The following is a 57,671-nucleotide window of genomic DNA, read 5'->3' as shown; positions in this document are numbered from 1 at the left end:
ACGCCCTTGAGGTCTTTGCCAGGTACCGGCAGCATGAAAGGAGTGGAACCAGTCGCCAGCAGCAGGCGGTCGTATTCAGTCTGGGTGCCATCTTCGGCAATCACGATGCGTTTGTGACGATCGATTTTGGTGATTTTTTTACCGAGGTGCAGGGTGATATTATTTTCTTCATACCAATCGACATCATTGAGCATGATGTCCTTGATAGTTTGCTCACCCGCCAGCACCGGCGATAACAGGATGCGGTTGTAATTGGCATAGGGTTCTGCACCAAAAACGGTAATGTCGTACAAATCCGGGGCAATCTTGATCAACTCTTCAAGGGTACGCACACCTGCCATACCATTCCCGACCATCACTAGCTTTAATTTCTTCATGGCTGCTCCTTTACATGTCTCCGCGGTCTATAAGCAAGAGCAATGCCAGTTCGAAATTTCCGGGAAACCAACTTTTCCCGCTTTATACAGTGCGCACCAATATAACCATATATAAAATAGCTTTGCACAGGGAAAACCAACAATTACACAATCCACACGATAAGTAATGCCACTTGCTGAAGCGCCGCATAAAAAACCGGTGTTCCACACAAAATGAACAGGCCAAACTGGTGCACTGCACCATTTAATTTACGCGACGCACGTTTTTCGCGCATTTTGCGCCAAATTTAATAATTGGACGCCGTATATCCTGCACAATTTGATGGCACGGCACTTGCAAGTGGCATCACCGTTCATCATTGGAGCGATCATGCAAAAAACATCATTCTGGAAAGCAGGCCATCCACCAACCCTGTTAGCGGCTTTCTTTTACTTTGACCTGAGTTTCATGGTCTGGGTTCTGTTAGGCCCATTGGCGATACAGATATCCAAAGACCTGGGACTGACAGCAGCACAAAAGGGCCTGATCGTTGCCACGCCTTTGCTGGCTGGTGCACTGTTACGTATCGTGATGGGTATCCTGGTTGATCATCTGAAACCTAAAAAAGCTGGCCTGATAGGTCAGGTTGTGGTGCTGGTTGGTCTGTGCTGGGCCTGGCTGGGCAATATACACAGTTATGAGCAGTTGCTGTTCCTGGGTGTGATCCTGGGCGTGGCCGGTTCTGCCTTTGCCGTTGCGCTGCCGCTGGCGTCACGCTGGTATCCGCCAGAACATCAGGGTACGGCGCTGGGTATTGCTGGCGCGGGCAATTCTGGTACGGCTTTTGCCGCGCTGTTTGCGCCGGCACTAGCCATCGCTTACGGCTGGTCGAATGTGTTTGGACTAGCCCTGATCCCCTTATTGGTGGCACTGATTGTCTACCTGGTTTTTGCCAAGGACGCGCCGGGTGACACACCCAGCAAATCACTGGGTGAATACCTGGCGGTGCTGAAAGACAAGGATGCCTGGTGGTTCATGTTCTTTTATAGCGTGACCTTTGGTGGTTTTTCTGGCCTGGCATCGTCACTGACCATTTATTTCAATACCCAATATGGTTTGTCGCCGGTACAGGCCGGCTATTTCACGGCTGCCTGCGTTTTTGCCGGTTCACTGGTGCGCCCGTTTGGTGGCCGCATTGCTGACCGCATCGGCGGTATCAAGACGCTGTCGGTGATGTATACCATTGCTGCAGCCTTCCTGTTTATTGCTGCGACTGGCTTGCAGTCATCCGTGGCGGCTGTGATTGTCTTTGTGATCGCCATGCTGGCACTGGGTACCGGCAATGGTGCAGTGTTCCAGCTGGTACCACAACGCTTCCGTAAAGAGATGGGCGTCATGACCGGCCTGGTCGGCATGGCCGGCGGCATAGGCGGTTTTTACCTGGCGGCCAGCATGGGTTACTCGCGCCAGATCACCGGCAGTTATCAACTGGGCCTGTCGATTTTTGCCGGCCTGGCCATCGTCGCCCTGCTCGGTTTATCATTGGTCAAGAAACGCTGGCGCACCACCTGGGGTTCTGCCGCCATGACCACTGCAAAAATCTGATCACCTGAAGATCATCCCACACCATGCCTCTTATCGTCACCACCGGCTATCAGTCCGTCGCAGGTATACGCAGTCGTAATGAAGATTTTGTCGGCATGGTGACGCCGGGTGAGCCGGAACTGTCAAGCAAGGGCATGATACTGGCGGTCGCCGATGGCGTATCCGGCAGTGAAGGCGGGCGTGAGGCGGCTGAATATGTGGTACGCGGTTTGCTGACCGATTATTACGCCACCCCGGACACCTGGGAAGTGACCACGGCACTGGAAAAAGTCGTGGTCGCCATGAATAGCTGGGTGCAACAGCAAGGTTCGGTCAGGCGCGAGCTGGCAGGCATGGCCACCACCCTGACCACCCTGGTTTTGCGTGGACGCATGTATTACAGCGCCCATGTCGGCGATACCCGCTGCTATCTGCTGCGTAATGACATTTTGCAGAAACTGACGCAGGACCATGTCTGGGACAGGCCGGAAATGCAGCATGTACTGACGCGTGCAATCGGCCTGGATTCACATCTGGTGATCGACCATGGCATGGGTGAATTGCGTGCCGGCGACGTATTCCTGCTGGCCAGTGACGGCGTCTGGGCAGCCATCAGTGAATATGACCTGAGCGATTTCCTGCGCCAGGTCAGCGCCCAAAGCCTGAGCCCGGAACTAGCCTGCAGCGCATTATGCGAAGCCGCGATGAAGGCCGGCTCACAAGATAATTGCAGCGCCCTGGTGGTGCGTGTGCAAGAACTGCCGGAAGGTGACTTGCGGGATGCCATTACCGAATTGCATGTCTTGCCGGTACCGCCCCGCATGAAGCCCGGCCAGATGCTGGATGGGTATGTGATTGATGAAATCATGCATACCTCGCAGACCACCCTGCTATACCGGGTGACCGATCCGGTACATCATCGCAAGCTGGTGTTGAAGACCCTGCACCCTGACCGTGCCACAGATGCCCAGGAGCGCTCAGCCTTTGCGCATGAAGCCTGGCTGGCGAAACGCGTGGTCGCCCGTTTTTTCCCGCAGGTGATCACACCTGAACAAAGAAATTACCTGTATTACCTGTCCACCTGGCATGCCGGCGATTCACTGCAAAGGCGGCTGGATGCCGGGCAGCACTTTACCGTACCCGAAGCCGTCGTATACGGCGGCAAACTGGTGCGCGCCGTCGGTGCCCTGCACCGGCGCAGCATATTGCATAGGGACATCAAACCGGCCAATGTACATCTGGGTGACGATGATGAAATCCGCATCCTCGATCTGGGTGTGGCGCAGTCCGGCTTTGACAGCAAGGATAGCTCGCAGGCCAGCAATTTCAATCTGGCCGGTACGCCTTCTTTTCTGGCACCTGAACAATTCCAGGGTGAGCCACCATCCCGGGCAACCGATATCTATGCCACCGGCGTCACCCTGTATTATCTGTTGACGCGGCATTATCCGTATGGCGAAGTCGAGCCTTTCCAGCGGCCCAAATTCGGTGATCCGGTAACGCCGGGGCGTTACCGTCCTGACTTGCCGCACTGGCTGGAAAATGTCTTGCTGAAAGCGATTGCCCGCGATCCGCAAGATCGCTTTGAAACCGCAGAAGAATTTCTGCTGGCGCTGGAACGTGGCGCCGCCCATCCCCTGCCCGCCCCGAGTATCAAGCCGCTGGCCCAACGCGACCCACTGTCGCTCTGGCGCACCCTGGCTATCATCTCCATCGTTGCCAATCTCTTGCTGGCGTATCTGCTGATCGCACGTTAAACAAAACACCATTCGCGCTTATCTGCGTATGTGCGTATGTGCATACGCTGCGGCATGATGCATACTGCAACTGTTTGTTGAAACTCAGTCCATAAATAAGGCAGAGTGTGAACAACGATATTGCCCTCATAATTAATAGTGTATTAACATTGAGCAGATATTCACTTGTAGACTGAACTTGCCATGCGTAACAGCTTTGACCACCTGATACATGTACTGGGCCTGCGCCGCATAGGGGTAAGGCTGGCGCTCAGCTACGCCTTGTTGCTGGGGCTGTTCACCATCGTCCTGTTGTTGCCAATCTCGCAAATTCGCAAGATGACAGTGCAGAGTGAAAAATTTGCAAGCAAGGAAATACAAAGCCTGCTGTATGTACAGGAATTAAGTTTATCCACAGAAAATGTCGGACGCGCCCTGTTGCAATTGCTGACCGTACCGTATGAACAACGCATACACGAATATGCCGCCGTCGATGAAAAAAATCGCCAGATCGACAAACTCATCACTGCCCTCGAAGCCTCGCTGAGCGACGACGAGCAATTGCAGAACCTGAAAACCCTGAAAGAAAAACGCAATATCTACCAGCAAAACTATATTGCCACCGTCAACCAGTTGGAAGATGAAGGACAGGAAGCCGCCAAATCCACCTTTCTTAAACAGGTACAGCCAGCACTGGGCGATTTGTTGCAGGAATCAAAAACCTTCCTGAACCGTGAACAGAAATTGATACAACAACACCAGGCCGAAGCCCAGCAAGACTTTGAACGCACCGGCATGATGGTGGCCCTGCTGTCAGGCGTTGCGGTGCTGGTGGCAGCCGTCCTGGCCTGGCTGACGACCCGCAGCGTGGTCCGGCCACTGGCACGGCTACAGGCCAGCGCCCTGCAAATCGCCAACGGTGACTACCAGACGCGCGTTACTCCCAGCAAGACAGAAGAAGTGGCACGGGTAGGCGAAGCCCTGAATGCCATGGCCACCGCCATCGGCATACGCGAACAAACGGTCGAGCACCTGGCTTACTATGATCCCCTGACCGACTTGCCCAACCGCACCTTCATGCTGAAAACCCATGACGGCCAAGGTGAACCGCATCAGGGCTTGGTATTGATGGACCTGGCACGCCTTAAAATCATCAATGAAACCCTGGGTTTTGATACCGGTGATACCGTCATCTACGATGTGGCCAGCCGTCTCAAATCGGTAGTCAGCCAGGACCAGGGCGAGCGAAAACCATGGCTGGCAAGACTGGCTGGTGGTGCCTTTGCCATACTGTGTTTTGACACCAGCAAAACCGCCATGGAAAGCCTGCATCAGCGCATAGATGCCGTCTTGGCTGAACCGGTCAAATGTGCCCAGCATTCTGTCGATGTCAGCCTGGTGTATGGCCTGGCCATCACCACCGACACTGCACTGCCATTGATGACCCTGATACGCAATGCCGAAGTGGCCCTGTATGCGGCCAAGCGCAGCGCCAGTGCGGCAGCCTGGTATACCGATGCACAAGAGGCTTCACGTCTCAGTCATTTAAGCCTGCTGTCCGATCTGCGTTCTGCCGTCAGGGATTCAGAACTGCAAATGTGGCTGCAACCCAAGCTGCATCTGGGCGATGGCAAGGCCTATGGCTTTGAAGCCCTGGTACGCTGGCAGCACCCGACCCGTGGCTTTATTTCACCGGCAGAATTTGTCCCCTTTGCCGAACGCACCGGCTATATCAGCATGCTGACCATGTGGATGCTGGAACAAGCCATCACCACCCTGCTTGGCTGGCAACACACGTATCCGCAGCAAACCATCGCCGTCAATGTCAGCACCCATGATTTGCGTGATGCCAGTTTTCCAGACCAGATCGCTGCCCTGCTACAGCGCCATGCCGTCAACCCGGCCCTGCTGAAACTGGAAATCACCGAAAGCGGTATCATGGAAGACCCTGACAGCACCATACTCTTACTCAAGCGCTTGCGCGATATCGGGCTGGACCTGTCGATTGATGATTTTGGTACGGGTTATTCTTCGCTGTCGTATTTGCAACGCCTGCCTGTCAGCGAGTTAAAAATAGACCGCAGCTTTGTGACGCATATCGATGCCCAGCCCAGTACCCAGAGCCTGGTCAGGGCCATCATCGCGATGGGGCATGGGCTGGGGCTCAGTGTCATTGCAGAAGGCATAGAAACTGCCGCAGAACGCGAAACCCTGCGTCTGTTGGGCTGTGATTCCATGCAGGGCTATTTTGCCAGCAAACCACTGCATGGCGCAGCCCTGCAAACATGGTTGAGCAATTTACCGGTGAACTGAACAATTTTTCATGCAAGCACCCGCACTCCCAAACGATGAAACCATACGCCTGCAGACGCTGCAGGCATGTGCCATCCTTGATACCCCGGCAGAAGAGCGCTTTGACAGGCTGACAAGACTGGCAAGACATCTGTTTCAGACACCCATAGCCCTGGTGTCGCTGATCGACACTGACCGCCAGTGGTTCAAATCACGCCAGGGGCTGGATGTGACGCAGACGCCCAGGGATATCTCGTTTTGCGGCCATGCCATCCTGTCACACGATGTGTTGTATGTGCCGGATGTCAGACTGGATTTGCGTTTCGCTGACAACCCGCTGGTCACTGATGCTCCCCATATACGTTTCTACGCCGGTGCACCGCTGCGGGCCAGGAATGGCCAACGACTGGGCACACTGTGCATCTTGGACAGCGTACCCAGAACCCTGAGTCAGGATGACCTCACTGCCTTGCGCGACCTGGCCGATTGCGTGGAACACGAATTTTCCAGGGAAGAACAGCAACGCCAGCACCATGCCTTGCTGGCATTGACCGAGATTACCTCGCTGTCGTATCAAGACCCGGAAAACCTGTTGCGACAGGCCCTGGAAATGGCCTGTGATTATCTGGGCATCAGCACCGGACACGTCGTCAAGATAGAAGACGGAATGTGTGAAATCATCCTGCGACAATCCGGTGACGATCGTTTCCATGAAGGCGAAAAAATCCCGCTGACCCAGTCGTTTGCCGCACTCACTCTGGCCAGCAATACCGTCTTTCACATTGCAGATGTATTTGACAGCCCCTATCTGCGTCACCCGGGTTATACACAACTGGGTGTGGTCTGCTATATCTCTGTCACGCTGTACATGAATGAACGCCAATATGGCACCCTGAATTTTTCTGATGTGCATGCGCGCCTGTTTCCGTTTTCGGATGTGGAAATTGAATTCGTGCGTTTACTGGGTGACTGGGTTAGCGGCGTCCTGAAACGCCAGGAGCTGGACCGGCAATTGCAACAGCAGCGCATGCTGAGTGATGCCATCGCCAAAACCCAGGTGCTGTTCATCAGTGAAAGCGATCAGGAAAAAGGCTTCGAATCCCTGCTGACTGCCACCCTCAACCTGAGCGCCAGTGAATGCGGTTTCATCAGCGAAGTTTTTCACAACAAGCAGGGCGAACTCGTCCTGAAATCAACCGTGCTGGCCTGGAACACCAATGATGAACTGACTGTAGGTACGCCGCTGGAGCAGGAAGCGCAAGACCAGTTGTCACAGCATCTGACAACACTGTTTACTGCCCAGGAAAATGCCGCTCAGACGCCGTTGTTGCTGACGCCGCAACTGGCAGAACTGGATAGCATTTTCCCAGAACACCTGAGACCACTTAACAACTTCCTTGGCATCCCCGTCCATTACGATGGCGAACTGATTGCCATCGTCGGCATTGCCAATCGCCAGCATGATGCCAAGGTCGATGCCGATGCTGAAGGGACTGATACGTATGCAGATGATGCATTGATCACCTTTCTCAACCCGCTATTCAGCACACTGGGACAATTGATCAGTGCTGCCCGCGTACAAAAGCACAGGTATGAAACCGAACGTCAGTTGGCGAATGTCATCAAGGGTACCAATATCGGGACCTGGGAATGCAATATCCTCACCGGTGAAACTATCTACAACGAGCGCTGGGCAGAAATGCTGGGCTATACCCTGGCTGAACTCAGCCCCACCACGGTAAATACCTGGCTGAACCTGTGTCACCCGGAAGACCTGAAAGTGACCAGTACCCTGATCGAACAGCACTTCCGTGGCGAGATCGAATATTTTGATCTGAAAAGCCGCATGCGGCACAAGGATGGGCGCTGGATCTGGATACATGATCGCGGTTGCGTGGTCAGTTGGAGCCCTGACGGACAACCACTGATCATGTCGGGCAGCCATGCCGACATCACCACGCAGAAAGAAGCCGAAGCAGAACTGGAACACGCCTATGAGCTGCTGGAAAAATCAAATGCCGCTGCCCGCATAGGCACCTGGGAACTGGATGCGCAAACCCGGGAATTACACTGGAGTAAAGTCACCCGGCAAATCCATGAAGTGAATGACGATTTCAGTTGCACCGTAGAACATGCCATCAGTTTCTACAAGAATGAAAGCTACCAGCAAAAAATAACCCAGCTGGTGGGCGATGCCCTGCGCGAAGGCAAAGCCTTTGATACAGAACTGTGCATCGTCACCGCACGCGGCAATGAGCGCTGCGTGCATGTCATCGGCTTTCCGCAGTTTGAAGACAATGTCTGCCTGCGGCTGTATGGCACCTTCCAGGACATCAGTGAAAGAAAAGCGGCCGAAGAATCCCTGCGGGATCACGCGGCCCATACCAGCACCATCGTTGACAATGTGCTGGATGGCATCATCACCCTGAATGCAGATGAATATATACTCAGCGTCAATAATGCTGCGGCCAATATTTTTGGTTATGACATTGATGACCTGCCCGGCCAGCACATACGCCAGTTGATGCCGCAGGTATACGCCGCCCCGGCAGTTGAAGATGCCGCAGTCACTGACCGCAAACAAGATCAGGAAGAACAGCAGGCCAAAGCAAGCAGCGTCAAGGATATGATCGGTATAGGACGAGAAATCACGGGCCGCAAAAAAGATGGCAGCCTGTTCCCGCTTGATGTATCCATGTCGGCCGTCAAACGCCAGGGCAAGCCCCTGTACATAGGCCTGATGCGCGACATCACAGAACGCAAGCGTATCGAACAGATCAAGAATGAATTTATATCTACCGTCAGCCATGAGCTGCGCACGCCACTGACATCCATCTCTGGCGCACTGGGTTTGATATCGGGTGGTGTCCTTGGCAAATTTCCGGATCGCATCCAGCAGATGCTGGACATTGCCATTAAAAATTGCCTGCGCCTGACCTTCCTCATCAATGATTTGCTGGATATGGAAAAACTGTCGGCAGGAAAAATGGTATTCCAGTTCCAGACCGTAGCACTGTCCGAGATCTTGATGCAGGCCATAGAATCGAATCAGACTTTCGGCGCGCAACGCCACATATCACTGTATCTGGCACGTCCGGTTCCGGCTGTCAGTGTGTCGGTAGATACGCAAAGATTCATGCAGGTGTTGTCCAACCTGCTGTCGAACGCCATCAAATATTCGCCAGCAAATGGTACGGTGGAGATCACCACCTCAGCCAATGACCGCCGCGTGCGCATCAATGTGATCGACCATGGCGCGGGTGTACCGAATGAATTCAGGGACAGGATATTTCAAAAGTTTGCCCAGGCAGATTCATCGGATACCCGACAAAACGGCGGTACCGGGCTGGGCCTGGCAATTACCCGGGAACTGGTCGAAAGAATGGATGGCAATATCGGCTTTGAATCGCGCCCGGGGCGCGGGGCCAAGTTCTATATCGACCTGCCTATCGCCCCCAAAGAGCCAGCTAACTCGTGAACTGTACCTGCTCACGCGTCAATGCTGCACTAAAAGGATGCGATCTGTAGTTCCCTCTACGCTGAATACCCTGTATCGCTAGCCAATAAGCGTCGCTATGGCATCAATGCAAAGAGTTTTCATTTGCGCGATACCAGATAAACCACTACCATAGAATTCACATTTTAAGCATCTGAGCCTGCAAGCAAAAGCGAATGTTCCATGGTGGCGTGACTTTATTCTGGACGGGTCTGTCGATGAGCATCAAAAAAAACGTTCGATTTTATATCTATATCGCGTATTTTTTTACCGGCCTGATATTATTATTCGCCATTGCCATGGGTACCGTGCAGTTCACCCGCATGAGTAAAATCATCCTGGCGCAGGCTGCCAGCAGCTATACCCTGATAGGCAATGAAGTCGCCAGCAATGTCAAAGACATTTATGAGCCAGTAAAAAGCCAGACCGAAATATTGGCGCAATCCCTCCCCATCTCTGGCCGAAACCTGAATCAACGCCTGACCCACGTCAATTACCTGGCAAAGGCCATCATCAGCGTCAAATCTGCAACCTCAGCCTATGTAGGCTTTGCAGATGGTGAATTTTTTCTGTTGCGTCAATACGCCAAATCGAATGGCAATAAAGGTATCTTCAAGGCACCGGAAAAAACGGCATGGATAGTGCAAAGCACCAGCCTGGATGCGGACAAGATGGTCGAACATGTGGTGTACCTGGATGACAGGCTGAATGAAATCAGTCGCCAGAAAATCCCCCTGCGCAATTATGATCCGCGCTTGCGTGGCTGGTATGAAAACGCCATGAAAAACCCCAGCAAGGCGAATGTATCCGAACCGTATTACTTCTTTACTACCGGGCAGATCGGCGTCACTTATGCGCAAAAAATCGTCGATGCCGATGCCGTTGTCGGCATCGACATAGAACTGCCCACCATCCATGAAACCATCAAGAACAGTAGCGTCACGCCATCAACCAGCATCGCCCTGATAGACCGTAAAGGCCAATTGCTGGCCTGGCAAAACGCTCAGCAAGCTGCCTACAGACCGCAAATCATCACCAAACTGGATGGCACGCAAAGCATGCCCACGCTGGCAGAGCAAGATGCACCGGTACTGAACAAGCTGCTGGAACTGGATGTCACTGACGGCAATGTCAGCCAGGCGCTGGATGTCATGGGGCAAACCTGGGCCAGCTACCGGGCCAATATACAAATCCCCGGTGGCCAGGACTTGCGCATACTGATCGCCAGCCCGCATGATGAATTGCTGGCCGACATTATCAAGATGCGTCAGCAAACCATCATGCTATTTATCGTGATGCTGGTGATAGGCATAGGCGTGACTATTTATTTTTCGCGCCTGGCATCCAAACCACTTAAACAATTGAATGACGAAGCCAGCAAGATCGCCCGTTTCGATTTCCAAAGCCCCGTCAACATCCAGTCACGCATCAAGGAAATTGCCGACCTGGCGCATTCCATGGGCGGCATGAAAGCGACCATACGTTCCTTCCTTGATATCGCCAGCAGCCTGGCATCAGAAACCAGTTACGACAAATTACTGGCACGGGTATTGAAGGAAATGTCGGAAATCACCGACGCCAAATCCGGCATCCTTTACCTGTATCAGCCGCAAGACCAATCCATGCAAGTGGTGCAAGTCTACGTCGACCACCAGGTACTGGAAAGCGATGCGCAACGCATTGCCATGAACGATGAAGAGCACCCCGTGATCCAGGCATGCAAATCAGGCAGCAGTATCTGCCAGTTACAGGCAGCGGATCTGCCGCGCTTTTTCAGCGCCCTGCCCGCCACCAATCATGTCACCACCTTGATTGCGATCCCGTTAAAGGACCGCAATAATACCCTGGTCGGCGCGATTGCCCTGGTGATTGATGATGCCGACATTGACCCCGGCAGGCAAGCCATGGCCGAAGCCGTATCCGGTGCCGCCGCTGTCGCCATAGAAAACCAGCGCCTGATACAGGAACAGAAAGCCTTGCTGGAAGCCTTCATCCAACTGATCGCCAGCGCCATCGACGCCAAGAGCCCCTACACTGGCGGCCACTGCCAGCGCGTGCCGGTACTGACCAGGTTATTGGCCCAGGCAGCCTGCAAGGAAACCGAAGGCCCGTTTGCCGGCTTCCAGCTGAGCGATGCAGAATGGGAAGAACTGCATATCGCCGCCTGGCTGCATGACTGTGGCAAGGTCACCACGCCCGAATACATCGTCGATAAGGCGACCAAACTGGAAACCCTGTATGACCGCATCCATGAAATACGCATGCGCTTTGAAGTCTTGAAACGCGATGCACAGATCGAATACTGGCAAGCCATCGCCAACGGTGCGATGGGTGAACATGCCGCAGAGCTGAAAGAAAAACGTGATAAAGATATCGCCGGACTGGACAGCGATTTTGCCTTCATTGCCGAATGCAATGAAGGCGGCGAATTCATGGCACCCGACAAAATCGCCCGCATACAGCGCATCGCCGAACGCAGCTGGACCAGGACACTGCCGGACCGCATCGGCATTTCACACGAGGAAAAAGAACGCAAAAACCGCACGCCAGAAGCGCTACTGCCGACCACAGAACACCTGCTGAACGACAAGGCCGAACACATCTTTCCCCGTTCCGCCCGCGACACCATCACACCCGACAACCCCTGGGGCTTCAAGGTCAATGTACCCGAACACCTGTATAACCGCGGCGAAGTGTATAACCTGAGCGTAGCCCGCGGCACCCTGTCAGAAGAAGAACGCTACAAGATCAATGAGCACATGATACAAACCATCATGATGCTGGAAAAACTACCCTTTCCGCGTCACCTGGCCAGAGTGCCAGAAATCGCTGGCGGCCATCATGAAAAAATGGACGGCACCGGCTACCCCAAACGCCTGACCGCCGTCGACATGAGCATCCCCGCCCGCATGATGGCGATAGCCGACATCTTCGAAGCCCTGACCGCCACCGACCGCCCCTACAAAAAAGGCAAAACCCTGTCAGAAACCATCAAGATCATGAGTTTCATGAAAAAGGACCAGCATATCGATGCCGAATTATTTGGGCTATTCCTGAAATCAGGCGTGTATCTGGAATACGCGAAGATGTTTATGCAAGCAGAGCAAATTGATGTGGTGGATGTCGCGCACTATGTTTGAACCAGGTAGCCGATACCTAGACCATGCGCATTTTGAGCAGCGCATAAGCCCCACGTGGACTCCAATTGCGCACGCGCAATAAGATCTCAAACAGGTTCTAGTCAAGAAAGGCATCCAGTGCCTCTGTCGGTCTCCCTGTATTATCAAAAGCACCGAAGCTATAGCCTTTCCAGTTTTTGTAGGATTGCGCTTCCCAATAAATCACTCCCAGGCCAAGCTGACGGTTGACCGAACGGACCTTAGTAATCACATCGCTCAAAATAGTTTTCGCTTGTGGATGGTCCCAGGGTACGCCGACTTCTGTCACCATGACTGGTACTTGATAACGGTCTGTCATATCATTCAAATTCGCAAGACAGGCATTGTTGGCCGATTGCCATGTGTGACCAGTGGCTTCAAGCGGATACGATGAGGCACCGATGACATCAAACTTGCCGCCATTGCTTTTCAAGCCATCAAAAATCCAGCGAAAGCCTTCGTTATTATGGCAATTGGCAAGATGCACGATAACCAGGGTCGCGGGGAAAACCTGCTTGACTGCGTCGTAGGCAGCAGTCGTCAATTCTGCATAATTTTTCATGTTGCTGGCCGCCCTGGAAGGCCGTGCACTATCCCACAGCATACCGTCATTGGTTTCATTACCAACTTGTACCCATTCAGGTGCAATGCCTGCATCGCGCAGCGCCAGCAAGGTCGCAGAGGTATGTTGCGCGATGTCCGTGCGTAATTCAGCAATACTGTGTTGGCTCCATGCGGCTGGCTTGGTCTGGTGTCCGGGGTCAGCCCAGGTGTCACTGTAGTGGAAATCAATCATGATGCGCATGCCCGCCTGTTTTGCCCGTTGCGCCTTGGCCAATACATCTTGCAAACCATTCCAGCCATCTGCCGGATTCACCCACACCCGCAAACGCACAGCGTTCATGCCCTGTTCTTTCAACGTCAAGAAAATATCTTGCCTGATACCTGCCTTATTGAAAAATGGGTAGCCGGATGCTTCCATCTCTGACAGCCAGCTAATGTCCGATCCTTTGGCAAAGGCTTTTTCCGTTTTTACTTGTGCCGGATCACCGGATGAGGTTTCCATCAGTGTCGCATCTGCCACATTTTGTGTGCTGGCGTTGGCACAGCTCATCAGTACCAAACATATTGCAGAAAAAAAGGGAAGAGATTTCATGACTTGATAAAATGGTTGATGAGGTAAATCTGTCAAAAAAACAGGGGCGATTTGCATCGCCCCTGTTCTTAAGAAATTACATTTTATAAGTCAACCCCAAATTAAAGCGACGGCCAAACTCAGTCACTTCTTGTTGATATGGATTATTTGCACTCGTATAAACCACTTTTTGGTTAGTCATGTTGTCGATACCAAATCGCACTTGCAACTGCGGTGTAATTTGTTTGGACAGATTCAAGGTCAGGTAAGTCTCTGCGCCATTCAGTATCAACTGCCCTGCGGCCCAGGTAGGATTACGTACGAAGGCACTATGGTAGTTAGCAGAAAGCCGTGCTTCATAACCAGCTTTTTCGTACCAGACTGTGAGACCGCCATTGTGTTTCATCAAACCCTCGATAGGGAAAGGATTGACAGAAGGCATATTTTCTTTGATGTCACTTTCTGTATACGCATAATTACTGTACACACCCAAGCCATCGAATGGTGCGGGCAAACCAGTAAATGCTTGCTGATACACCAGTTCCAGACCTTTGACATTGCCACCGCCACCATTCACCGAACGTGTGATCAGTGCAGTGCGGCCATTGATGCTGGTCTTGTCCTCCGTGATTCCTATGTAGCGTGAGACTTGCTTATAGAACACGCCAGCCGATGCCAAGCCACCTTTGGCGAAATACCATTGATAAGCCAGATCCATTTGATTCGACATCATTGGTTTCAATTCCGGGTTACCGGCACTACCTGTCAATGGCTGTACAGGATTAGGATCAACATACAAATTACGTGAAGCACGCATTTCATCCAGTGGGGCACGTGACATGGCGCGCGCCAAACTGAAACGCACCTGCTTTTCTTGCTTGTCGTCCATCGCAAATATCAAATTCAGGCTAGGCAAGACCTCTGTATACGAAGTTCCACCCTGCACTGGTGTTGGCGTCGCACCACTCAATGATTGCATGCCTTCGCCAGTTTGGCTGGTATGGACCACGCGCACACCTGCGTTGCCGCGATATCCCGTTCCCAGGAACGTACCATCCAGATCAGCTTGCGCATACAGTGATGAACTACGTTCTTTTACTTTCCAGCCGGACAGTAAATCATTCTGCGTTTGTGGGCGACCGTTAGAACTGAATACATTGGCGCCAAAGGCAGCGAAAGAAGATGCATCAAAATTTTTCAGTGCAATAAATGGAGCAAAGCCGTCAACGCGTATGGTTTCATAGGCCGAATCAGGTATCGTTCCTGTTGGGGACACATTCCATGTCGTTTGGCTGTACGATTTTTCGCGGTCGGTGAAGCGGGCACCAAACTTGACACGACTTACGGCGCCCCAATCAACGCCACGGGATGCATTCACATGGAAGCCATTCAATTCATCTTTTAAGTGGCCATCAGTATCAACATACATCGTTGGTGCGCCAAACGCTGCCGGGTTTCCCGAATCCTGACCCAAGGTGTATACCTGACGGTCATCCCCGGTAAACGACCAGGTCAGTGTGCCGTTGTTTTTTGCAAACAAACGCAAGTCACGCCATTGACTGTCACGTTTCGCACGCGAAGTGGACAAGTCGGTCTCTACCTTCCAATCGCCTATCGTAAACTTTCCATTGAGACCACCAGCCACATTGGTATTGTCTTGCACCCACTTATAATCATTGGTGGTAAGGCCCACGTCTTTTACAGTAGCGCCCACCACATAGCCATTGCGGATATCCAGATTACTGTAGTTGGCTTTTTGCCAGCCATCCCAGTTACCGACATCACCCGTCCAGTGTTGCAAACCAGGCTCATCGATGGCCGCTTTTGCATAATAAACGTCGCCAGTAATCAAGGCATTGGGGCTGGCTTTCCATTCCACTTTGCCAAGCAGGCTGGTGCGTTTATCAGTACCGCGTTTGACATCATCACCAAAGCCCCATGGCGTTTTATCAATCTTGCCGTCACCATTCAAATCAGCTGAATGATCTTCGTTAAAACCCCAGTGTCTTATATTCTTTTGCAGTGAAGGCTGGTCCTGATAACTGAAAGCCAGTGCGACACCCAAGGTATTATTATTGAATTGGTCGATGTAGATGCCGCCAAGACGTGGTGTCCTGCTTTTAGCACCCGGAATTTGATCGCCCATCGGATAATACAAGGCATCTGCCTTCAACGAAATCTGGCGTTCCTTGAATTTGAGTGGCTGTACTGTCTGCAAATCAATAGTCGTCGCAATCCCGCCTTCTGTAATTTCAGCAGATTGTGTTTTGTAGACTGTTGCCCCGCTTAAAGATTCTGAAGGGAATTGTTCAAAGCGCACTGCACGGCTGGGTTCAGTCGACGCCAATTCACGACCATTGAGGGTCGCACCAATAAAGCGTGGGCCCATACCGCGCGCCACAATCTGGCTTGCATTACCGCGATCCAATCCTGACGACAGGCCTGGCAGTCGCGCCAGGGATTCTGCGATGGTGGTATCCGGCAACTTGCCAATATCTTCCGAAGCAATCGCTTCGATCATGCTGTTGGATGCTTCTTTGCTGGCAAGGGCATTGCGTACCGAAGCACGAATACCACTCACTGTGACCTGTTGCACTTCGTCAGTAGCTGGAGCTGCTGGCTTTTCCTGGGCAAAGGCGGTCGCGCTGATTGCTGGCATCATGAACAAGGCATGAATAAGCCAACTGATTTTCTTTTGTTTCATTTTATCTCCTGTATTTTTTTAAAGCGCTGCCGTATTAACGCCAGCGAGTAACTCTTTTTAACTCCAGAGTTTAGAACTCATTTTATTAATCGGGATGAGTTCTGATCATCCTATTGATTAAAGAAGATGTATTCAAATGTCTTATTTCGCAAATACTATGCGAATTTCATATAGCTAATTGGGTGGCTATATGTCCGTCGGAAAACTGTTGTCCGACCACTATTGAGAAAAATGATTATCAACAAATCTAGTTTTTATTTTTCAACATCAAAAAAAATAGGACTTACGCAAAATCGTCCCAAAGCCTTGCAGCTCCCGCATTTACTAAGACCATGTACTAAAGTACTGTCTTCGTCGCTGAGACCTTGCTGGAACAATTTTGCGTAAGTCCTAAAAAAAACTGCTATTTTAAACTGTTATTTTATTATTCCCTGACCAATTTATCAGCGACATACATGCGGTATTGCTTGATACGCCCGGTAACCGTGTCAGGCCCCTGGCGCGGCGTGTAGCGCACTCCCGCCACCTCCACCTGCTGACCCAGATCGATGATCAACTGGTGCGGGTGGCCTGCTCCACCAGAAAACGCGGTGTGCCAGTGATCCGACGCTTGCCCGTTGATCGCATTGAGCGCCGAGCCGTCCTCCTTCTTCAACTCCTCGCTGCTAACGTAGGCGATGGTCCACGATTGCTGGTTGATGGTCTTGCCGTCTTTGCCAAGTAGCGAAATCTCGGCAACCGCCGCGTACTGTTTGCCGTCGAAGGCGCTCAGCGACTCCAGGCAGAACTGGCGGCCTTTGACTGGTGCGACGAACAGCACATCCTGGGTCGCACTTCCTGCGGCAAATTCACCCTCCTGCGCCAACATAATGCCTTCCAGCGCCGGCTTGACCGTGCTGGGTGGACGCACCAGGTCCAGCTCCGGATTGAGCTGGTCGAGTATCGGTTCGGTGAGCCCGGCAATACGGGCACTGCGCGGGCCGGTGAGGTCGAGCACCACGATTTCGTTGTGGCCCTTCCTGATCCATGGACCAGGCAGGTACATGGTTTGCGTCGGTCCAATGCTCCAATAGCGGCCAAGGCAACGACCATTGATCCACACGATGCCCTGTCCCCAACTGGACATATCAAGGAAGGTATCTGCCTGCCTGCTGGCCTCGAAGCCGCCACGCCAGAAGGCGGGACCTTTGGCGCGTCCGCGCTTGAACGACAGGGGCGGCAGCACGCCATCGGCATCAAAATCGATGGCGCGGATTTCCCAGTTCTCCAACGTCCGCACGGCGCTGCCCTTTGCCGTGAACGTCACCGGACCATGCAGGCCTTTGCGGTCGTGAACTTCGAGCCCGAAGTTCACCCGTGCGATGGTATACAGCAGAATTTCCACCGTTACGGTCTTGCTGCGCGCTGGCACCGCAACCGAAAAACGGCGATGGCGTGTATCCATTGTTCCCACTTGCTTGCCGTCGACATACACCCAGGCCAGGTCGCGCACTTTGGCAGCGGCCAACAGCCCCGCTGGCCCGGCCGGCAGCTGCACACGATAGGAAACCAGACCGCGACTGATGTCGTACTGTTCGATCGGTACCGGCGATACGGCCTTGATCGCTCGCTGCGGCAGATTGAGCAGTACCGGTGCCGTCTCGGTCAGCACAAACGCATCGATGTGCATGACCGGAAGGCGTGCTGGTGGCTCGGGCAGCACTTCGCCCGATGCCAGGAAAGGACGCATGCCTTCGCGGTAGGCATTGAACTTGGCACCAGTCCATCCCGCTTCGCTGATCGGTGCGTCGTAATCGTAGCTGGTGGTGTCCGGCCGGAAGGGACGGTCGCAGCCGCCCCACAGGCCGAAGGTGGTACCACCATGCGCCATGTAAAGGCTGAACGAGCCATTCGCCTTGAGCATGGCCTGAATGTCGACGACAGCAGACATATTGTCCCCCCGGCGGTGAGGATTGCCCCAGGTGTCAAACCAGCCCGAGTAGTATTCACCGCACATCAGCGGTGCTGCCTGAACTGCAGCGAGTGCCTTGAAACCGCCCGCCGGGTCGCTACCGAAATTGGCAACCGAAAGCATACCGGCCAGATGGGTCTTGGCAACCGCATTGGTGGGGTTGCACTGGAATAGCGGCACGTCGAAACCGGCATCAAGCAGCGTTTGGCGCAGCACGCGCATGTAGTCCAGGTCTTCACCGAAGAAGCCATACTCATTCTCCACCTGGACCATCAGGATAGGGCCACCATGGGTCACCTGCATCGGCCCAAGCACACGACCGACTTCACGCAGATAGCGCCGTGCCGGATCGACAAACGCAGGATCGCGCGTACGCAGGAAAGCGTCGCCAGGATGCTTCTTGAGTAGCCACCACGGCAGGCCACCCATCTCCCATTCGGCGCAGGCGTAAGGACCGGGGCGCAGGATCACCCACAAGCCTTCCTGTTGCGCCAAACGGCAAAATTCCACCGCGTCGCGCTGATCACTCCAGTCAAATTTTCCTTCTCTCCATTCGTGATAATTCCAGAACAGGTAGGCGCACACCGTATTCAAACCCATCGCCTTAATGGCTTTCAGGCGATGGGCCCAATATTCGCGTGGCACGCGTGCGAAGTGCATTTCGCCGCAACGGATCTGGAACGGTTTGCCGTCGATGAGAAAATCGCTGGCACCGACAGCAAAGCGCGGCGCGGCTTGAGCGCCAGCGTGGGTCGGTAACAAGATGCCGCCGGCAACGGCAGCGGCACCTTGCAGCAGACGACGGCGAGGCAGGTTCGCGCGCATCATTTAGAATGCTATCCGCAGGCCAAGGTTAACCCGGCGTCCGACATCTTCCAGGGTAAGGAATTGCGACTCGTTGCTGGCATATTCGTGCATCTTGGAGTTGCTCAGGTTAATGAAGTCTGCGTACAAAGCCATCTTCGGCGTCAGGTTGTAACGCAGGCTAGCGTCGGTCTGGCCATAGGCCGCACGGTTACGCGGCAAGGTGCTGCCGCCACCACAATCAACCGAGAAGCTGTTACGCCAGTTATAACTCATCCGTGCCTGTAATTTGTCATTTTCGTAGAAAACCGAGCCGTTATAGGATTGCGGCGACAAGCCAGGATAACCGCAGGTCGGCACGCTGCTATCGGTAACGGTATCGCGGGTCGCGCTGGCGTCCACATAGGTATAGTTGGCGGCCACGCCGAATCCCTTCAACCAGGAGATGCCATTGTCGAAGGCATACTGCCCAGCCAGTTCCATGCCCCTGATCTTGCCTTTTTGCCCGTTACGAACGCGTGTGTCGTGGACCACTTCAACATACTGGGGAATTTTTATGTCCACCATCCTGGTCTCAAGGAAGTTGGAGACATCCTTAAGGAACAGGGCTACGCTGACGTAGTTGGTCTTCGACAGATACCATTCATACGACAAATCGAAGTTCTTCGACTGCATAGGTTTCAGATAAGGATTACCGCCGCCGGTTTGTACATCGCCATAACGCCCACCGTAAGAATTGTTCACACCCATCTGGCTCAAGGTCGGACGTGTCTCAGTCTTGGACACCCCCAAACGCAGCAGCATGTCGGCAGTCAGGTCGAACTTCAGATTGGCAGATGGCAGGAAGCTGTTGTAGCTGTTGCTGACGGTGTTTGTGCTGGCATCCCCCCAGTTCAGTATATAGGTCGTGTCGTTGGGGCTTTTCACTGCCGACAGCAAAATGCGGCTGATGCCAGTCGAAGCCGAGTTCACATGCACCACACGCATGCCAGCATCCGCCGACCATCCCGCGCCTTCCCATTTGGAGTTCAGGAAGAAGCTCGATACTTTCTCCTTAACGCCCCACATGTCAGGTTTAGTGTAATCGATCGCCATCGGACCATTCGGATACTTGGTTTTATCCAGATACAGTGCCGGATCATTAGATTGCGCCAGCAGCGAAGGCTGGTTCAAGTAATTCATGTAGGCATACGGATCGAAGCGCAGATAGGCGCTCGGAATCTGTGCGCCATTGCCCATGAAGTTATCCATCGGCGTAACGGTGAACAAGGACGAAGGCAAGGCAACGTGATATCCACTGAAGGCATTCCAGGCATCGTTGTTCCACTGCCTCCGTTCCACATCGCGCTGCGAGTAGCCCATGCCGGAATCGATGCCCTTGAAGTAGCCGATCTCGTGATTCCAGGATAAATTGAAACGTCCTTCCTGCAGGTCATCGAGATTGCGGATATCGCCATATGATACGGCGTGGGCCCGCACTGCGGTCGGATCAGCAATGCCGTCGCCGAACACCAGACCGGGGCTGCTGCCAAAGGTCAGCACATCGCCATTCTTCGGCACCATGCCGGCCACAATCCACATATTCGGAGATTTGGAGTTAGTGCGGGAGCTGGAAATATCGCCTTCCAGTTTCAACTCTGGTGCCAGCGCCCATTTCGAGTTCAGGCCAAACGCCTGCGTGGTAGACAGGCGATCGCCACCTTTGACGATCATGTCGTTCGAATTGGCCTCGCCCAGCAGTTGACCGCTACCGGCCAGCGCCGGATTATTTGCATAGAAGATCGAGCCAGGCCGCAGGAAGCTGGTGACTTGGTTGTTGGTGTCGTACTTGACGCCGAGCTGCACGGGATTATTCCAATCGCTGAACGCGATCACGTCATTCTTTTGATCGAGACGCGAATACAGGGCGTCAGCGGTCAGCTTCCAGGTCGGGGATGGACTGTATTGCACCGTCAGATTGCCAACCAGCCGCTTGCGACTTTCATTCTCTTGCTGAAAGCCGTAGCTCTGCGGCATGTAGAGCTTTTTGGTGGTCACATCAGCCATCGTCAACCCTTTGGAGTTGAGATTGCCGTTGATCATAGAAACATCGCGGTAGTTCCAGGCGTCCGTGATAGCCTTGTTTTGCTTGGACGCACGGTCACTATAGGACAGCGAACCGGTGACGCCAAAGGTCCGGTCATCACTGGCAAACGAATACATGCCGCTGATATTGGGTGTATTCTTTTTGGAATTCGAATCGTAGGAGTCCGAGACATTGACCACCGAGGTATGGCCCAGTTTGCCCGATAACGGCCGCGCGGTCTGGATATCCACCGTTGAACCGATACCACCCTCTGGTAGGAAGGCCTGCGACGTCTTGTACACCAGCGCTTTCGAGATCAGGTCGGGGGACAGCAGGTCGAAGGAAAACTCGCGGCCGCCGGTGTCACTGGTCATGGTGCGGCCATTGACCAGTACATTGTTGAACTCAGGTCCCAAGCCGCGCACAGAGATGTAGCGGCCTTCGCCATTGTTGCGCTGAATTTGCACACCGGTGACGCGCTGCAGGGATTCAGCGATATTCGTATCAGGGAATTTGCCTGCATCCTCAGCAGATACCGCGTCAACCACCCCATCTTGCACACGTTTGGTCACCAGGGAAGAGCTGAGGGACGCGCGAATGCCACTCACTGTCACTAGTTGTACTTCGTTTGTAGCTGGCACTGCCGGCTTTTCTTGAGCAAAGGCGGTCGCGCTGATTGCTGGCATCACGAACAAGGCATGGATAAGCCAGCTGATTTTCTTTTGTTTCATTTTGTCTCCATTAATTTTTTAAAGCGCTGCCGGAATAAGGCCAGCGACTAACTCTTTCTAACTCCAGAGCTTTGGCACTCATTTCATATATCGGGATGAGTTCTAATCATCTTATTGATTGACACTATTGCATTCCAATGAATTATTTCGCAAACAATATACGAATTTCATATAGTTAATATGTCGTCGATATATCCGCCAGAGAACTGTTGTCCGACCACCGTTGAGAAAATGATTAACATCAAATCTCATTTTTATTTTTCGATGTCCAAAAACGATAGAAGTGAATGAAGGGAAAGTGAAAAAATAAAGTCATTCAAACGTCGAATGATTTACTTTTTTTTGAATAGCCAGCTATGGGGGAATTGATTCAGACAGTTGGTTTTGTGCGCGTGAAAAAATACACCTTCTTTATTTTCAAGGCGATGACGAGTAACAAAACCGAATGAGGATGGATGTAATAATTAGTGCTACTGCCAATTACTTTGCACGAGCTTTCAGCGCAAATCACGCAAAATATAGAACCTGGTCTGTGCGCCTGGACACAGTCGCTGTTGTTTTCTGGCCTTATTGTCCGGCGCATCCATGCATAAATCTAATTCACATGGAAGTAGTGTCAGCAAACCAGAATCCCAAACACGCTTGCGCCTGGGATTCTGCTCAGGGTATGCTTTTTTAACTGCGCGTACTACGGCTTTTTAACTGATCCAGCAAGACAGCTGCCAGTAAAATGAAACCACGCATCAGGTATTGATAGAAGGCATCGACATTCATCAGGTTCATGACGTTTTCAACCGTACCCATGATCAATACACCGATCAGGACACCGAAAATACGTGCTTTACCACCCTGCAAAGATACACCACCCAAAACACAGGCAGAAATAACGTCGAGTTCAAAACCTTGCGCAGAATTAGGTTGGCCGCTAGTAATGCGCGACGCCAGGATCAAACCTGCGACGGCAGTGACCAAACCCTGCAGCAAAAAAATCCAGACACGCAAACGTTCCACCTTGATACCTGCCAGTCGCGCAGCATCCGGATTGCCGCCTATCGCCAATGTATTGCGGCCAAAGACAGTGTGATTGAGCAAGACCCCAAACACGATGAAACAAATCGCCACCACCAGGACCGGATACGGCAAGCCAAACAGGCGTCCGTCACCAAAACTGATGAAGCTGTCATTTGCAATGCCAACTGCCTGCCCTTTTGAAACAATAAATGCCAGGCCACGCACCATCAGCATGGTGGCCAGGGTCGCTATCAGCGCATTCACGCGCATATAGGCAATCAGGATGCCATTGCCCGCGCCGATCAGCGCACCAGCCAACAAGCCACCGCCGACGGCCAGCGTCACACTTTGGGTATGCTCTAAAATAATCGCCCCCAGCACGCCAGAGAACGCAATGGTCGAGCCAACCGAAAGATCAAAGTCACGCGACGCCAGACACATCATCATGGTGCATGCCACCATGCCAATTTGCGCAACGGACAGCATCAGACCGACAATATTGGCCGCCGAGAAAAAATTCTCTACAGTAAATGCCAGCAACACAAACAATATGGCATACCCGATTGACATGCTTTGATCTACCAGCCAGCGGTTTCTGCGCGTCTGGGCACTGTCGCCGGCAGCATGGTTTTGCACTACTGCTGTTGCGGTGTCTTCAGCAGGTGTGGAACTGAGGGAAGTCATGGAATATTCCTGTAAAAATTAATTTGATTGCCTAATCTAATTACTTATCTGGCAGCGCCAGATCGAGGACCGCTGCCTCGTTTGCCTGCGCACGTTCAAGCTGTCCACTGATGCGCCCTTCGCGCATGACGATGACACGGTCGGATACCCCCAAGACTTCGGGTAACTCACTCGATACGACGATGACACAACATCCGCGTTCTGCAACTTCATGGATGATGCGATAAATTTCATTTTTTGCCCCGACGTCGATCCCCCGTGTCGGCTCATCCAGTATAAGCACTTTCAAATGCGGCTCGGCCAGCCAGCGGGCCAGGATAACTTTTTGCTGATTGCCACCTGATAGCAAGCGAATTTCCTGGTTACGGTGTGGTGTTTTTATTTTCAGTCGTTGTATAAACTGGTCTGCCAGTTCTGCTTCACGCTTGTGACGCAAAAATAATCCGCCCAACAAATCATGACGACGGCAACTGATATTAATATTTTCTGATACGGACGCCTGCGCCAAAATACCTTGTTCTTTACGGTCTTCCGGGCACAACACAATACCTGCATCGATTGCTGCTGATGGTCCCTTGTCAGACACTGTGACGCCATCCAGTGTTACCAGTGCGCCACCAGTCCGTTTGTCGACACCATACAGCAAGCGCATCAACTCGCTACGTCCGGCACCAACCAGGCCAAAAAAGCCAAGTACTTCACCGCCGCGAACGCTGAATTCCTGTGGTTCGGTCAATGATGCGCCTTTCAATCCTTTTACTATCAGGCGCTCGCCACTCAGGGTCCGGGTACGATAATCATAAATATCACTTAAGTCGCGCCCCACCATATCCTTGATCAATACATCACGCGGCACTTCGCTCATCACCGGATGCGTCACAATTTTGCGGCCATCACGGAAAATGGTGCAGGCATCACACAAGGCATACAACTCTTCCAGTCGATGTGAAATATAAATAATCGTGCGGCCTGCTGCCCTGAGATCATGGATCAGGCGGAAAAGAATTTCACTTTCGCGATGAGACAGGCTGCTGGTCGGTTCGTCGAATGCAATCACCTGCGCATCTTGCAGCAAGGCCTTGCAAATCTCTACCATCTGGCGCTGGGCTATCGACAGGTCGCATAACTTGGCCTCCGGGTTCAGGTCAACTCCCATCAGGTTCAGGCGTTGTTTCACCAGGCGACTGGCCTCGGCTTTATTGACGAAACCGAGTCGTTGCGGCAAACGACCAAGCAGCAGGTTTTCTGCAACGCTCAATTCCGGCACGTACTGTAATTCCTGATGAATCACGGCAATGCCCGCCGCGATTGCGTCACCAGCGGAAGTGAAATGGCGTTCACGGCCATCAACAAGCAGATGGCCACCATCAGGCCGATATTGTCCACCGAGTATTTTCAACAAGGTGGATTTGCCAGCGCCATTCTCCCCCAGCAAGCCATGCACCGTGCCGGCATGGGCGTCAAAACTGACGCCATTAAGTGCTTTTACCCCCGGAAAAAACTTGGATACATTGTTAAATTGCAGATACGCTGGCTTCGTGGACGACATGGCAGCGACCATCTCACAGTCCGAAATCGGCGCGCACAGCAGCCTGATTTTGGCGCGTCATCAACACGCCGCTGGTGAATGTCACTGCTGCTGGCAATTTGTTTTCGGTAATCCATTTATACATATTCATGGTCGTCTCATAGCCGTGACGCTTGGAACTGATCAAGACACTGCCATAGAACGCGGTTGGGTTAGGCTTGGCAAATTCATTGAGTGCGGCCTTGCTGCCACCAATGCCGATACCAATCACGGCATCGTTGCGCAATCCACGGCCTTCTGCTGCACGTACTGTTCCCAGCACAGCTTCATCATTCAGGCCAAAGACCACCCAATGCTTGAACTTGGTTTGTTTGGTGAACACAATATTGGCGGCATTAAAAGCACTTTCCGTATCCGTTTTTGCCTGCGCGGCGTCGAACACATTGGCAGCCGGAAGACCCGCCGCCTTCAGCGCATCTGCAGCGCCTTGTGTGCGCTGTTGCGCAGTCGGCAATTGATCAAATGCCAGACGCATCGCCCCGACTTCAGACAGCACCCAGCCACGCGCCTTGATTTCATTAAGCAAACCTTGCCCGACCTGCTTGCCTATGTCATATCCAGAGATACCCATGTGCGGAATTGAGCTGATCGCTTTTCCGCTACCGTCTATGAGTTGATCATCAACAGAGATCACTTTCAGGTTATTGCGCTTGGCGGTACGTTCCACCGCAGTACCCAGCTTGACATCGGGTGCGCAAATCACAAAACCCTGTGCTTTTTGTGCGGCGAGATTGTCAATCGCCGCCATCATTTTTTCACCATTGGGAACACCTATCTTGACCAGGGTAAAACCCTTGTCGTGGGCTGCCTGCTCTGCATAGTGCCATTCATCCTGAAACCATGGTTCTTCTGCCTGCTTGACCAGGAAACCGATTTTCACCGGATCAGCAGCCAGTGCCGGCGAATTCACAGCAAGAGTGCAAAATGCGGCAGTCAGCGTGCTGGCAACCAGGCGGGACCAGATAGTTCGTACCATGCTTGTTTTCATCATTGTCTCTTATTTGTTTTGAGGGAAAAATTTTCAACCATTCCTACATTACCATCATCACCACCACTATCATCAAAAGCGCGTCAGGCACGCTAATAAATATAGTTGTCGACTAACTCAGCGCATTTACTTCGCGCTCAAACGCAACTGATAGACGGGAATAACACGCAAATTGCGCAAGCTGGCGATTTGTGCCCGTCCATCAAACGGAGGGCGATGCTCTTTCGGTAAATAAATTGGCGCGTCAGAACGCAATGGCAGTACGTTTAAGGTCAAGCCCTGATCCAGGGACACACCGAGCGACTTCAAGTTGATTTGCCATTTCTGACCGTTGTAATACCAGTCATCCAGCATGCGTGTGCCAGCAAACAATCGACCGATGTCGCCCACAAAATCGATTTCCAGCAAGGCATCGTCCAAGCCCTTCAACTGTGCTTTGGGTGCCGCTATTTGCCACGTCGCAGCATGGCTGAAGTTTTCAGGAATTGGCTGCATTGCTGCCTTGGCCAGGCCACCTATCATTACCGCAGGCATTTTGCGGGCGGCCCGGGTCTGCTTGATGCTGACGTCAACATTCAATTTTGAGAAGTGTGCTTCAAACACTTGAAACACACCGTCATTCGCTGCCGCAGTCAGCGCCTGATTGGCTGCAGGTTTGCTGACAAGGGCAGGATAAATCGCTACCCTGAAATTTTCTTGCCCTGCAGATCGCAATTGCAAGCTGCCCGCATCAAAATACGCATCTTGTTCACTCATGACCATGCGACGCTGGCCACCCAGCACGCCGATACTCAATTGCTGTACCTGCTCTGGCGTCAGTACCAGAATCGTCACTGGCTTCGATCCCGGACGATTGATTGTCAGTGTTGCCGATGTTCCCGGGGTGATTTTATCTACAATAAGGCGATTAGCTTGCTTGCTCAGTGTGGCAGAGGGTGCCTGCACATACTGCGCCACATCGGCATTAAACGCCAGTTCTACAGGTATGCCCCTGGCGGCAGAAAACACATACAGCACGCCGTCTTTGCCGTTATCCAGGCGGGCTACCGGCTGTGCTGTGGCGTAGTTTAGCAAAGTACCGTCAAGATCCAAATTAATTGGCCATATGAAATAACTGCCATCCGCGACATCAATCGGCTGCTGCGGGAAAACCAGCGTTTCATGCGGCAATTTAACGGAAAACTGCAAGCCGGATTGCACGGGCATTGCATATTGGCGCACGTGGTTGTTCACGAACAGGAAAGCGCTGTCACCCTTGCTTCTTACCGAGAAACGCGGGGTGGTCAATTCTTGGGCTGATGCAGGTACCAGTTCTGGCTTGCGCACTGTCATCGGTGCCAGGCGTGGTCCAAAATCATGCAAGAAATAATGGAATGGGCGCAAGCGCGTCAATACAGGGCGTTGCTGGCCGTCAGGCCCCAGGGGGGCATTAAAGTCATAGGTAATCTTTGGAGTATCGTTATAGCCGCCACTGAGCGTGCTTTCTTCCATCGATGGCTGACTGACAGGGTTGCGTCCGCCGTGATACATGTAATAGCCCATCAGGTTCACGCCGGAACCTAACTGCACAGGCAGCATGGATGCAATATCGTCGGGTGATACCAGGGTACGGCGACGGTACATAGCTGGCAGGCCAGCGCCATATTCGGCGCCTAGGAAAGGGGTGAGTGCAATGTCGGTTTCTGCTGTACCAGGCGCAGTGGCGGCGGTTTGCGCGCCCAGGTCGCCACTGACACGGCTATCGAAACGGAATGCATACGTTTCCTTGGGCGGCAATTCTTTGGTGCTGACGCCCCAGGGTTCATCGGGGTAACCACCAAATACCGGCGTTACTTCACCCGACGGATAAACAGTGCCATCCCAGCCCGTTACCGTATATAAAGGAACATCCATCCCGGCTTTAAGCGCCAGACGTTTGAGCGCCAGGATATGCCCTTCGCCCTCGCCCGGCCCACGCAAATTGTATTCGTTCTCTAACTGAACGCCAACGATAGGTCCGCCGTCTTTCCATAACTGGCCTTGCATTTGTTGCCCTATCTGGGCATACAGGCGTTCAACAAAATGCATGTATTGCGGATCATCGCCACGCGTTGGCATGGCATCCACAACCCAGTCTGGCACACCACCAAAGCGTGCTTCTGCATGCGCCCAGGGGCCAACACGCACCACCACATTCAAGCCAACTTTGCCGCATAATTGAATAAAGTGCCGCAAATCACGATTGCCCTTCCAGTTGAACTGGCCTTCACGTTCTTCATGGTGATTCCAGATCACATAGCTGGCGACAATATCAATACCGGACGACTTCATCTTGCGCAGTTCGGCTTCCCAACTGGCTGCCGGGCTGCGTGAATAATGAAACTCACCCATCACCGGTAGCCAGGCTTGTCCATTGCGCGTCAGGTACTGGTTATTTGCCCCCAGGCGTTCGCCCTTGGGTGACAGTGCAGTACCCATTTTCAGATGACCAGACACTGGGTCCGGGGTTAAGGCACTGGCGTCTATCGTCAGCACATTAGCCGCCTGTGCCTGCGCGCATGCCACCCAGAGTGAGAATAAGGCGATGGCTATTTTTGTACGCTTGCCAGTTGCAGCAGATGTGTTGTTGATACCGTTTTGTCTCGCGTTTTGTCTCACGATTTGTCTCATATTATTATGCATTGCCGTTTCCTTGTTGTAGCCGTCGGTACTTAAGATAGTGCCAGTGCGCTGACAAATTGACGGGCGTGCAGGCCCACGGTGGCAGCGTCCAGTCCTGGTTTGTACAAAGCTGACCCGAGGCCAAAACCAGCAACTCCGGCCTTTAGATAATCGTGCATATTGTCAGGCGTAATTCCGCCCACAGGCAGCAATCGTAATGAAGGCGGCAACACTGCACGCATGGCACGCACAATCTGCGGTGTGATCAATTCAGCCGGGAATAGCTTTACCGCATCAGCACCAGCATGCACCGCTGCAAATGCCTCTGTCAGCGTGCATACGCCTGGTACACAGATAAGACCTTCGTGTTTGGCGGCACGGATGACTGCAGTGTCGGCATGCGGCATCACTATCAGTTGCCCGCCTGCATCACGCACCTGACGTACTGCATCCGTGCTGAGTACAGTACCTGCACCTATCAGTGCATCGGCTGGCAGGCAGCGACTGAGTATCGCTATCGACTCCAGCGCCGATGGTGAGTTCAGTGGCACTTCGATGATACGAAATCCCTCTGTGTAAAGTGTGCTTGCGACGGCTTCAATTTCCGTAGGGCGAATGCCGCGTAAAATAGCGATCAAGGGCAGTTTTGCGAATGCCTGATCAAAAATTGCTGGGGTATTTGTCATTGATTGCTTCCATTATTCAGAATGTTTCTTGCACGCTGTGCTGCGATGATACCGATTAAACCCACATTAGCTAAGGAAGCAACAGGGAAGCAACCGATACATCGCTATTCGCAACCGGGGGGTTGATGCTTACCATTCTGCAACGCTGCCATCAGGATGACGCCACAAGGGGTTACGCCAGTCAGGCGCATTACGACTGGCCTCGATCACGCGCTCTTCATCAATTTCCACACCCAGACCAGGTTTCGGCAAGGCTTTGATATAGCCGTCAGTAATGCGCAAATCTTCGCGATTGATGACGTAATCCAGCAATTCTGCATCCTTGTTGTAATGAATCCCCATGCTTTGTTCTTGCAAGACTGCATTGTGGGCTACAAAATCAAGTTGCAGGCAGGCTGCCAGTGCAATCGGCCCCAGCGGGCAATGCGGTGCCAATGCAATATCATAGGCTTCTGCCATTGCAGCGATTTTGTGACATTCAGAAATACCACCTGCATGTGACAGGTCAGGCTGGACAATGGCAATCCCACCTTGCTCGAACACGCGTTTAAATTCAAAGCGGGAATACATGCGCTCACCTGCTGCCAGCGGTATCGAGGTGCTTTCTGCCAGACGCGGATAATATTCTGCCTGCTCGGCCAGTACCGGCTCTTCCACAAACAGGGGACGATATGGCTCCAGCGCGCGCAACAAGACCTTGGCCATGGGTGCAGCAACCCGGCCATGAAAATCAATGCCAAATTCAATCTGGCTACCAAACGCTTCACGAATTTCTGCAATCCGGCCGACGGCGGCATCGACTGCTGCGGCACTGTCAATCATGCCAAATTCTTCCGTACCATTCATCTTGAAGGTATCAAAGCCCGCTTCGCGCAAGCGGCGAATGTCAGCAATCACGTCAGCAGGACGGTCACCACCCACCCAGCTATAGGTTTTCATGCGGTCACGCACCAGGCCGCCCAGCAATTGATAGACCGGCACGCCCAGCACTTTACCTTTGATGTCCCACAAGGCCTGGTCAATACCGGCCATGGCGCTCATGAGGATGGCACCACCACGATAAAAACTGCCGCGATACATGACTTGCCAGAGATCATTGATGCGGGCCGGGTCCTGGCCGATCAAGAAGTGGGCAAATTCCTGGACCGCCGTTTCAACAGTACGGGCGCGCCCTTCAATAACCGGTTCGCCCCAGCCAACTACCCCTTCGTCGGTCTCAATCTTCAGCAGCATCCATCTTGGAGGCAGTCGATACGTAGTCAATTTTGTGATTTTCATGACGAAATGGCTTAATAAGTGAAGTCATGAGTGTAGGACGGCAGTTCTGATTAAAAAAATGAATTAACTACGCAGAAGTATATGAATTTGGAATAGCAATTCCGGGATTCAGCATTTTTTAAGTCTAGCCATCATTACTTATCATAAAGATACGCATTGTCCAGACTATACCTTCCCCTTATCTGATTGCGTATGAAAATAAAAATATTGACCTGGCTTATGCCTTTACTTAAATAAACCACGCAATGCACATCAATCAGTTCTAGAATCAAGACATATGGAGACTTAGAACCTGCTTACGATCTTACTACGCGAGCGCAATCGGAGTCCACGCGGGGCTCATGTGCTGCTCAAAATGCTCATGTACTACAGTACATTCCGCTTTTTGCGCTGCGTTTTTTGTTACCCTTACTCCCGCTGACGCTCGCTACAGATCGTAAACACGTTCTTAGTGACGAACTTAGAGACAAGCTAAATACAAGCTCGAATACTGGCTTGAATACAAGCCGCAATCAAAGTTTTGTCACAATTAATCTATACGATGCCTGTTCCTCAACCATTCGATGTGAAGGAATTGGAGTGAAAGCAATGTTTACCAATTGGGCAATCTTGCTGACACTTGCCTTGTGCCTGACTGCCAGGGCCCAAACCCCGCTGCATATTGCCCGTATTGAAAAAATTCCGGATCAGTTCGTCGGTGGCGAAATACTCAAAGTCGTCTACAAACGCTTGAATATTCCAATTGAACTGGTTGATCGCCCGGCAAAGCGAGCGCTCATGGAATCAAGTGCCGGTGTGCTGGATGGCGAAGTACAAAGAAACATCCATGTCGAAAGCCAGTACCCCACGCTAAAGATAGTGCGCCCCGCCATCAATTATATTGAGCCTTCGGTATTCTCTGCGAAATATCAGTTCGAGATCAAAGCCTGGGATGACATCAAAGACTATGGTATCGGCATCGTGCGGGGAGTTGGGACATCAGAGGATGGTACCAAGGGCATGAAGACCGTGTATATGGCAAACAACCTGGAGCAACTCATGATCATGCTGTCAGAAAATCGCATGGATGTTGCCGTGTCAGACGCATTTAGTGGTATGGTAGCCATCAAAAAATTACACTTGGAAAACAAAATCAGCTTACTAACGCCACCTCTACAAAGAACCGAGATTTATCATTTCCTGCATGAAAAACACAAAGACCTGATACCCAAAGTCGAACAAGTCATCAGAAGCATGCAAGCCAGTGGCGAGCTGGAAAAATTGCGCAAACAAATTATCGAAAAATACCTTAGCCAGGCAGATGCACAGCCATAATCACCAGAACTCAGTCATTAGAACTTAGTCGCCAGAACTCATTCACTAGAACGTATTTCATCCTCTTCAACACAACCATGAAAAAAAGCATAAAAATCAGCCTCGCCATAGTAGTCATCCTAGCCATCACCATCTACACCCAAATCACCATCTTTGTCGTGCCCCCGATAGGCTTGCTGCCCGAAGGCAAGACCGTCATCATCACCCGCTTTGAAAAAACCGCATTCATTGACAGCCCCGATGCCATGTGCGAAAGAATACAGGATGGCGTCAGCCTGTTTTGTCGCGGCATGATGATGGGTAGCGTCATCAAAAATTCCAAAATCCTCTTGCGCCTGCCTTACAGCCCATGGCTGTATAGCATATCGACCGGTGGCAAGAGCTATAACCGCTAGCAGCATCGATATGCCACAGGTGAGTGGAACCGAAGGCTATGCAGAAGCCGTCGATTTCCTAATAGATAAATGGCAGGCAATTTCTTAGGTTTTTTCATTGAGCCAGTTTCTTTGGCTCAGACCGTCGCTCTTGCTGGAAAAGTTTGCCTTTTAGATACAAAACTCGTCGCTCAAGTAAGTGCCAAGATGCGTAAGCAAAGCATACAGTTATTCCAAACGACAAGGTTGTAAGTTGAAATATTGATATGCCTGGTATCAATGCGATTAGAGATTGCTGAACAGGAAAGGCGTAAATATACATACCATATGAAATGTCGCCCAATGCGTTAAATTTTCTTATTATCCCTGCTGGTACAAATGCCAAATAAATAAGTATATATGCAGCAGTCAATTGATATGCAACAAACAGTACGTCATGGCTTATCAAAGCAGAAATGGCCAGTCCAACAACAATGGGGACGAGTATTCTGAAGGATAGATAAACCTTGTCTTTTAACACCCAAAATGTGGCGCCCATAAAAAACATGAAATCGGTTCTAAGAAGAAGACTTTCTTCGAAATCGTGAAAACGTCGCCATATTAGCAATATGCCAGCAATTACTATATTAATAAAAATAACGTAACCGACAAATTTAGATCTTTGGTTATTTCGAATGCCGCAAACTGACCAGAGCAAGGCCAATACGACATACATTTTTACTTCGTACACCAAGCTCCACAGTGAGCCATTTACCGCTCCTTTGTATGGATTGTTTTCAAATACCCCCGGCAAATAGAATGATATGCCACCGATGACTGTCGAGCATTTGACAAGAAACGAATACGTATCTGGGTGTTGAAAATATAATTTTAGAGGTAGTGACGTAAAAAAAACACCAAGCCCAAAAACAGTTACCAGAGACATCATAATGAGAGCTGGATAAATCCTAAGGACTCGACTCCAAAAATATTCAGAGATGCTTTTACGTGACAGCAGGCTACCTGTAACCAAAAAGCCGCTTGTCACAAAAAATAGGTCTACAGAAATTGCCCCGATAGACATCCCCAGGCTTTGGACTAATGGCTCTGGCTGCCTAAGTAACGCAAAACTGTGCCCAAACAGCACTGCGGAGGCAGCGATAAAGCGAATTATATTGAAGTTATTATCTTTACTCTGGGCCAACCTTGATAGCAACATTAATCTTCTCGATAAATAATTAAATTTGAGAGCGAAATTATATTCGCCAAAACCACTTTGGGAGGAATCACAGCTTTTACGGATCTCGTAGTTGAAATCAGATTTCTACCAATAGATGATCTAGTGTGTTCTCAATATTGCCTACAATTTGGATGCACGTAAGTGATGCCTATATCTGAAGCCCCCAGAGGATACACATTTGGAAAAACCAGGAGAGATAGCCGTCGTAGCACCCAACCCCTAGGTTGCCGCAACTTCGGTTAAAGTAATACCATTTATATAATTTTATTTCGTCAACAATTTCTCGTTTGCATCTAAAGAGTATATGTAGTATTACTTTCTAATATATCTAAAAGCATAAGATAGGACATCAAAATGTTGAAAACTAATTAAACATTAGTATTCAGATTATTTACACATCGCAAATAGTACTTCATTAATTTCCGACAGAAAATAATAAAATTACTCAATATATTCAATACAACTGCCTTATTTAGAGGCTGTTGTTACCCAGGTTAACCCTATATCAAATCAAAGTATCCCTTAACAGGCAGCACTAAATAAAATTATTTTTGGAAACATAAATATCACATTAATAAGTTGTGTTTTGATTAAATTTTCACTAAAGAAACTATTTGACTTTACAATATTTTACAAATATCATCCAAATACACTTGTTAAAAAAACAGGTGGTTTTAATGTAATTTTCGAGTCAACCAAACTGAAAGTGATTATGAAATTATCCAATTTATACAGAGTAGCAACATTGTTAGCATGCTTTACAGCAACAACGGCACATGCTGGCGATTATATCTATAGAGCAATCCTGGCGGATGAAGTTGTTTTTGAAACAAATGACTATAATGAAGCGAGCAGTGTAAACACGCAGGGTCAAATTCCTATTGCATGGCGTTCAGTGGGCAACATTCCTGGCACTACTGTTCCAGTATATCGTTGTGTAATTCCGAACCGAGGCGGCCAACATCATTTCGCATCAAGAGATTCAAATTGCGAAGGTCAGTTGAACGAAGGTATTTATGGCTACGTGTATCTGACAGATGGTCCAGGCAGATTCGCTCTACGCAGAGCTTATTCAAGTAACAACACAAACCATACTAGTAGCCATGCAACGTGGACTTCCATGCCTTCCTCCCCTAGCGCTTTTTGGGATAACTACAGTGTTGAATTTATCCTCGGTTATGTCACGGAAAACTTTCAGCCTTAATTGAATCAACATTGCAAGTATTTCATGTATAGAAAATTGATACATGAAATACTTCAAGTTAAAGCTAGGTATCAGCAACTTACTACATAGCCATGCGGGAATGTTACGTTCATTAAAACCCCATGTCGGTTTGTTTAATAAATTACATATCCCTATCTCAAGACTACGTTAAGGTATTTCGTGAATTATTGGCTAAAGAAAAACCATGTGCTGTACTTGGTTACAGGTCTGATTACCTCATGTATAACAGTGTATGTGCTCAGTGACGGGGATCCGAATACGGTGCCCGAAAAAATTCAAAAAAACAATAGCGTTCCCAAAACTGCTACAGCAATACCCACTAACCTGGCCCCCATACTGCATGCCGAAAAGTGTGTGCCAAATCCCAACAATTCGCTCGTAACCAAGAGTCAACGCCCCCCTTTGAAAGAGGCGAGAGCTAAGATCATTGAAATTAGCGAAAATTCAAGAGGGAATCCACAAGAACTCTTGAATGAATTTAATAATCTTAACCAAAACGATCCACAAAGAGCGGAGCTATATTCGGTCGCGCTTTTTGACTTAGCCAGCATTTGTTTCAGGGCAGCTATTCCTGGCAAGCCGAAAGCCATTCAATATGAGCAACTTGGTTGCAACTTACTACCTTTGGATATGATCAGAAAGCCATTGTCAATTCTAGATCGAAGAATTATAGAAAAATCTATATTGGCAAAAACTTATTATTTAATTAATGCGCTAGAACTGGCACCAATTTACCAACGAATTGGTACCCAAGGGGATATAGAATACTCAAAAGAAATTTTAATGAACGCAGAAAAGTACGGTTTTGAGTCAGCGAAAGAAGGGGCTATTGAAGCAAATTATGTAATGTCGCGCGCCTACAGAGAAGGATTATTTGACAAAAAAGATATGACCAAAGCAGCTTCGTATCTTATTCCAATAGTAGAAAAAAATAGGGGCGAAGCATCCAAGGAAATTCTTAACAAGATAAATTCCACACTAAGTAAGGAAGATCAACAAAATGCCAGGGATATAGCGTCCGGCTGCCAAAGCCGAACTGACTCGAATGTATTTATTAACCCGTTTAATTAAAGAGTATTGACAAATCTAGTTATTTCTCTCTCCTTTTTTGAAAGGAGAAACCAGTTCTTTTCCAAAAATGATGGCCTTTTGAAAATTTGCTAATTACATCACCGCAAAATTAAATCAATACCTTCAAACATTGCACATATTACTTGTCTAACATAGCCACCCAATCACTATCCAGATCATCAGACTCTTATTTTTTAATGGCACTAAAAATAAGAATGCCAATAACATTTGAAAAGACTGTCTATCAAAGAACGATCCCCGCCCTCCCCAACATCGCATGCAACAGCACATTGCACCCCGCCTCCAGGTGTTCCGATTTCGCATCTTCAATTTCATTATGGCTGATACCATCCTTGCAGGGCACGAAGATCATGCCGGATGGGGCCAACCTGGCGGTGTAGATGGCGTCGTGGCCTGCGCCGGAGACTACGTCCATGGTGCTGTAGCCCAGGGTGGCTGTGGCTTCGCGCACGGCGTTGACACAGTCTGGGTGGAAGGGGCATGGGGGGTAGTAGGAGACGCGTTCTACGCTGATGCTGAGGCCGCTGTCCTTGCTGGTTTTATCGACGAAGGCGAGGATTTCATTGTGCATGGTGTCGAGCAATTCGGACGACACGTTGCGCAGGTCTATGCTGAATTTGACTTCGCCGGGGATGACGTTGCGGCTGTTGGGGAATACCTGGACCATGCCGACGGTGCCACGGCCATAGGGCGGATAGCGGTTGCCGATGTTGACGACTTCCTGCATGATTTTGGTGGAGATTTGCAGGGCGTCTTTGCGCAGGGCCATGGGGGTGGGGCCGGCGTGGGCTTCCATGCCGGTGACGATGCAGTCGTACCATGACAGGCCAAGCACACCGGGGACGACGCCGATGACTTTGTCGGCATCTTCGAGTACCGGGCCTTGTTCTATATGGGTTTCGAAGTAGGCACCGATGGGGTGCTGGCCTGGCACTTCTGTGCCTTTGTAGCCTATGCGTGCTAGTTCATCGCCTACGGTTTTGCCTTCGGTGTCTTTGGCGGCATAGGCTGTCTCCAGAGAGAATGCGCCGCAGAATACGCCTGAGCCCATCATGACGGGGACAAAGCGTGAGCCTTCTTCATTGGTCCAGAAAGCGACTTCGATTGACGCTTCGGTTTCTATGTTGTGGTCGTTGAGGGTGCGCACGACTTCCAGCGCGGCCAGCACGCCGTAGTTGCCGTCAAACTTGCCACCGGTGGGCTGGGTGTCTATATGGCTGCCGGACATGATGGGTGGCAGTGCCGGGTTCTTGCCTGCCCTGCGCATGAAGACATTGCCTATCTGATCTATGGTGACGGTAAGGCCAGCCTGTTTGGCCCAGGAGACGACGAGGTCACGGCCTTGCTTGTCAAGATCAGTCAGGGCCAGGCGTTTGACGCCGCCTTTTTGTGTGGCACCGATTTGTGCCAATTCCATCAACGATGCCCAGAGGCGGTCGCCGTTTATGCGTAAATCTTTGCGTAGATTTGCAGTAGACATTTTGAATCCTTTACAGTAAATCTTTATGCGCGCATTTTGTTCAGCGCGTGAAACATGGGCGAGAAGGATGGACGTTTGATATACCGCCCTGCCCCCATCTCTGCCATTAATTCACCTTGTTTGAAAACCAGTTTGCCACCGCTGATGGTGTGCGTTGGTATGCCCTTGACCTGACGCCCTTCAAAGACATTGAAGTCGCCTTTGGAGAATTGTGTTTTAGCGGACAGAGTCTTGGTGCCTGCGGCATCCCACAGGACGATGTCGGCATCTGCCCCTTCGGCAATCACGCCTTTGCGTGGGTAGATATTGAAAATCTGTGCGCAGTTGGCAGAGGTGACCTTGACGAATTCTGATGGTGTCAGGCGGCCAGTGTTGACGCCTGCATCCCACAAGACCATCATGCGTTCTTCTATGCCGCCGCAGCCATTGGGTATCTTGGTGAAGTCGTCCTTGCCTGCGGCTTTTTGGGCTGCGCAGAATGTGCAGTGATCGGTGGCGGTGGTATGCAGATTGCCGCCTTGCAGGCCTTGCCACAAAGCTTCTTGATGCTGGCTGCTGCGGAAAGGGGGGCTCATCACATGGCCTGCGGCCTGAACGAAATCTTTGTTTTTGTAAACGCTGTCATTGACGACCAGATGGCCTGCCAGCACTTCACCAAATACGCGCTGGCCGTGGGCGCGGGCACGGGTGATGGCATCCAGCGATTCTATGCAGGATACGTGAACGATGTATAACGGGGTGTTGAGTACATTGGCAATGGCGATGGCGCGTTGGGCGGCTTCGCCTTCGACCACCGGTGGGCGTGACAGCGGGTGTGCTTCTGGCCCGGTCTTGCCTTGCTTGAGCATTTCTTGCTGCAGCATGTAGACCAGTTCACCGTTTTCTGCATGCACGGTGGGCATGGCACCCAGTTCCAGCGCGCGGGTGAAACTTTTTACTAATACTTCATCATCGGCCATGATGGCATTTTTATAGGCCATGAAATGCTTGAAGCTGTTGACGCCGTGTTCGTTGACGAGTTTGCCCATGTCGGCATGGACGGTGTCATCCCACCACGTCACAGCGACGTGGAAGGAATAGTCACCAGCAGATTTTTCTGCCCAGCCGCGCCAGGTGTTGAAGGCTTCCATCAGGCTTTGTTGCGGATTGGGGATGACGAAGTCGATGATGCTGGTGGTACCGCCCGCCAGGCCAGCGGCAGTGCCAGTAAAGAAATCATCTTGTGTGACCGTGCCCATGAAAGGCAATTGCATGTGGGTATGCGGGTCTATGCCGCCGGGCATGACGTACAGGCCACCGGCGTCGATGATTTCAGCGCCAGCCGGCGCTTGCAGATTGTCGCCGACGGCGAGGATTTTGCCGTTGTCGCAAAGGACATCGGCTTTAAATTCGCGGTCTGCGTTGACGACAGTGCCGCCGCGTATCAGGATGGTCATAGCAGACTCCAGGTAACTTTTAGGAATTATGCAAAATCGTGTAACTTGTTTTTCGTAGGTTGGGCCGATGATCGTAGGTTGGGCTACGATTCACCAGCCCAACACTCGGCCTTCAAAAACGTATACGTTAGTTTAAGCCCAGTGTTGGGCTGATAACCCGTAGCCCAACCTACACATTCGCCAACCTGCGTTCCTGCAACCTACTCCGCGACTTTGCACACTTCCACACATTCAAAATTCAAGCTTTTTTACCACTCATCAAACCCATATACACCACACCGGACAGGGCCAGGCCGACGAACCAGGCGTAGGTGTAGATGATTTTTAATACTTCGGGAATAGCCGGGAAGCTGGCAGGGAAAGCCGCGTTCAAAAAACCCGGGATATTCGGCAAGACACCGATCACGAAGGCGATCACGGCGGCCATGTTCCAGCCATTTTTATAGCTGTACTTGCCTTCATCCTGATACAGGGCATTGACATCAATTTCTGTCTTGCGGATGAAGTAATAATCAATAATCAAAATACCAGCGATGGGGCCGAGCAAGGCCGAATAGCCGATCAGCCAGGTGAAGATATAGCCCTGGGTAGATTCCAGTATCTTCCACGGCATCATGATCAGGGCGATGGAGGCGGTGATATAGCCGCCGGTTTTATAAGAAATCAGCTTGGGGTTCAGGGCCGAGAAATCATAGGCCGGGCCAACCAGGTTGGCGGCCAGGTTGACGGATACCGTGTCTATCAGCAAGATCAGCAAGGCGATCAGCACGGCAACGCCCGTCATGCGGCTGGCCAGGTCTACCGGGTCCCACAGGGCTTTGCCGTACAAGACCACGGTGGCAGAGGTAACGATCACCGCCAGCAGGGCCAGTAAGCCCATGGGTGCAGGCAAGCCTATGGTCTGGCCGAGTATCTGGTCTTTCTGCGATTTGGCGAAGCGGGTAAAGTCAGGAATATTCAGCGCCAGCGTGGCCCAAAAGCCGACCATGGCAGTCAGTGAAGGCCAGAAGGTGGTCCAGAACTGCCCGGCTTTTTTACCGCCTTCGACGAATTGCGACGGTTGATCAAGGATGGGGCCAAAGCTACCAGCCTTGTTATACACCCAGCCCAGCAAGACGAAACAAATAATGATTTTCAGCGGTGCGGTATAGGTTTCCAGCTTGCGGATGGCATCCATGCCGTGGAAGATGTACCAGAATTGTATGGCCCAGAAAATCAGGAAGCAGATCAGTTGTGCGGCATTGATACCCAGACCGGCAATATTTTCACCACCCAGAGGATGGCCAAGCAACACCCCACCAAGGGTATAAATCATTTGCCCGCCAAACCAGGTTTGTATGCCATACCAGCCGCAAGCGACAATGGCACGCATGAGTGCTGGCAAACGGGCACCGCGGACACCAAAGGAAGTACGCGCCAGCACGGCATAAGGGATGCCGTATTTGGCACCGGCATGGCCTATCAGCAACATGGGGACAAGCACGATGGCATTCGCCAGAAACACGGTCCAGACCGCCTGATAACCGGACATACCACCTTCAATCAGGCTGGCAGCCAGGGTATAGGCGGGGATACACATGACCATACCCACCCACAAAGCGGCAAAGTGATACCAGCGCCAGGTACGCTGTGCTTCTGAAGTAGGTGCTAAATCTTCATTCCAAAGTTGCCCGCTTTGTGTCTGCATATACTCTTCTCCAGGTGGAATATTCGAAAAAATTTCAGGTACAAAAGCTGAAGCAAACTTTATTCCAGATACTGATGATGTGCAAACGTTGGTGGAAAATCTAGTCTCTTTTTTTCAAACACGTATGCCTGCATCAATTTTGTAATTATCAAACCTTGGCAGATATCCCCTCCCTTTCAAGGGGAGGGTTAGGGTGGGGATGGGTTTCGGTGAAACTCTATCATTCGCGCCTTTGCTACAGAACCCCATCCCCATCCCAACCTTCCCCTTGAAGGGGAAGGAGCTTTCATCAAGCCATTTTGGAATCACGATCAAAAAATTTTTTACAATCTGCTATCAAAGAATTTATACCCCCACTCCCCTCCAAGTACAAGCAATTATTTCAACACCGCACGCGGATTACGCGGGTCTTGCGTCCAGTTCATATATGGCTTTCCTGTCGCCTGGGGCACCATGGTGATGCACTGTTCTACCGGGCAGGTGATCTGGCACAGGTTGCAGCCTACACACTCTCCCTTGATGACTTCGTATTTACGCGTGCCATTGTCGGCGATCAGTTGCGCGATTGACTGGTGCGATGTGTCTTCACAGGCGATGTAGCAGCGGCCGCATTGTATGCATTTGTCCTGGTCGATGTCGGCAATGACGGCATAGTTCATGTCCAGGTATTTCCAGTCTGTGGTGTTGGCCACCGCCTTACCGGCAAAGTCACTGATGCGCTCATAGCCTTTTTCATCCATCCAGCGCGACAGGCCATCTGTCATTTCCTTGACGATGCGAAAGCCATGCAGCATGGCGGCGGTACATACCTGCACCGAACCTGCGCCCAGCGCCAGAAATTCTGCCGCGTCACGCCAGTTGCCTATACCGCCTATACCAGAGATAGGCAAACCCTTGGTGGCCGGGTCACGCGCAATTTCTGCCACCATGTTGAGGGCAATCGGCTTGACGGCGCTACCGCAATAACCGCCATGCGTGCTTTGTGTGCCGACGATGGGGCGGGCGATCATCTGGTCGAGATCGATAGAGGTGATGGAGTTGATGGTGTTAATCAGCGACACGGCATCTGCACCGCCATTGAAGGCGGCACGGGCTGGTATGCGTACATCGGTGATGTTGGGCGTGAGCTTGACGATGACAGGCAGTGAGCAATATTTTTTGCACCAGCGCGTAATCATTTCCACGTATTCTGGCACTTGCCCTACGGCTGCACCCATGCCGCGTTCTGGCATACCGTGCGGGCAGCCAAAGTTGAGTTCTATGCCGTCTGCGCCTGTGGCTTCAACCAGTGGCAGGATGCGGGCCCAGCTTTCTTCTTCGCAAGGGTACATCAGCGACACGATCATGGCGCGGTCTGGCCAGTCTTTTTTGACTTGCGTGATTTCACGCAGGTTGATTTCCAGGCTGCGGTCGGTGATCAGTTCTATGTTATTGAAACCCAGCACTTCACGATTTTTACCGAAATGGGCAGAGTAACGCGAAGAGACGTTGACCGGTGGTGGATCTTCACCCAGGGTTTTCCAGACCACGCCACCCCAGCCTGCTTCGAAAGCGCGGATGACGTTATACGCCTTGTCGGTCGGTGGTGCAGAAGCCAGCCAGAATGGATTGGGGGCCTTGATGCCAGCAAAATTAATCGAGAGGTCAGCCATATTACACCTTCGCTTTCAAATCATTATCAATCGCCAGCGCTGCCAGCTTGCCATGTTGGACTGCCTGTACCGTCAAATCCTGCCCATCAGCGATACAATCGCCACCGGCATAAATGCCGGATACGCTGGTACGGTATTGTGCATCAACATGGATTTTGTCATTCTGCTTTTGCAGGTCTTTTGCCAGATCATCCGACAGGCTGCTACTGTCCATACTTTGGCCGATCGCCTTGAAGACGGCTTGTGCCGGGATGTCTATCGTCGCGCCGCTGGCCTGTAATTTGCCACCTACCTCTTTGGTACGGGCAAAGCGCATGCCGCTGACCTTGCCTTCAGCATCACGCAAGACTTCTTGCGGTTGCGCCCAGGTGACGATGCGTACCTGGTTGGCTTTGGCGATGTCTTGTTCATGGTGGGTGGCAGACATATGTTCTGCACCACGGCGATACACCAGGGTGACTTGTTCTGCACCAAGGCGGGCGATTTGCACTGCCATATCGATGGCGGTATTACCGGCACCGATGACCACACATTGTTTCGGTACAGGTAATTTGCTCAGGTCTGTTGCCTGGCGCAGCTCGGCAATGTAATCGACCGCTGCCATCAGGCCGGGTGCATCTTCACCTGTCAGGCCCAACTTGCGGCTGGCACCCAGGCCAATGCCAAGGAAGACTGCATCATAATCACGGCGCAAATCTGCCAGATGCAGGTTCTTGCCCAGGATCTGTTCATGCTTGACGGTGATGCCGCCGATTTGCAGCAGGAATTCAACTTCACGCTGGGCGCTGTCTTCGGTCAATTTGTATTTGGCAATGCCGTATTCATTCAAACCACCGGATTTTTGTTTGGCTTCAAAAATCACGACATCATGGCCCAGGGTAGCAAGTCTGTGTGCACAGGATAGACCTGCAGGGCCGCCGCCGACGATGGCTATTTTTTTACCAGTACTGGCAGCACGCTGGAAAGGATGTTGTTCAAATTTTGCATTATCGAGTGCATAGCGTTGCAGCAGACCGATCTTGACTGGTGCACCTTCTGCATCATGATTGCGCACGCAGGCATGCTCACACAAAATCTCGGTCGGGCAAACGCGCGAGCAACTGGCACCGAGGATGTTTTGATCAAGGATGCCTTTGGCCGCACCATTGATATTGCCAACAGCAATATTCTGGATAAAGCTGGGCACATCAATTTCTGACGGGCAGATGCGTGTGCAGGGAGCGTCGTAACAATAGAGGCAGCGATCACTTTCTATCGCTGCCTGACGCTGGTTCAGTGCCGGATTCAAATCAGTGAAATGCGAACGCAGCGTTTCCTGACTTTCTTCTGCCTGAGGTAAATGCTTAAGGGCTTCCAACATGGTGGCTCCAATCGATCTCTAATTACTAAATTCGTTTTTACTGCATTTATCTAAGCAAGTTTCGTGACAGCTAAACCTCTCAAAAAACTTACGCAATTGGTGCAGATTTGCGTAAGTGCATCTCTATTTATTTTGAGGGAAAGAAAACTCTGCACCCTTACTGATGCTGTCTGGCCAACGCTGCATGACTGCCTTGACGCGTGTATAAAAACGCACGCCTTCCGGGCCATAGATGTGATGATCACCAAACAGGCTACGCTTCCAGCCACCAAAACTATGGAAAGCCATGGGCACAGGCAAAGGTACGTTCACGCCGACCATGCCGACTTGTATCATGCGCACGAATTCACGCGCTGTGCCGCCATCGCGGGTGAAGACGGCGACGCCATTGCCGTATTCATGCTTGTTGATGAGATCTGCCGCCGCTGCCATATCCGGCACGCGCACCACGCACAAGACCGGACCAAAAATTTCTTGTTTGTAGACCGTCATTTCTGGTGTCACGTGATCGAACAGGCTACCGCCGCAGAAGAAACCTTCTTCGTGACCTGGCACGGTAAAGTTACGGCCATCAACAACCAGTTTTGCGCCTTCTGCCACGCCGTCGCCGATCAGGTTTTCTATGCGCTGTTTGGCGGCATGGGTAATGACCGGACCCATTTCAGCATCTGGTGCCAGGCCGTTATTGATTTTCAGTGATTTAACCCGTGCTGCCATGGCATCGACCAAAGCATCAGCGGCAGAACCAACCGCAACCGCGACCGAGATGGCCATGCAGCGTTCGCCAGCAGAACCATAGGCTGCGCCCATCAGGGCATCGACTGCCATTTCCAGATCTGCATCTGGCATGACGACCATGTGATTTTTTGCGCCACCGAGTGCCTGTACGCGTTTTCCATTCGCACAGCCGCGTGCATAAATTGCCTGCGCAATCGGGGTAGAACCAACGAAGCTGATGGCTTGCACTTCTGGATGATCAAGCAGCGCATCGACCACAGTTTTATCACCTTGCACGACGTTGAAAACGCCATTTGGCAAACCCGCCTGCTTGAGTAATTTTGCATGCAGCAAGGATGCGGAAGGATCACGTTCAGACGGTTTCAAGATAAAGGTATTGCCGCAGGCGATAGCGATAGGGAACATCCACATCGGCACCATGACGGGAAAGTTGAATGGCGTGATACCGGCGACGACACCCAGCGGCTGGCGCATGCTGCAGGCATCAATGCCACGGGCGATCTGTTCGGAATATTCACCCTTCAATAGCTGTGGAATACCTATCGCAAATTCCACCACTTCTATGCCACGTGCAACTTCACCCTTGGCGTCAGCCAGGGTCTTGCCGTGTTCCTGCGTCAGCAAATGGGCGAATTCATCCGTGTGCTGTTGTAGCAAATTCAAATAAGCCATGAGCACGCGGGCGCGTGACAATGCAGGTGTATTTGACCAGGATGGGAAAGCCTTGCTGGCAGCGGCCACGGCCATGTCCACGTCTTGTGTCGTACCCAGTGCCACTTGCCCCTGCACGGAACCCAGTGCCGGATTATAGATGTCGGCATAGCGTGGCTGCACGCTTTGATGCAGTTCGCCGTTGATGAAATGATTTACTTGATAGTGGGTCATGATGGTCGCCAGGTTAATCCAGGTGTTTCAGAATGTCGGTCAGTTTGCCGAACAGTTGGTCTATATGTTTTTTCTCCAGAATCAATGGAGGTGACATGGCGATGATGTCGCCTGTCGTGCGCACCAGTACACCTTCAGCAAAGGCTTTCTTGTAGGCCGCCATGGCACGTGCGCCGACTTTGCCTGGCATGGATTCGAGCTCGATCGCACCGATCAGGCCAACATTGCGTAAGTCGATGACGTGCGGCAGGCCTTTCAATGAATGCAGGGCATCTTCCCAATAGGCGGTCATGCTTTGTGCATGTTCCAGCACTTTTTCTTCCTTGAAGACTTTCAGGGAAGCCAGGCCAGCAGCACAGGCCAGCGGGTGGCCGGAATAGGTATAGCCGTGGAACAGTTCTATGCCTGCCGGGCCATCCATCAAGGCGTCGTAGATTTTTTGATTACTGAACACAGCGCCCATGGGCACGACACCATTGGTCAGGCCCTTGGCAGTGGTCATCAGGTCTGGTGTGACATCAAAATAGTCAGATGCAAACGGGGTACCCATGCGGCCAAAGCCGGTGATGACTTCATCAAATATCAGCAGGATGCCATGCTTGTCACACAGTTCACGCAGACGCTTTAGGTAGCCTTTTGATGGCAGGATGACGCCGGCAGAACCAGCCAGCGGTTCGACGATGACAGCGGCGATGGTGGAAATATCATGCAACGTAATCAGGCGTTCAAGTTCATCCGCCAGATGGGTGCCGTATTCGGGCAAGCCACGGGTAAAGGCATTTTTTTCAAGGTTATGCGTATGCGGCAGGTAATCAACACCCGCCAGCAAAGTACCAAACTGTTTACGGTTGACAGGCAAGCCACCGAGCGACATGCCACCAAAACCGACACCGTGGTAAGCCCGTTCGCGGCTGATAAAGCGGGTGCGCTGGGCTTCGCCACGGCTGCGGTGGTAGGCCAGGACCATTTTCATGGCAGTATCGACTGCTTCCGAGCCGGAATTGGTATAAAACACCTGGCCGAATTTGTTGCCGGTATAGTCAATCAACTGTGCAGCCAGCTCGAACGCGTCCGGGTGCGCCATCTGGAAAGCCGGGGCGTAATCCAGGGTGGCCACGGCATCTTGTACCGCTTTCACCACAGTGGGATGAGAATGGCCCAGTGGCACGCACCACAAACCTGCCGTACCATCGAGTATCTCGCGGCCGTTCTGGTCGCGGTAATACATGCCAGAGGCAGATGCCACCAGGCGCGGGGCCTCTTTGTAGTCACGGTTAGCCGTGAAAGGCATCCAATAGGAATTCAGTTGTTGTTTGTTGAGCATGGGCTTCTCCTGAAAACAATTTACCAAGTGGTAAAAATATGCTGAAATGCTAAATAAGCATATGCAGTAATGACATATACAGCCAGTTTAATTTCATCCAACCGTATTGGTGACCAGAACAGCACAGTTCAGCGAGGAGCAAGGCATGGACGTCGTAAAAGAAGTGCAGGCAGTAGAACACAGCCCTGTCTGGCCGCAACTGGCACTGGAGCGTAGCCGCCAGGCCAGTCTGGTAGACCAGATTGTGCAAGAGGTAACACGTCTGGTGCGCCTGAATGACTTGCCACAGGGCAGCAAGATGCCTTCGGTACGTCAGTTTGCCAAATGTAATGCCGTCAGTACCTTTACAGTTGTGGAATCTTACGAACGCCTGATCACTCTGGGCCTGCTCAGTTCACGCCGTGGCTCTGGTTATTTTGTCACTAAACCGGCCTGCGCGCCACAGCCGTTGGCGCATGTGGCGGTACCCAGCGCTTTGGATGCGCTGAGCCCTGATCTGTATTCAGGCGTGTCCAGCGCCCTGCCCGTTGGATCAGGCTGGTTGCCGCCAGAATGGTATGGCGATGATATTTTGCTGGACGCCCTGAAGCAATCGATGCGCATCCCTACCCAGCGCCTGCGTGGCTATGGCAACCCGCTGGGCTTCCCCAGCCTGCGCCAGCACCTGGCCAGCAGCCTGTCGCAAGAATTGTTCAGTGTCGATTCAGAACAGATTTTGCTGACCCATGGTGCCACCCATGGTTTTGACCTGATCTTGCGCACGCTATGCAAACCCGGTGACACGGTACTGGTTGAAGACCCCGGTTACAGCAATCTGTTGTCACTGATACGCCATCACGGTTGCATACCGATAGGCATCGCCCGCGATGAAAAAGGCCTGGATCTCGACAGCCTGATGGAAAAAGCCCTGCTGCACCAGCCCAAGCTGATGTTTGTCAACACTGTGCTGCAAAACCCTCTGGGTACCAGCCTGACGCCGAGCCAGGCGCACCGTCTGCTGGCGCTGGCGGAGCAGTTTGATTTCTGGCTGGTGGAAGATGATATTTATCGTGAACTCTGCCCCCGGCCCGAACCTTCGCTGGCAGCGCTGGATGGCTTGCGTCGTGTAATACGTGTTGGCAGTTTTTCCAAGACCCTGTCACCTACGTTGCGCGTTGGTTCGGTCTGTGCGTCGCATTCGCTGATAGGTGAATTGCTGAGGGTGAAAATGCTGGCGGGCCTGACCACATCCGAAATCAATGAGCGCGCCGTGCTGCATGCGATCAGTTCACGCCTGTACCGGCGCATGCTGGAAAAACTCAAACGCCAGTTGGAAACATCACGCAATGCCAGCATGGATATGTTATTGGCCGCCGGTTTGACACCTTTGGCTGTGCCCCGTGGCGGCATGTTCATCAGTGCCGGATGGCAGGACAGCAAGGCGAATGCCAGCGATATTGCACGCCAGGCTTTGCAGGAAGGTATTTTGCTGGCCCCAGATGAATTCTTTAGCCTGCATGCAAGTGAACACCCATGGTTCCGTTTCAATATCGCCTACAGCGATGCGGATGTACTGAAAAACTTTTTGATGAAGCAGCGCCATGGATAGAGCACCAGACAAACTGACGCGCTCGCGCGACGCCCTGGAAGCACGCATACTACAGGCAGCGGTGGAGGTGTTTGCCGAAGCCGGTTATGCCGGTAGCTCGCTGGCATCCATCGCTGAGCGGGCGGGTATCTCCAAACAGAATTTGCTGTATTACTTTTCTACCAAGCAGATCCTGTATGAAAAGGTATTGGACCAGGTACTGGACCAGTGGCTGGAACGCATGAATATCCTGGCCGACCCGGACCAGGACCCTGCACAGCTATTGCGCAGTTATATTGGTGCCAAGCTGCGTTTTTCGCGTGAACAGCCGCAGGCTTCGCGCGTGTATGCGATGGAGGTCATCAGTGGCGCGCCGGTGTATGCAGAAACCATGCGCAACAAGATTTTGCCACTGCTGCAAAAAGATATTGCGGTGTTTGAAGCCTGGATGGCTGCCGGCAAGATCGCCGCCGTCAATACCACGCACCTGTTGTTTGCCATCTGGGCCATGACACAATCGTATGCCGATTTTTCCGCCCAGATGAGCCTGGTACTGGGCCACAGCCCCTTGAATGAAAATGATTTTCAGGAAGCCGAAAAAATGATCGTCGAAATGGTGATCAATCACGTTTGCTGATTCTAAAAAATTGCATTTTCCATATTCAAATGTCTGCTCTGATGTCTGCTCTGATGTCTGCTCTATCGAAGCAGACATTTTTATTTTAATAAGAGATATTTGCAACACGGTCAACAATTGTGAACAAGACTTGCCAGCCATCAACAAGAGTGGCAGGATGTTAGTAACATCTACAGTCACCTTTGCCATCTGCAGGCCCACATGGCTGGCAAAGCCTCCAGACACGCATTCAGCACAGATTCAGACTAGCAAACTCAGCAGCAGGCAACGAACCATGACCGGGGGAGTGTATGAATCACGAACAGGGATCAGAAGAAGACTGGATCATTGAAGATGACGTACATGACAAGTCGCAAGAACAGCTTGATGCTTCTTTTGAAACCCGCCCCTGGCGCCTGCTGATTGTTGACGATGAAGAAGACATTCATGCCGTCACCCGCCTGGCGCTGAACAATATCGTCTTCAAGGGACGTCATCTTGATATCCTGTCTGCGCATAGCGCGGCACAAGCCTTTGACATCCTTAACAGGGAAACCGACATCAACCTGATATTGCTGGATGTGGTAATGGAAACCGAAGACGCCGGTCTACGCCTGGTGAAACGCATACGTGAAGAACTCAAGAACCAGATGGTGCGCATCGTGCTGCGCACCGGCCAGCCAGGCCAGGCGCCAGAAAAAAGTGTCATCGTCGATTACGATATCAACGACTATAAAACCAAGACCGAGCTGACAACACAACGCCTGTTTACCACCGTGATTGCCTCGCTGCGTGCCTATGAGGGCCTGTTGTCGATAGAACGCAGCCGCGTGGGCCTGACCCGCATCCTGCAGGCATCGGCCAATCTGTATGAATTGAAATCACTGAAGGAATTTGCGTCTGGTGTGCTGAACCAGATCGGTGCCATTCTTGATGTGGGGGCAGACGGGGTGTTGTGCCTGTCCCGCAATTCGGCCTGTGCTGCCCCAGGCAGCATCCCAGCCGGCAACAACGGCGGGCCCCTCAACACCAGCATCATTGCCGCCACCGGCAGCTACAGCGACTGGGCCGGCCTGGATCAGTTGCCGCCTGATTGTGAATGGACTGCCATCGTTGAAAAAGCCTTTGTCGAAAAGAAAAGCCAGTTCCAGCATCCGGTTGACGTGTTGTTCATCCATACCCGGCAGGGGCATGAATTTGCCATCCTGGTGACGCCACCCTGGCCGCTGGGGCAAATGCAGCGTGACTTGCTGGAATTATTTTGCGACCGCATTGCCGCCGCCTTTGATAATCGCTACCTGAACGAGCAATTGCAAAGAGCCCAGGAAGCCTCGGTGGTGGCCCTGACCGATCTGGCTGAATCACGCGATACCGATACCGGTGGCCATGTGCAGCGCGTCTGCAAGCTGACCAATGCTATTGCGGCAGAGCTGAAACGGCGTGACAGTTTCCCTTCCGACCTGACACCGCAGTTCATGGAGATGGTAGGCATCGCCAGCATCTTGCATGATGTCGGCAAGGTGGCGACGCCGGACGCTGTGTTGCTGAAAGCTGGCAGCCATGACAGCACCGAACGGAAAATCATGGAATACCATGCCCTGGCTGGCGAAACCGTGCTGGCACGCGCCGCCACCATGGTGGACGGTGTCAGTTACCTGACTTATGGTTCACAGATCGCCGGCAGCCATCATGAGCATTTTGATGGCCATGGCTATCCACGCCACCTGAAAGGCGCGGATATCCCGCTGTCAGCCCGGATTGTTGCCGTAGTCGATGTATTTGATGCCCTGCTGCATCGCCGCCCTTATAAGGAACCGTGGTCACTGAAGGACACCATCGACTACATCAAGGCCCGCAGCGGCACGCAGTTTGATCCGGTAGTGGTGGAAGCGTTGATCCATTATATAAGCACGGAAAAACCAGATTGGGTCGCCGGCGGAGAGTAATTACTCAGAGGCCTTGGCTATGGCATGCCTTGCCGTCAGTTGGCTTGCTGCTTGCCAGCGCCTGTATGATGGGGCACTGCGCCAACTGCTCAGATGATGCACATTGCTGTATCAGACCCGTCAACATAGCTTCCATGCGGTGCAAGTCAGTCAATTTGGCTTGCACCTGCGTCAAACGTTCCTGCGCTACATCACGTATGGCTTGCTTGTCATTACTATCTTCCAGCATCAGCAGATTGGCGATTTCATCCAGACTGAAGCCCAGCTCCTGCGCCCGCTTGATAAACCGTATGCGCTCAACCAGCTTGGCTGGATAAGTCCGGAAGCCAGTAGCAACCTCGGGTACAGGCAGCAAATCCCGTCGCTGGTAATAACGTATGGTTTCGACGCCAACCCCGGCTGCCTTGGCCAGTTGCCCTATCGTATATTGATCTGGATCATGATCTGTATCGGACATCGTTAAAAAGTCCTTGACTCTGTTCTTGGGTACGGAGCCTATGATAAGGCAATCAAACGATTTATGTAGCGGAAGAATGAAAATGACTCAAGACCATCAAAACCATCAAAACCACCAGCAGGGTGACAGTTGCTGCGGACACAAGCATGACTCACAAGCAGCACCTGCACAGGACAAGAAATACACGGACCCGGTCTGCGGCATGCAAGTCAGCAAGAATCCAGAGAAAATGGCCCATTTCCAGGGCATTGCCTACTATTTTTGTAGCAATTCCTGCGTCAGCAAGTTCAATGCTGCGCCTGAAAATTATGTCAAGGCAAAAAAAGTCATCGGACTGGGTAGCGTAGGCACACTTACTGCCACTGCCTCTACCACCGCCACTACCACACCATCGGCAAGCACCACAGCAGCAGCATCTTGCTGTGGCAGCAGCGACGCCATGCAAAGTGATGCCGACGGCGAGCACAAGGACCCTGTGTGCGGCATGCGCGTCAATGCGGACAGCCAGTACCAGTTGGTGCACGAAGGTCAAAGTTATTATTTTTGCTGCAATACCTGCCTGGAAAAATTTCGTAAAGACCCTGCTGCCTGGCTGGACCCGGCCAAACGCACCGCTCCCAAGACTGTGGCCAAGGATACGATTTTTACCTGCCCCATGCATCCAGAGATTGAGCAAGTCGGTCCTGGCACCTGCCCCCTGTGTGGCATGGCACTGGAACCGAAAGAAGCCAGCATGGAAGAAGACACCAGCGAGCTTGACGATATGCTGAGCCGCTTCAAAATCAGCCTGCTACTGAGTTTACCGCTGTTGGTCATGACCATGGGCGACATGCTGCCGGGCGTATCTTTTCACAGCCTGCTGGGTATGACGATCTACAACTGGCTGCAATTCATACTGGCGACACCGGTCGTACTATGGGGTGGGCTACCATTCTTTGAACGCGCGCTGGCATCCTTCAAGAGCATGCACCTGAACATGTTCAGCCTGATTGGCATTGGTACTGCCGCAGCTTACCTGTTCAGTCTGGTGGCCCTGTTATTGCCGGATGTGTTGCCCACCGCTTTCAAGATGGGCGGTATGGCACCGCTGTATTTTGAGGCGGCTGCCGTCATCATCACCCTGGTCTTGCTGGGTCAGGTACTTGAGTTGCGTGCCCGTTCACAAACCAATACAGCGATCAAAGCCTTGCTGGGTTTGACACCCGCGACAGCGATACGAATTGCTGCCGATGGTAGCGAGGCTGAAATCACTCTTGACCAGGTATTGGTAGGTGATCACTTGCGCGTGAAACCGGGGGCGCATATCCCGGTTGATGGAGTGCTGCTGGACGGTCACAGCAATGTTGATGAAGCCATGCTGACCGGTGAACCACTGCCTGTCAGCAAGCAGGCAGGTGACAAGGTCAGCGCTGGCACCATCAATCAGCAAGGCAGTTTCAGCATGCAGGCACAGCGCATAGGCAAGGATACTTTACTGGCCAGCATTATCGATCTGGTCAACCAGGCCGGGCGTTCACGCGCACCAATACAGAAGCTGGCAGACCAGGTATCTGGCTGGTTTGTACCCGGTGTGATTGCTGTGGCCGTGCTGGCCTTTACAGGCTGGGCGGTGTGGGGACCAGCACCTGGGCTGGCCAACGGCCTGATGGCTGCGGTATCGGTATTGATCATTGCCTGCCCCTGCGCACTGGGGTTGGCGACACCGATATCGGTGACGGTAGGCATAGGTCGGGGTGCGCATGACGGTGTGCTGATCAAGAATGCCGAAGCGCTGGAGAGACTGGAAAAAATCGACACCCTGCTCATAGACAAAACCGGCACCCTGACCGAGGGCAAGCCCAGCATGCAAAACTTTAAACTTGCTGCGGGCGAATCGGAGGCCGATTTGCTGGCCCTGGCAATGGCGCTGGAACAGCGCAGTGAACATCCGGTAGCACATGCTATCGTCGCCTATGCACAAGCACATGGCAGCCAGCCGGTCAGCATCAGTGATTTTACTTCCATCACCGGCAAGGGTGTCAGTGCCACAGTGGATGGCAAGCCAGTATTACTGGGCAATCCGGCACTGCTGAAAGAACATGCGATAGCCATGCAAGATTTTGAACCGCAAGTCGCAGAATGGCAGGCACTGGGCCATACCGTGATGCTGATGGCGGTCGATCAAAAAGCCGTGGCCATGCTGAGTGTGGCGGACAAGATCAAGACCCATAGCAAGGAAGCGATAGCGCAATTGCAGCAACAGGGCATGCATGTCATCGTACTGACGGGTGACAATACCATCACGGCACAGGCTGTGGCAAAGCAACTGGGGCTGGACGACGTACGCGCCGACCTGCTGCCAGCAGACAAGTTCCGCATCGTGCAGGAATTGCAGAAGCAAGGACGGGTGGTTGCCATGGCGGGTGACGGTATCAACGATGCCCCGGCATTGGCACAGGCCGATGTCGGCATTGCCATGGGCAGTGGCACCGATGTGGCCATGCATAGCGCCCATGTGGTGCTGGTGAAAGGTGATTTGCGCGGAATCGTGAAAGCACGCTCCCTCAGCCAGCAAGCCATGAAGAACATACGGCAAAACCTGTTCTTTGCCTTTGTCTATAATTTTGTCGGCGTGCCTGTGGCTGCCGGTCTCTTGTATCCGTGGTTCGGCATTTTGCTCAGCCCCATGATTGCCAGTGCGGCTATGAGCCTGAGTTCGGTATCGGTGATCAGCAATGCGCTACGTTTGCGGAAGGCGAAACTGTAGTCAGGTTCAGCAAATATGGAAGGTCATTGCAGGAAACATGCTCTTATTTTCATGCAACAGATTAACCCTTGCAGCAGGAACAGGTAAAATACGCGCCTGTCCCTGCTATTGCCTACCTAACAAGAAAAATTCATGCGTCTTTCCATCCTGGCTTTTTGTATCCTTAACCTGCTCCTCTGTTCTGCCCATGCCACCAACAATACGAAGCAAGCTGGCAAAAAACCGCTGGCAAAACCTGTCAGTGTGACGGTGTATGTGGCCGGTGATATCGCTGATTGCAGAAAAAATCCCGCTGAAGAAAGTGTGGCAGCAAGAACAGCAGAGTTGATCGCTGCCGGGCTGGACAAGGACAAGACTGCCCGCGCCATTACCCTGGGTGATAACACTTACCCTGTCGGCAATCCCAGTGAATTCACCAAATGTTATGACCCGACCTGGGGCCGTTTCAAGGACAAGACCCTGCCCTCACCCGGTAACCATGACTACAGCATGCCCAAGGCCTTGGGCTATTACAATTATTTTGGTGAGCTGGCCGGGCCCGACCGGCGCGGCTACTATGCGACGCGACTGGGTAAATGGCAGGTCCTGTCGCTCAACAGCAATCTGGATCAGCCACAGATGCAGGCGCAACTGAACTGGCTGAAGGAAGAACTCGCCAACAACGAGCAAAGCTGCACACTGGCGTTCTGGCATCACCCGGTCTATAGCTCGGGCGGGCACGGCAACAATGAAAACATGCTGGCCGCATGGAAAATGCTGGCCGAAGCCAAAGCTGACATCGTGCTGACTTCGCATGACCATGATTACGAACGCTTTGCCCCGCTGGACGCCAATGGCGACCGCGACGACAGGCAGGGCATACGCAGCTTTGTCGTTGGTACGGGCGGTGCCAAACTGACGCCCATGTTTTTACCCAAGGGATCAACTGAAATCCGCGACAATTCCACCCACGGCGTATTGAAGCTGAGCCTGCATGACAAATCCTACGAATGGGAGTTTTTACCGGTGCCCGGAGAGAGTTTTACCGACAAGGGCAAGGGTAGTTGCCATTGATGGAATAAAGGAATTATTTGCCGGTTTCAGTATACGTCCGCTGTGATAAGCCTCATTTACGAATCGGATCAGGCTAAAGAAAATTTTTCGACTATACTCAAGTACGGCTCAACGACTTGATTGCCTGGCTGCGACAAGTCGTCATTTCCCGCGTCCGCCAGACGCATACAGGGGTCGTCATGCATATAGAAGAAACACTCAGGCTGGATTTCAAGGATGTGTTGATACGTCCCAAGCGTTCCACCCTTACCTCCCGTTCCCAGGTCAATCTGGAACGCGAATTTATTTTCCATCATTCCCGCAAGACTTATCACGGTATTCCCATCATTGCTGCAAACATGGATTCCACCGGCACCATGGAAATGGCGGCGGCGCTGGAACAGCACCAGCTATCGGTGGCCTTGCACAAGCATTATGATGAAGATGTGCTGGTTGATTATTTTTCTGCCTTGCAAAAGAAATCTACTGCTTTTTATTCCATGGGTATCACGCAATCCGATTTTGAAAAATTTTCGGCTGTGATGGCAAGGGCGCACAACGCCATCGAATACGTCTGCATAGACGTGGCGAACGGCTACACGGAAGGCTTTATCAATTTCGTCAAGAAAGTCCGCACCACCTACCCGCACCTGACCATCATGGCCGGCAATGTGGTGACCGGTGACATTACTGAAGAACTGATACTGGCCGGTGCCGATATCGTCAAGGTGGGCATAGGTCCGGGTTCGGTCTGTACCACGCGCAAGATGACGGGCGTGGGTTACCCGCAGTTGTCCGCTGTCATAGAATGCGCTGATGCCGCACATGGCCTGGGCGGGCAGATTTGCGCCGACGGTGGTTGTGTGGTGCCAGGTGACCTGGCCAAGGCCTATGGTGCCGGTGCCGACTTCATCATGCTGGGCGGTATGCTGGCGGGGCATGATGAATGTGCCGGTGATCTGGTCGAGCGCGATGGCCAGCAGTTCAAGCGCTTTTACGGCATGAGCAGCCGTGCTGCCATGGATAAATATGCGGGTGGCGTTGCCAAATACCGTGCGTCGGAAGGCAAGGAAGTGCTGATCCCTTATCGCGGTCCGGTTGAAGCCACATTACAGGATATTCTGGGCGGTGTGCGTTCTGCCTGCACCTATGTGGGCGCGCATAAATTGAAGGAACTGACCAAGCGCACTACCTTCATACGCGTGACCCAGCAATTGAATGAAGTGTTCGGAAAATCTTGATGCCCAGGGTATTTAACCCCACTCTGCGCTGAATCTTTCATCGCATTTCCTCTCATTTCATAGACATGGAAGCCAGGCTGAATAAAGCTTGGCTTTTTTGCATCTCTTCCCGTGACGCGTCAGCTTCCTAGTTAGCTTCCTATTATGCAGTTAAAACAATTTACGCGGGTTTTGGCATAGTTCCTGCATGGAAACCAACAAAATTGTGAAATTAACGCCAGTATTTTCACATTTTCTAATCACTTCAGTGATTTGATTATTGCCTTGCGGTTACATCCGTGGCAGCATAGTCTCTCACAATAGTGAGAATTTTCTTGGTACCTGGCCAATGGGCTTTGCACTGAAAAATGGCAAGAATATCTGCCATGCACCGTTTCATTGCAAGCAAATTGGGTCGGCAGGTGCTCTGAAGTGCTCTTTTAACTTAAGCTTTAAAATCGTGTTGTCTGGAGTGATATGAAAACAGTTGTCCACAATAAAAGAGGGAAGTTATCAATTCTGACTTTGAGTATGCTGGCTTGCGTGCTGCTGAATACAGCATGTCAAAAGAGCCCTTCAGAGACAGCAGCGAGTACGCCAGAAACGCCTGCTTCCAATGCGCCCATGCCTACGGGTCTGGTAAAAAACCCGGTGAAACACTCTGACACCGCGGACGTCACCAAGTGGATGGACATGGCGTCAAACAAGACAGCAGCGCAAATAGCCAAAGAAGAAAAAGCAGCGAAAGAGGCCAAAGACGCGAAAGCAGCAGCGGATGCAAAAGCCTTAGCAGACGCGAAAGCGGCGGCAGATGCCAAGTTACTGGCATCCAAAACGCGTGAGCCTGTGAAAGTGGCACCTGCTGTGGTTGCAGCACCGGTTGCGACCAAGCCTGTTGATATCCCGCCACCAGTGGTCGCGGCGGCTGCTTCCAAAGCAGCCCCGACACCTGCACCAGCACCTGTAGCGGCGGCAGCAACAGAAAATAACGTCTTGAAAGTCGTTTCCAGCGTTCAGCCCAAATACCCTAACGGTGCCGTACGTGCCGGTGTCACTTCGGGTGTGGTGAGTGCGCGCGTTCATATCGAAGCCGACGGCAAGGTGTCGCAAGTGGATATTGTGAAGGCAAATCCACCCAAACATTTTGACAAGGAAGTGATTGCCGCTGCGTCTCAATGGAAATATGCGCCTATCTCCAAACCGCAAACCACCATGCTGGAATTTAATTTCAAGCTGGATAACTAAGCGCAAGATAATCATGCTTCAGGCCTGATGTGTCAGGTCTGCTAGTGTAGTGCTTCGTTTTTCTTTGAACCAAGCTGGCGATTTGCGCGGATGACTTTCTGCAGAATGTCATTGGCCTTGGCGGTCCAGACAAAAGGTTTCGGATTTTGATTATGCACATTGATGTAT

General features: G+C 51.9%; 36 protein-coding genes and 1 pseudogene (1 of these 37 running past the window's edge). 16 read left to right on the top strand and 21 right to left on the bottom strand.

What is annotated here, in order from left to right:
- A protein-coding gene (gene nirB / locus ACO0K9_RS17125) for a nitrite reductase large subunit NirB (RefSeq protein ID WP_422987071.1) crosses the window boundary here: on the bottom strand, positions 1–377 show its beginning. Its footprint begins 2,053 nt before the window's first position; the window shows 377 of its 2,430 coding nt (coding positions 1–377); it begins with the start codon at positions 375–377; the stop codon falls past the left edge of the window.
- Positions 378–747: 370 nt separating this feature from the next.
- On the opposite strand from nirB, the gene ACO0K9_RS17120 reads away from it, so the two are divergent.
- From ACO0K9_RS17120 to ACO0K9_RS17100, 5 genes are all read left to right on the top strand, one after another.
- Positions 748–1,962 carry a nitrate/nitrite transporter gene (locus tag ACO0K9_RS17120; protein WP_422987069.1) on the top strand — a complete coding sequence of 405 codons (1,215 nt, stop codon included), beginning with the start codon at positions 748–750 and terminating at the stop codon, positions 1,960–1,962.
- Between the two features lie 23 nt (positions 1,963–1,985).
- Complete coding sequence (locus ACO0K9_RS17115; protein WP_422987067.1) at positions 1,986–3,698, top strand: protein kinase domain-containing protein; 1,713 nt, start codon at positions 1,986–1,988, stop codon at positions 3,696–3,698.
- 183 nt (positions 3,699–3,881) lie between these two features.
- Positions 3,882–5,990 (top strand): EAL domain-containing protein, encoded by a 2,109-nt coding sequence (locus ACO0K9_RS17110; protein WP_422987065.1) that lies wholly within the window; start codon positions 3,882–3,884, stop codon positions 5,988–5,990.
- A 10-nt stretch (positions 5,991–6,000) separates the two neighbouring features.
- Positions 6,001–9,447: a PAS domain S-box protein gene (locus ACO0K9_RS17105; protein WP_422987063.1), complete on the top strand. Its 3,447-nt coding sequence runs from the start codon at positions 6,001–6,003 to the stop codon at positions 9,445–9,447.
- A gap of 236 nt (positions 9,448–9,683) precedes the next feature.
- On the top strand, positions 9,684–12,605 hold the full coding sequence (locus ACO0K9_RS17100) for an HD domain-containing phosphohydrolase (protein WP_422987061.1): 2,922 nt from the start codon (positions 9,684–9,686) through the stop codon (positions 12,603–12,605).
- 97 nt (positions 12,606–12,702) lie between these two features.
- On the opposite strand, the gene ACO0K9_RS17095 is transcribed toward ACO0K9_RS17100, so the two are convergent.
- The 10 genes from ACO0K9_RS17095 to dgoD form a co-directional block, all read right to left on the bottom strand.
- Positions 12,703–13,737: a glycoside hydrolase family 53 protein gene (locus ACO0K9_RS17095; RefSeq protein WP_422987059.1), complete on the bottom strand. Its 1,035-nt coding sequence runs from the start codon at positions 13,735–13,737 to the stop codon at positions 12,703–12,705.
- 118 nt (positions 13,738–13,855) lie between these two features.
- Positions 13,856–16,462: a TonB-dependent receptor gene (locus ACO0K9_RS17090; RefSeq protein WP_422987057.1), complete on the bottom strand. Its 2,607-nt coding sequence runs from the start codon at positions 16,460–16,462 to the stop codon at positions 13,856–13,858.
- A 424-nt stretch (positions 16,463–16,886) separates the two neighbouring features.
- Positions 16,887–19,238 carry a beta-galactosidase gene (locus ACO0K9_RS17085; protein WP_422987056.1) on the bottom strand — a complete coding sequence of 784 codons (2,352 nt, stop codon included), beginning with the start codon at positions 19,236–19,238 and terminating at the stop codon, positions 16,887–16,889.
- Positions 19,239–19,241: 3 nt separating this feature from the next.
- Entirely contained in the window at positions 19,242–22,013 is a 2,772-nt protein-coding gene (locus ACO0K9_RS17080; protein WP_422987054.1) for a TonB-dependent receptor, read from the bottom strand.
- A gap of 675 nt (positions 22,014–22,688) precedes the next feature.
- Entirely contained in the window at positions 22,689–23,708 is a 1,020-nt protein-coding gene (gene araH / locus ACO0K9_RS17075) for an L-arabinose ABC transporter permease AraH (RefSeq protein WP_422987052.1), read from the bottom strand.
- Positions 23,709–23,748: 40 nt separating this feature from the next.
- Entirely contained in the window at positions 23,749–25,257 is a 1,509-nt protein-coding gene (gene araG, locus ACO0K9_RS17070; protein ID WP_422987050.1) for an L-arabinose ABC transporter ATP-binding protein AraG, read from the bottom strand.
- Positions 25,258–25,270: 13 nt separating this feature from the next.
- On the bottom strand, positions 25,271–26,272 hold the full coding sequence (locus ACO0K9_RS17065; protein WP_422987247.1) for an arabinose ABC transporter substrate-binding protein: 1,002 nt from the start codon (positions 26,270–26,272) through the stop codon (positions 25,271–25,273).
- A 138-nt stretch (positions 26,273–26,410) separates the two neighbouring features.
- On the bottom strand, positions 26,411–28,921 hold the full coding sequence (locus ACO0K9_RS17060; protein WP_422987048.1) for a beta-galactosidase: 2,511 nt from the start codon (positions 28,919–28,921) through the stop codon (positions 26,411–26,413).
- Between the two features lie 53 nt (positions 28,922–28,974).
- Positions 28,975–29,610 (bottom strand): 2-dehydro-3-deoxy-6-phosphogalactonate aldolase, encoded by a 636-nt coding sequence (locus tag ACO0K9_RS17055; RefSeq protein ID WP_422987046.1) that lies wholly within the window; start codon positions 29,608–29,610, stop codon positions 28,975–28,977.
- Positions 29,611–29,739: 129 nt separating this feature from the next.
- On the bottom strand, positions 29,740–30,888 hold the full coding sequence (gene dgoD / locus ACO0K9_RS17050; RefSeq protein ID WP_422987044.1) for a galactonate dehydratase: 1,149 nt from the start codon (positions 30,886–30,888) through the stop codon (positions 29,740–29,742).
- A gap of 588 nt (positions 30,889–31,476) precedes the next feature.
- Between dgoD and ACO0K9_RS17045 the strand changes: the two genes are divergently transcribed.
- The gene (locus ACO0K9_RS17045) at positions 31,477–32,202 is read left to right on the top strand and encodes a substrate-binding periplasmic protein (protein WP_422987042.1); all 726 of its coding nucleotides are present in this window, start codon (positions 31,477–31,479) and stop codon (positions 32,200–32,202) included.
- A 77-nt stretch (positions 32,203–32,279) separates the two neighbouring features.
- Positions 32,280–32,597, top strand: a complete 318-nt coding sequence (locus ACO0K9_RS17040) for a hypothetical protein (protein WP_422987040.1) — start codon at positions 32,280–32,282, stop codon at positions 32,595–32,597.
- 94 nt (positions 32,598–32,691) lie between these two features.
- Here the strand turns inward: ACO0K9_RS17040 and ACO0K9_RS17035 are convergent, their stop codons facing one another.
- A complete protein-coding gene (locus ACO0K9_RS17035) occupies positions 32,692–33,774 on the bottom strand; it encodes an acyltransferase family protein (RefSeq protein ID WP_422987038.1) in 1,083 nt (360 codons plus the stop codon).
- 607 nt (positions 33,775–34,381) lie between these two features.
- Between ACO0K9_RS17035 and ACO0K9_RS17030 the strand changes: the two genes are divergently transcribed.
- Both ACO0K9_RS17030 and ACO0K9_RS17025 read left to right on the top strand, forming a co-directional pair.
- On the top strand, positions 34,382–34,999 hold the full coding sequence (locus ACO0K9_RS17030) for a hypothetical protein (protein WP_422987036.1): 618 nt from the start codon (positions 34,382–34,384) through the stop codon (positions 34,997–34,999).
- A gap of 180 nt (positions 35,000–35,179) precedes the next feature.
- Positions 35,180–36,091 (top strand): hypothetical protein, encoded by a 912-nt coding sequence (locus ACO0K9_RS17025; protein ID WP_422987034.1) that lies wholly within the window; start codon positions 35,180–35,182, stop codon positions 36,089–36,091.
- Between the two features lie 244 nt (positions 36,092–36,335).
- On the opposite strand, the gene ACO0K9_RS17020 is transcribed toward ACO0K9_RS17025, so the two are convergent.
- From ACO0K9_RS17020 to ACO0K9_RS16990, 7 genes are all read right to left on the bottom strand, one after another.
- Complete coding sequence (locus ACO0K9_RS17020) at positions 36,336–37,592, bottom strand: Zn-dependent hydrolase (protein WP_422987032.1); 1,257 nt, start codon at positions 37,590–37,592, stop codon at positions 36,336–36,338.
- Between the two features lie 23 nt (positions 37,593–37,615).
- Entirely contained in the window at positions 37,616–39,028 is a 1,413-nt protein-coding gene (gene hydA / locus ACO0K9_RS17015) for a dihydropyrimidinase (protein ID WP_422987030.1), read from the bottom strand.
- 238 nt (positions 39,029–39,266) lie between these two features.
- The gene (locus ACO0K9_RS17010) at positions 39,267–40,715 is read right to left on the bottom strand and encodes an NCS1 family nucleobase:cation symporter-1 (RefSeq protein WP_422987028.1); all 1,449 of its coding nucleotides are present in this window, start codon (positions 40,713–40,715) and stop codon (positions 39,267–39,269) included.
- 377 nt (positions 40,716–41,092) lie between these two features.
- Positions 41,093–42,367, bottom strand: a complete 1,275-nt coding sequence (gene preA / locus ACO0K9_RS17005) for an NAD-dependent dihydropyrimidine dehydrogenase subunit PreA (protein WP_422987026.1) — start codon at positions 42,365–42,367, stop codon at positions 41,093–41,095.
- A gap of 1 nt (position 42,368) precedes the next feature.
- Positions 42,369–43,727 carry an NAD(P)-dependent oxidoreductase gene (locus ACO0K9_RS17000; protein WP_422987024.1) on the bottom strand — a complete coding sequence of 453 codons (1,359 nt, stop codon included), beginning with the start codon at positions 43,725–43,727 and terminating at the stop codon, positions 42,369–42,371.
- Between the two features lie 123 nt (positions 43,728–43,850).
- The gene (locus ACO0K9_RS16995; protein WP_422987022.1) at positions 43,851–45,350 is read right to left on the bottom strand and encodes a CoA-acylating methylmalonate-semialdehyde dehydrogenase; all 1,500 of its coding nucleotides are present in this window, start codon (positions 45,348–45,350) and stop codon (positions 43,851–43,853) included.
- A 13-nt stretch (positions 45,351–45,363) separates the two neighbouring features.
- On the bottom strand, positions 45,364–46,674 hold the full coding sequence (locus ACO0K9_RS16990; protein ID WP_422987020.1) for an aspartate aminotransferase family protein: 1,311 nt from the start codon (positions 46,672–46,674) through the stop codon (positions 45,364–45,366).
- Between the two features lie 145 nt (positions 46,675–46,819).
- On the opposite strand from ACO0K9_RS16990, the gene ACO0K9_RS16985 reads away from it, so the two are divergent.
- The 3 genes from ACO0K9_RS16985 (at position 46,820) to ACO0K9_RS16975 (ending at position 50,803) form a co-directional block, all read left to right on the top strand.
- On the top strand, positions 46,820–48,262 hold the full coding sequence (locus tag ACO0K9_RS16985; protein WP_422987018.1) for a PLP-dependent aminotransferase family protein: 1,443 nt from the start codon (positions 46,820–46,822) through the stop codon (positions 48,260–48,262).
- Positions 48,255–48,878 carry a TetR family transcriptional regulator C-terminal domain-containing protein gene (locus ACO0K9_RS16980; RefSeq protein WP_422987016.1) on the top strand — a complete coding sequence of 208 codons (624 nt, stop codon included), beginning with the start codon at positions 48,255–48,257 and terminating at the stop codon, positions 48,876–48,878. Before ACO0K9_RS16985 ends, ACO0K9_RS16980 begins: the two co-directional genes overlap by 8 nt.
- Positions 48,879–49,168: 290 nt before the next feature.
- Positions 49,169–50,803 (top strand): DUF3369 domain-containing protein, encoded by a 1,635-nt coding sequence (locus ACO0K9_RS16975; RefSeq protein WP_422987014.1) that lies wholly within the window; start codon positions 49,169–49,171, stop codon positions 50,801–50,803.
- A 4-nt stretch (positions 50,804–50,807) separates the two neighbouring features.
- Here ACO0K9_RS16975 and ACO0K9_RS16970 read toward each other — a convergent pair whose 3' ends face one another.
- Positions 50,808–51,260, bottom strand: coding sequence for a MerR family transcriptional regulator (locus ACO0K9_RS16970; protein ID WP_422987012.1), 453 nt, complete (start codon positions 51,258–51,260; stop codon positions 50,808–50,810).
- 82 nt (positions 51,261–51,342) lie between these two features.
- Between ACO0K9_RS16970 and ACO0K9_RS16965 the strand changes: the two genes are divergently transcribed.
- The 4 genes from ACO0K9_RS16965 to ACO0K9_RS16950 all read left to right on the top strand — a co-directional run bounded on the left by ACO0K9_RS16965 (position 51,343) and on the right by ACO0K9_RS16950 (position 57,503).
- The gene (locus tag ACO0K9_RS16965; protein ID WP_422987010.1) at positions 51,343–54,006 is read left to right on the top strand and encodes a heavy metal translocating P-type ATPase; all 2,664 of its coding nucleotides are present in this window, start codon (positions 51,343–51,345) and stop codon (positions 54,004–54,006) included.
- 132 nt (positions 54,007–54,138) lie between these two features.
- Positions 54,139–55,059 (top strand): metallophosphoesterase family protein, encoded by a 921-nt coding sequence (locus ACO0K9_RS16960; protein ID WP_422987008.1) that lies wholly within the window; start codon positions 54,139–54,141, stop codon positions 55,057–55,059.
- A gap of 179 nt (positions 55,060–55,238) precedes the next feature.
- The gene (locus ACO0K9_RS16955; RefSeq protein ID WP_422987006.1) at positions 55,239–56,279 is read left to right on the top strand and encodes a GMP reductase; all 1,041 of its coding nucleotides are present in this window, start codon (positions 55,239–55,241) and stop codon (positions 56,277–56,279) included.
- Positions 56,280–56,882: 603 nt separating this feature from the next.
- Entirely contained in the window at positions 56,883–57,503 is a 621-nt protein-coding gene (locus tag ACO0K9_RS16950; protein WP_422987004.1) for an energy transducer TonB, read from the top strand.
- Positions 57,504–57,544: 41 nt separating this feature from the next.
- Here the strand turns inward: ACO0K9_RS16950 and ACO0K9_RS16945 are convergent.
- Positions 57,545–57,671: pseudogene (locus tag ACO0K9_RS16945) on the bottom strand (IS630 family transposase); the annotation flags it as partial.

This window comes from Undibacterium sp. Ji50W, from assembly GCF_049340445.1.
Classification (GTDB): Bacteria; Pseudomonadota; Gammaproteobacteria; order Burkholderiales; family Burkholderiaceae_D; genus Undibacterium.
This window is presented reverse-complemented; position numbering and strand designations above follow the sequence as displayed.

Coding starts and splice junctions, on each gene's coding strand:
- ACO0K9_RS17045 (WP_422987042.1), top strand. CDS start 31,477: ATGTTTACCAATTGGGCAATCTTGCTGACACTTGCCTTGTGCCTGACT.
- ACO0K9_RS16970 (WP_422987012.1), bottom strand. CDS start 51,260: ATGTCCGATACAGATCATGATCCAGATCAATATACGATAGGGCAACTG.
- ACO0K9_RS16950 (WP_422987004.1), top strand. CDS start 56,883: ATGCCTACGGGTCTGGTAAAAAACCCGGTGAAACACTCTGACACCGCG.
- ACO0K9_RS17095 (WP_422987059.1), bottom strand. CDS start 13,737: ATGAGCTGTGCCAACGCCAGCACACAAAATGTGGCAGATGCGACACTG.
- ACO0K9_RS16960 (WP_422987008.1), top strand. CDS start 54,139: ATGCGTCTTTCCATCCTGGCTTTTTGTATCCTTAACCTGCTCCTCTGT.
- dgoD (WP_422987044.1), bottom strand. CDS start 30,888: ATGAAAATCACAAAATTGACTACGTATCGACTGCCTCCAAGATGGATG.
- ACO0K9_RS17120 (WP_422987069.1), top strand. CDS start 748: ATGCAAAAAACATCATTCTGGAAAGCAGGCCATCCACCAACCCTGTTA.
- ACO0K9_RS16985 (WP_422987018.1), top strand. CDS start 46,820: ATGGACGTCGTAAAAGAAGTGCAGGCAGTAGAACACAGCCCTGTCTGG.
- ACO0K9_RS16980 (WP_422987016.1), top strand. CDS start 48,255: ATGGATAGAGCACCAGACAAACTGACGCGCTCGCGCGACGCCCTGGAA.
- ACO0K9_RS16975 (WP_422987014.1), top strand. CDS start 49,169: ATGAATCACGAACAGGGATCAGAAGAAGACTGGATCATTGAAGATGAC.
- ACO0K9_RS16990 (WP_422987020.1), bottom strand. CDS start 46,674: ATGCTCAACAAACAACAACTGAATTCCTATTGGATGCCTTTCACGGCT.
- araH (WP_422987052.1), bottom strand. CDS start 23,708: ATGACTTCCCTCAGTTCCACACCTGCTGAAGACACCGCAACAGCAGTA.
- ACO0K9_RS17100 (WP_422987061.1), top strand. CDS start 9,684: ATGAGCATCAAAAAAAACGTTCGATTTTATATCTATATCGCGTATTTT.
- ACO0K9_RS16955 (WP_422987006.1), top strand. CDS start 55,239: ATGCATATAGAAGAAACACTCAGGCTGGATTTCAAGGATGTGTTGATA.
- ACO0K9_RS17065 (WP_422987247.1), bottom strand. CDS start 26,272: ATGGTACGAACTATCTGGTCCCGCCTGGTTGCCAGCACGCTGACTGCC.
- ACO0K9_RS16965 (WP_422987010.1), top strand. CDS start 51,343: ATGACTCAAGACCATCAAAACCATCAAAACCACCAGCAGGGTGACAGT.
- ACO0K9_RS17115 (WP_422987067.1), top strand. CDS start 1,986: ATGCCTCTTATCGTCACCACCGGCTATCAGTCCGTCGCAGGTATACGC.
- ACO0K9_RS17090 (WP_422987057.1), bottom strand. CDS start 16,462: ATGAAACAAAAGAAAATCAGTTGGCTTATTCATGCCTTGTTCATGATG.
- preA (WP_422987026.1), bottom strand. CDS start 42,367: ATGGCTGACCTCTCGATTAATTTTGCTGGCATCAAGGCCCCCAATCCA.
- ACO0K9_RS16995 (WP_422987022.1), bottom strand. CDS start 45,350: ATGACCCACTATCAAGTAAATCATTTCATCAACGGCGAACTGCATCAA.
- ACO0K9_RS17010 (WP_422987028.1), bottom strand. CDS start 40,715: ATGCAGACACAAAGCGGGCAACTTTGGAATGAAGATTTAGCACCTACT.
- ACO0K9_RS17040 (WP_422987040.1), top strand. CDS start 32,280: ATGAAAAAAAGCATAAAAATCAGCCTCGCCATAGTAGTCATCCTAGCC.
- hydA (WP_422987030.1), bottom strand. CDS start 39,028: ATGACCATCCTGATACGCGGCGGCACTGTCGTCAACGCAGACCGCGAA.
- ACO0K9_RS17110 (WP_422987065.1), top strand. CDS start 3,882: ATGCGTAACAGCTTTGACCACCTGATACATGTACTGGGCCTGCGCCGC.
- ACO0K9_RS17085 (WP_422987056.1), bottom strand. CDS start 19,238: ATGCGCGCGAACCTGCCTCGCCGTCGTCTGCTGCAAGGTGCCGCTGCC.
- araG (WP_422987050.1), bottom strand. CDS start 25,257: ATGTCGTCCACGAAGCCAGCGTATCTGCAATTTAACAATGTATCCAAG.
- ACO0K9_RS17055 (WP_422987046.1), bottom strand. CDS start 29,610: ATGACAAATACCCCAGCAATTTTTGATCAGGCATTCGCAAAACTGCCC.
- ACO0K9_RS17080 (WP_422987054.1), bottom strand. CDS start 22,013: ATGAAACAAAAGAAAATCAGCTGGCTTATCCATGCCTTGTTCGTGATG.
- ACO0K9_RS17035 (WP_422987038.1), bottom strand. CDS start 33,774: ATGTTGCTATCAAGGTTGGCCCAGAGTAAAGATAATAACTTCAATATA.
- ACO0K9_RS17000 (WP_422987024.1), bottom strand. CDS start 43,727: ATGTTGGAAGCCCTTAAGCATTTACCTCAGGCAGAAGAAAGTCAGGAA.
- ACO0K9_RS17105 (WP_422987063.1), top strand. CDS start 6,001: ATGCAAGCACCCGCACTCCCAAACGATGAAACCATACGCCTGCAGACG.
- ACO0K9_RS17020 (WP_422987032.1), bottom strand. CDS start 37,592: ATGTCTACTGCAAATCTACGCAAAGATTTACGCATAAACGGCGACCGC.